Origin of the sequence: Halomonas sp. G15, from assembly GCF_021282295.1 — a bacterium.
Classification (GTDB): domain Bacteria; phylum Pseudomonadota; class Gammaproteobacteria; order Pseudomonadales; family Halomonadaceae; genus Halomonas; species Halomonas alimentaria.
On the sequence record NZ_JAJSPA010000017.1, the window covers coordinates 1 to 55782 of the forward strand.

Annotated in this window: 54 protein-coding genes (1 of these 54 only partly in view); 23 read left to right on the forward strand and 31 right to left on the reverse strand. The window is 66.0% G+C overall.

The genetic code is table 11. From position 1 onward, the window contains the following. Window positions 1–112: 112 nt before the first annotated feature. The 4 genes from LWH48_RS09735 to LWH48_RS09750 form a co-directional block, all read right to left on the reverse strand. Window positions 113–793 (reverse strand): pirin family protein, encoded by a 681-nt coding sequence (locus LWH48_RS09735; RefSeq protein WP_232912394.1) that lies wholly within the window; start codon window positions 791–793, stop codon window positions 113–115. Between the two features lie 92 nt (window positions 794–885). Continuing rightward, window positions 886–1491: an NAD(P)H:quinone oxidoreductase gene (gene wrbA / locus LWH48_RS09740; protein WP_089676804.1), complete on the reverse strand. Its 606-nt coding sequence runs from the start codon at window positions 1489–1491 to the stop codon at window positions 886–888. A 285-nt stretch (window positions 1492–1776) separates the two neighbouring features. Continuing rightward, on the reverse strand, window positions 1777–2079 hold the full coding sequence (locus LWH48_RS09745; protein WP_232912395.1) for a hypothetical protein: 303 nt from the start codon (window positions 2077–2079) through the stop codon (window positions 1777–1779). A gap of 250 nt (window positions 2080–2329) precedes the next feature. Further along, complete coding sequence (locus LWH48_RS09750; protein ID WP_232912396.1) at window positions 2330–2836, reverse strand: fasciclin domain-containing protein; 507 nt, start codon at window positions 2834–2836, stop codon at window positions 2330–2332. Between the two features lie 226 nt (window positions 2837–3062). On the opposite strand from LWH48_RS09750, the gene LWH48_RS09755 reads away from it, so the two are divergent. Continuing rightward, on the forward strand, window positions 3063–3377 hold the full coding sequence (locus tag LWH48_RS09755; protein WP_232912397.1) for an NGG1p interacting factor NIF3: 315 nt from the start codon (window positions 3063–3065) through the stop codon (window positions 3375–3377). A gap of 85 nt (window positions 3378–3462) precedes the next feature. On the opposite strand, the gene LWH48_RS09760 is transcribed toward LWH48_RS09755, so the two are convergent. Further along, entirely contained in the window at window positions 3463–4020 is a 558-nt protein-coding gene (locus tag LWH48_RS09760) for an NUDIX hydrolase (RefSeq protein ID WP_232912398.1), read from the reverse strand. 78 nt (window positions 4021–4098) lie between these two features. On the opposite strand from LWH48_RS09760, the gene LWH48_RS09765 reads away from it, so the two are divergent. From LWH48_RS09765 to LWH48_RS09790, 6 genes are all read left to right on the forward strand, one after another. After that, window positions 4099–4734, forward strand: coding sequence for a CoA pyrophosphatase (locus LWH48_RS09765; protein WP_232912399.1), 636 nt, complete (start codon window positions 4099–4101; stop codon window positions 4732–4734). An 18-nt stretch (window positions 4735–4752) separates the two neighbouring features. Further along, window positions 4753–5421 carry a 2OG-Fe(II) oxygenase gene (locus LWH48_RS09770; RefSeq protein WP_232912400.1) on the forward strand — a complete coding sequence of 223 codons (669 nt, stop codon included), beginning with the start codon at window positions 4753–4755 and terminating at the stop codon, window positions 5419–5421. Next, window positions 5421–6986: a PAS domain-containing sensor histidine kinase gene (locus LWH48_RS09775; protein ID WP_232912401.1), complete on the forward strand. Its 1566-nt coding sequence runs from the start codon at window positions 5421–5423 to the stop codon at window positions 6984–6986. Before LWH48_RS09770 ends, LWH48_RS09775 begins: the two co-directional genes overlap by 1 nt. Next, window positions 6983–7630 carry a response regulator transcription factor gene (locus tag LWH48_RS09780; protein WP_232912402.1) on the forward strand — a complete coding sequence of 216 codons (648 nt, stop codon included), beginning with the start codon at window positions 6983–6985 and terminating at the stop codon, window positions 7628–7630. Before LWH48_RS09775 ends, LWH48_RS09780 begins: the two co-directional genes overlap by 4 nt. Window positions 7631–7767: 137 nt before the next feature. Continuing rightward, window positions 7768–8346, forward strand: a complete 579-nt coding sequence (locus tag LWH48_RS09785; RefSeq protein WP_232912403.1) for a Spy/CpxP family protein refolding chaperone — start codon at window positions 7768–7770, stop codon at window positions 8344–8346. 154 nt (window positions 8347–8500) lie between these two features. Next, complete coding sequence (locus LWH48_RS09790; RefSeq protein WP_232912404.1) at window positions 8501–8941, forward strand: DUF411 domain-containing protein; 441 nt, start codon at window positions 8501–8503, stop codon at window positions 8939–8941. An 87-nt stretch (window positions 8942–9028) separates the two neighbouring features. Here the strand turns inward: LWH48_RS09790 and LWH48_RS09795 are convergent, their stop codons facing one another. Genes LWH48_RS09795 through LWH48_RS09810 form a run of 4 tightly spaced genes read right to left on the reverse strand, consistent with a single transcriptional unit; the run spans window position 9029 to window position 16903 of the window. Next, a complete protein-coding gene (locus tag LWH48_RS09795; protein ID WP_232912405.1) occupies window positions 9029–12268 on the reverse strand; it encodes a type I restriction endonuclease subunit R in 3240 nt (1079 codons plus the stop codon). Next, a complete protein-coding gene (locus LWH48_RS09800; RefSeq protein ID WP_232912406.1) occupies window positions 12268–13713 on the reverse strand; it encodes a Fic family protein in 1446 nt (481 codons plus the stop codon). Before LWH48_RS09800 ends, LWH48_RS09795 begins: the two co-directional genes overlap by 1 nt. Further along, complete coding sequence (locus tag LWH48_RS09805; protein WP_232912407.1) at window positions 13710–14780, reverse strand: restriction endonuclease subunit S; 1071 nt, start codon at window positions 14778–14780, stop codon at window positions 13710–13712. The genes LWH48_RS09800 and LWH48_RS09805 overlap by 4 nt, the downstream gene beginning before the upstream one ends. Beyond that, window positions 14777–16903: a type I restriction-modification system subunit M gene (locus LWH48_RS09810; protein ID WP_232912408.1), complete on the reverse strand. Its 2127-nt coding sequence runs from the start codon at window positions 16901–16903 to the stop codon at window positions 14777–14779. Before LWH48_RS09810 ends, LWH48_RS09805 begins: the two co-directional genes overlap by 4 nt. Before the next feature lie 178 nt (window positions 16904–17081). Between LWH48_RS09810 and LWH48_RS09815 the strand changes: the two genes are divergently transcribed. Further along, window positions 17082–17897, forward strand: a complete 816-nt coding sequence (locus LWH48_RS09815; protein ID WP_232912409.1) for a M15 family metallopeptidase — start codon at window positions 17082–17084, stop codon at window positions 17895–17897. 11 nt (window positions 17898–17908) lie between these two features. Here the strand turns inward: LWH48_RS09815 and LWH48_RS09820 are convergent, their stop codons facing one another. The 10 genes from LWH48_RS09820 to LWH48_RS09865 form a co-directional block, all read right to left on the reverse strand. Beyond that, window positions 17909–18883, reverse strand: a complete 975-nt coding sequence (locus LWH48_RS09820) for an alpha/beta hydrolase (RefSeq protein WP_161432546.1) — start codon at window positions 18881–18883, stop codon at window positions 17909–17911. A 101-nt stretch (window positions 18884–18984) separates the two neighbouring features. Then, window positions 18985–19341: a DUF488 domain-containing protein gene (locus LWH48_RS09825; RefSeq protein ID WP_161432547.1), complete on the reverse strand. Its 357-nt coding sequence runs from the start codon at window positions 19339–19341 to the stop codon at window positions 18985–18987. Window positions 19342–19388: 47 nt separating this feature from the next. Further along, on the reverse strand, window positions 19389–19829 hold the full coding sequence (locus LWH48_RS09830; RefSeq protein WP_232912410.1) for a YtoQ family protein: 441 nt from the start codon (window positions 19827–19829) through the stop codon (window positions 19389–19391). Between the two features lie 80 nt (window positions 19830–19909). Then, the gene (locus LWH48_RS09835; protein WP_232912411.1) at window positions 19910–21808 is read right to left on the reverse strand and encodes an ATP-binding protein; all 1899 of its coding nucleotides are present in this window, start codon (window positions 21806–21808) and stop codon (window positions 19910–19912) included. After that, entirely contained in the window at window positions 21805–22653 is an 849-nt protein-coding gene (locus LWH48_RS09840; RefSeq protein ID WP_232912412.1) for an MOSC domain-containing protein, read from the reverse strand. Before LWH48_RS09840 ends, LWH48_RS09835 begins: the two co-directional genes overlap by 4 nt. Window positions 22654–22704: 51 nt before the next feature. Further along, entirely contained in the window at window positions 22705–23055 is a 351-nt protein-coding gene (locus tag LWH48_RS09845) for a hypothetical protein (protein ID WP_161432549.1), read from the reverse strand. 172 nt (window positions 23056–23227) lie between these two features. Then, window positions 23228–24148 (reverse strand): alpha/beta fold hydrolase, encoded by a 921-nt coding sequence (locus LWH48_RS09850; protein ID WP_232912413.1) that lies wholly within the window; start codon window positions 24146–24148, stop codon window positions 23228–23230. A gap of 107 nt (window positions 24149–24255) precedes the next feature. Next, window positions 24256–24801, reverse strand: coding sequence for a hypothetical protein (locus tag LWH48_RS09855; protein WP_232912414.1), 546 nt, complete (start codon window positions 24799–24801; stop codon window positions 24256–24258). A gap of 104 nt (window positions 24802–24905) precedes the next feature. Beyond that, entirely contained in the window at window positions 24906–25436 is a 531-nt protein-coding gene (locus LWH48_RS09860) for a GNAT family N-acetyltransferase (RefSeq protein ID WP_232912415.1), read from the reverse strand. 451 nt (window positions 25437–25887) lie between these two features. Continuing rightward, entirely contained in the window at window positions 25888–26967 is a 1080-nt protein-coding gene (locus LWH48_RS09865; protein ID WP_232912416.1) for an NAD(P)-dependent alcohol dehydrogenase, read from the reverse strand. Window positions 26968–27154: 187 nt separating this feature from the next. Here LWH48_RS09865 and LWH48_RS09870 point away from each other — a divergent pair, with 187 nt between their 5' ends. Further along, window positions 27155–27631 (forward strand): peroxiredoxin, encoded by a 477-nt coding sequence (locus LWH48_RS09870; protein ID WP_232912417.1) that lies wholly within the window; start codon window positions 27155–27157, stop codon window positions 27629–27631. Window positions 27632–27769: 138 nt separating this feature from the next. Here the strand turns inward: LWH48_RS09870 and LWH48_RS09875 are convergent, their stop codons facing one another. Further along, entirely contained in the window at window positions 27770–28768 is a 999-nt protein-coding gene (locus LWH48_RS09875) for an IS5 family transposase (RefSeq protein WP_232912418.1), read from the reverse strand. Window positions 28769–28889: 121 nt separating this feature from the next. On the opposite strand from LWH48_RS09875, the gene LWH48_RS09880 reads away from it, so the two are divergent. Then, a complete protein-coding gene (locus LWH48_RS09880) occupies window positions 28890–29315 on the forward strand; it encodes a VOC family protein (RefSeq protein ID WP_232912419.1) in 426 nt (141 codons plus the stop codon). Between the two features lie 53 nt (window positions 29316–29368). Continuing rightward, a complete protein-coding gene (locus tag LWH48_RS09885) occupies window positions 29369–30433 on the forward strand; it encodes an NAD(P)-dependent alcohol dehydrogenase (RefSeq protein WP_232912420.1) in 1065 nt (354 codons plus the stop codon). A gap of 88 nt (window positions 30434–30521) precedes the next feature. Here LWH48_RS09885 and LWH48_RS09890 read toward each other — a convergent pair whose 3' ends face one another. The 6 genes from LWH48_RS09890 to LWH48_RS09915 all read right to left on the reverse strand — a co-directional run bounded on the left by LWH48_RS09890 (window position 30522) and on the right by LWH48_RS09915 (window position 38361). Continuing rightward, window positions 30522–31295: an enoyl-CoA hydratase-related protein gene (locus LWH48_RS09890; protein WP_232912421.1), complete on the reverse strand. Its 774-nt coding sequence runs from the start codon at window positions 31293–31295 to the stop codon at window positions 30522–30524. 201 nt (window positions 31296–31496) lie between these two features. Beyond that, entirely contained in the window at window positions 31497–32345 is an 849-nt protein-coding gene (locus LWH48_RS09895) for a 3-hydroxybutyryl-CoA dehydrogenase (RefSeq protein WP_232912422.1), read from the reverse strand. Window positions 32346–32464: 119 nt separating this feature from the next. Continuing rightward, a complete protein-coding gene (locus LWH48_RS09900; RefSeq protein ID WP_232912423.1) occupies window positions 32465–34096 on the reverse strand; it encodes an acyl-CoA synthetase in 1632 nt (543 codons plus the stop codon). Window positions 34097–34189: 93 nt separating this feature from the next. Then, on the reverse strand, window positions 34190–35983 hold the full coding sequence (locus LWH48_RS09905; protein WP_232912424.1) for an acyl-CoA dehydrogenase: 1794 nt from the start codon (window positions 35981–35983) through the stop codon (window positions 34190–34192). A gap of 99 nt (window positions 35984–36082) precedes the next feature. Continuing rightward, window positions 36083–37504 carry an MFS transporter gene (locus LWH48_RS09910; RefSeq protein ID WP_232912425.1) on the reverse strand — a complete coding sequence of 474 codons (1422 nt, stop codon included), beginning with the start codon at window positions 37502–37504 and terminating at the stop codon, window positions 36083–36085. Window positions 37505–37716: 212 nt separating this feature from the next. Further along, a complete protein-coding gene (locus tag LWH48_RS09915) occupies window positions 37717–38361 on the reverse strand; it encodes a class I SAM-dependent methyltransferase (protein ID WP_232912426.1) in 645 nt (214 codons plus the stop codon). A gap of 55 nt (window positions 38362–38416) precedes the next feature. Between LWH48_RS09915 and LWH48_RS09920 the strand changes: the two genes are divergently transcribed. The 5 genes from LWH48_RS09920 to LWH48_RS09940 all read left to right on the forward strand — a co-directional run bounded on the left by LWH48_RS09920 (window position 38417) and on the right by LWH48_RS09940 (window position 42749). Beyond that, window positions 38417–38815 carry a VOC family protein gene (locus LWH48_RS09920; protein ID WP_161432562.1) on the forward strand — a complete coding sequence of 133 codons (399 nt, stop codon included), beginning with the start codon at window positions 38417–38419 and terminating at the stop codon, window positions 38813–38815. 84 nt (window positions 38816–38899) lie between these two features. Next, the gene (locus LWH48_RS09925) at window positions 38900–39277 is read left to right on the forward strand and encodes a DUF4870 family protein (protein WP_161432563.1); all 378 of its coding nucleotides are present in this window, start codon (window positions 38900–38902) and stop codon (window positions 39275–39277) included. 4 nt (window positions 39278–39281) lie between these two features. Beyond that, window positions 39282–40211: a lysophospholipid acyltransferase family protein gene (locus tag LWH48_RS09930; RefSeq protein ID WP_232912427.1), complete on the forward strand. Its 930-nt coding sequence runs from the start codon at window positions 39282–39284 to the stop codon at window positions 40209–40211. Between the two features lie 23 nt (window positions 40212–40234). Then, the gene (gene tenA / locus LWH48_RS09935; protein ID WP_232912428.1) at window positions 40235–40903 is read left to right on the forward strand and encodes a thiaminase II; all 669 of its coding nucleotides are present in this window, start codon (window positions 40235–40237) and stop codon (window positions 40901–40903) included. A 43-nt stretch (window positions 40904–40946) separates the two neighbouring features. After that, window positions 40947–42749 carry a sugar phosphorylase gene (locus LWH48_RS09940; RefSeq protein WP_232912429.1) on the forward strand — a complete coding sequence of 601 codons (1803 nt, stop codon included), beginning with the start codon at window positions 40947–40949 and terminating at the stop codon, window positions 42747–42749. Between the two features lie 31 nt (window positions 42750–42780). Here the strand turns inward: LWH48_RS09940 and LWH48_RS09945 are convergent, their stop codons facing one another. From LWH48_RS09945 to LWH48_RS09955, 3 genes are all read right to left on the reverse strand, one after another. Further along, the gene (locus tag LWH48_RS09945) at window positions 42781–44001 is read right to left on the reverse strand and encodes a glycosyl transferase (RefSeq protein WP_232912430.1); all 1221 of its coding nucleotides are present in this window, start codon (window positions 43999–44001) and stop codon (window positions 42781–42783) included. After that, the gene (locus tag LWH48_RS09950; protein ID WP_232912431.1) at window positions 43998–44918 is read right to left on the reverse strand and encodes an HAD-IIB family hydrolase; all 921 of its coding nucleotides are present in this window, start codon (window positions 44916–44918) and stop codon (window positions 43998–44000) included. The genes LWH48_RS09945 and LWH48_RS09950 overlap by 4 nt, the downstream gene beginning before the upstream one ends. 233 nt (window positions 44919–45151) lie before the next feature. Then, window positions 45152–45652 carry a porin family protein gene (locus tag LWH48_RS09955; protein WP_232912432.1) on the reverse strand — a complete coding sequence of 167 codons (501 nt, stop codon included), beginning with the start codon at window positions 45650–45652 and terminating at the stop codon, window positions 45152–45154. 176 nt (window positions 45653–45828) lie between these two features. On the opposite strand from LWH48_RS09955, the gene LWH48_RS09960 reads away from it, so the two are divergent. Further along, entirely contained in the window at window positions 45829–46698 is an 870-nt protein-coding gene (locus tag LWH48_RS09960; RefSeq protein ID WP_232912433.1) for a diacylglycerol/lipid kinase family protein, read from the forward strand. Window positions 46699–46705: 7 nt separating this feature from the next. Here LWH48_RS09960 and LWH48_RS09965 read toward each other — a convergent pair whose 3' ends face one another. Then, window positions 46706–47617 carry a DMT family transporter gene (locus tag LWH48_RS09965; RefSeq protein WP_232912434.1) on the reverse strand — a complete coding sequence of 304 codons (912 nt, stop codon included), beginning with the start codon at window positions 47615–47617 and terminating at the stop codon, window positions 46706–46708. A 132-nt stretch (window positions 47618–47749) separates the two neighbouring features. On the opposite strand from LWH48_RS09965, the gene LWH48_RS09970 reads away from it, so the two are divergent. The 3 genes from LWH48_RS09970 to LWH48_RS09980 all read left to right on the forward strand — a co-directional run bounded on the left by LWH48_RS09970 (window position 47750) and on the right by LWH48_RS09980 (window position 52359). Next, a complete protein-coding gene (locus tag LWH48_RS09970) occupies window positions 47750–48934 on the forward strand; it encodes an acetate/propionate family kinase (protein WP_232912435.1) in 1185 nt (394 codons plus the stop codon). Continuing rightward, window positions 48931–51096, forward strand: coding sequence for a phosphate acetyltransferase (gene pta / locus LWH48_RS09975; protein WP_232912436.1), 2166 nt, complete (start codon window positions 48931–48933; stop codon window positions 51094–51096). Before LWH48_RS09970 ends, pta begins: the two co-directional genes overlap by 4 nt. Window positions 51097–51204: 108 nt before the next feature. Next, the gene (locus LWH48_RS09980) at window positions 51205–52359 is read left to right on the forward strand and encodes an aminotransferase class V-fold PLP-dependent enzyme (RefSeq protein WP_232912437.1); all 1155 of its coding nucleotides are present in this window, start codon (window positions 51205–51207) and stop codon (window positions 52357–52359) included. Window positions 52360–52465: 106 nt separating this feature from the next. Here LWH48_RS09980 and LWH48_RS09985 read toward each other — a convergent pair whose 3' ends face one another. Further along, window positions 52466–53146 (reverse strand): CBS domain-containing protein, encoded by a 681-nt coding sequence (locus tag LWH48_RS09985; protein ID WP_232912438.1) that lies wholly within the window; start codon window positions 53144–53146, stop codon window positions 52466–52468. A gap of 196 nt (window positions 53147–53342) precedes the next feature. Here LWH48_RS09985 and LWH48_RS09990 point away from each other — a divergent pair, with 196 nt between their 5' ends. From LWH48_RS09990 to cdd, 3 genes are all read left to right on the forward strand, one after another. Continuing rightward, window positions 53343–54617, forward strand: a complete 1275-nt coding sequence (locus tag LWH48_RS09990; RefSeq protein WP_232912439.1) for a NupC/NupG family nucleoside CNT transporter — start codon at window positions 53343–53345, stop codon at window positions 54615–54617. A 70-nt stretch (window positions 54618–54687) separates the two neighbouring features. Continuing rightward, window positions 54688–55473, forward strand: a complete 786-nt coding sequence (gene deoC, locus LWH48_RS09995) for a deoxyribose-phosphate aldolase (RefSeq protein WP_442908309.1) — start codon at window positions 54688–54690, stop codon at window positions 55471–55473. Further along, window positions 55470–55782, forward strand: the 5' portion of a protein-coding gene (gene cdd, locus LWH48_RS10000) for a cytidine deaminase (RefSeq protein WP_232912441.1). Its footprint extends 98 nt past the window's final position; only the first 313 of its 411 coding nucleotides appear in the window; its start codon is at window positions 55470–55472; its stop codon lies off the right edge, out of view. The genes deoC and cdd overlap by 4 nt, the downstream gene beginning before the upstream one ends.

Here is a 55782-nt window from a genome sequence, read left to right on the forward strand (position 1 = left end):
CTCCAGGGCGACCTTGGCCTTCAGCTCCGGTGAGTGGGTGTTACGTTTCTGTTTCGACATCTCTGGTCCCTTCGAAATCGGCCTCGGCATATCTTAAACCAGTGTCTTGATTTCAGGGTCCACTATACTCGGCCGCTTCGATACCCACCACCTCGAGGGGCTCCCCCGGCTCGAAGGACGCCGCATCCCCGGCCACCAGCCGCCGGCCATTGACCCGCGCCTCTCCCCGGGAGACATGCAACCAGGCGTGACGCAAGGGCGGCACCTCCGCTTGCTGGCCGGCATCGAACAACCCGATATGAAGATTCATGTCCTGGTTCACGCTGACGGAGCCGTCACGTCCCTCCTGTGAGACCACCAGCCGCCATTGTCCCTGCCGTTCCTGTGCCGGAAAGGCCTTTTGTTCGTAGCTGGGCGCGATATCCCGCTGCAGCGGCTCGATCCAGATCTGCAGGAAGTGGAGTTCCTCGCTGTCGGAGTGATTGAATTCGCTGTGCAACACCCCGGTGCCGGCCGACATGCGCTGGACATCACCGGGACGCATGACGGCCCCGTTGCCCATGCTGTCCTTGTGAGCCATGGCGCCCGCCAGGACATAGGAGATGATCTCCATATTGCGATGCGGGTGGGCGCCGAAGCCGGCCCCGCCCTGGACGCGATCCTCGTTGATGACACGCAACTTACTGAACCCCATGTGGTCGGGGTCGAAGTAGTCGGCAAACGAGAAGGTGTGCCGCGAGCGCAGCCAGCCATGATTGGCAAGACCGCGCTCATTAGCGAGACGCAGGTTCATGCTTCCTCTCCATAGTAAAAAGGTCGGCAAGGCCCGCGGCGCGGGACCTTGCCGACTGATAACACCCGATATGACAGGAGCGCTGAAAGGAATCAGCCGTTGGCCTTGAGCCGGGCCGCGACCTTGGCCACGGTCTCGCCCTGGAAGCGGGCGATGGTCAGTTCCCGCTCATCGGGCTGGCGCGAGCCGTCGCCACCGGCGATGGTGGAGGCGCCATAGGGAGTACCGCCGCCGACCCGAGAGATATCGAACAACTCCGGGGTGGCATAGCCGATTGGCACGATGATCATCCCGTGGTGGGCCAGGGTGGTCCAGGTGGAGGTAATGGTCATCTCCTCGCCGCCCCCGGTGCCGGTGGAGGTAAAGACGCTGGCCACCTTGCCCACCAGGCCGCCATCGGCCCACAGGCCACCGGTCTGGTCGAGGAAGGTACGCATCTGGCCGGCCATGTTGCCGAAGCGCGTGGGCGTGCCGAAGATGATCGCATCGTAGTCGGCCAGTTCCTTGGGAGACGCCTCCGGGGCCTGCTGGTCAGACTTGCCACCGGCTGACGCCAACGCTTCCGGGTCCATGGTCTCCGGCACGCGCTTGACCGTCACCTCGACGCCGTCGACCCGGCGTGCGCCGTCGGCAATGGTGTTGGCCATCGTCTCGATATGGCCATACATGGAGTAATAGAGAACCAGTACCTTGGTCATGGGTTGTATCTCCTCGGTGGTGTTCTGCTCGCGGTTGTTGCGGGCCGTCGATCTTCCGAACAGACGGGCAATTGCCTGGGTCAGTGATGCCATCAAGCGTCTCCTGTAGGTCCGTGAGGCTTATGACCTACGCGTCTTTCATCCTCGTCGCCCGTTATGGATCCAACGAGGCTCGCCCCACGAAAACATAGCAGTAATACATGTGTTTTCTGATGAATTGTTTACACCCCAACGAGCGAATTTATCGTTGCAGGCTGCAGATTCACCCTGGTGAAATTGTCGCCTTCAGGTGGTCGCCTCACGGGCTGGCGTCAGGGGATCTCCCGTCAACTCGATGTCAGTCACATGCCGGTGTTGCGCCTCCAGGCGCGCCCGCGCCTTGGCCATGGCCGCACTCGCCCCTTGATTCTCGATAGCCGCGGAGGAAGCCGTCAGCGGTGCATGCGTCTCGGCACTTGGCGACGTTGCCTGGCCGGAATAAGCCAGTGGTTCGTTCAGTTGCATGGTGAGCGCGGGGGCCTGTCCGGCCTGGGCGGCCATCGGAACACCGGCGATAAGCAGGGCTGACAGCGTGAGCTTGAGTTTCATGGTGGATCTCCTCGTGTGTCGAAATGGGATGTCTTAAAGCGAGATCATCTCTCGGAATGTTGTTAGCATGCTAACAGAATATTCATTTCGAACAAAAGAGACTTGAATTGCATTTTATTTTCGAATTAATCGAACAAAAGATGAGTCGTCGACACCAGTGCGCAAAACCGCGCACAAAAAGGCCGCCCGGGGCGGGGCGGCAAGCAGGGACAGAGCATGGACTAGCGGATCAGCGGTCTCTCGCTGGAACTCACTCCGGCATCAGCACGCTGTCGATCACATGGATGACACCGTTGCTGGTCTCGATATCGGCCTGGATGACGGTGGCGTCGTTGATCATCACGCTGCCATCCATGGTGGTGATGGTCAGGTCCTGGCCCTGGACGGTGGTGGCGCTGTCGGCGGCCATGGCGTCCTCGGCCATGATCTTGCCAGACACCACGTGGTAGGTGAGGATCGCCTGGAGCTGATCGCGATTCTCCTCCTCCAGCAGCGACTCCACCGTGCCCTCGGGCAGGGCGGCAAAGGCCTCGTCGGTGGGTGCGAAGACGGTGTAGGGCCCCTCGCCCTTGAGGGTCTCGACCAGGCCGGCGGCCTGGACCGCGGCCACCAGGGTCTCGAACTGACCGGCCTCCACGGCGGTATCGACGATGTCCTTCTTCATTCCGTGATGGTCGGCCTGGGCGGCGGCGGAAAGCAGCACGCCGGCGGCAGCGGCGGTCATCCAGCCAACGGTCTTCATCTTCTTGTGGATCATGGTCTCACCTCGTTCACGGTGGCCCCGGCAAGGGGCCTGGTGTGGTCAGGGGAACGACCCGGCGGCGACGGCCGCATAGCTGTACAGGTCAACTTATTTGTACATGTATTGAACAAGAAGTTCACCCCTGTCGCAGAATTTTTTTTCGACGCCAGGCGAGAGGCTGACGAGACGGCCCGGGGTATGGCACAAGGGAGTGGATGACAGACAGTCGAGGAGAGCGATCATGTACAAGCTGGCCTTCTTCGTCCCCGTGGAGGACGCCGAGGCGGTCAAGGAGGCGGTATTCGCCACCGGCGCCGGGCGTATCGGTGACTACGAGGCGTGCTGTTTCCAGACCCGGGGCACGGGCCAGTTTCGCCCCCTGGAGGGCGCCGACCCGCATATCGGCCGGGTCGGCGACCTGGAGCGGGTGGAGGAACTCAAGGTGGAGCTGGTCTGCGAGGATGCGCTGATCCGCGCGGCAATCGCGGCGCTGCGCCTCGCCCATCCCTACGAGGAGCCCGCCTTCGACGCCTGGCGGCTGGAGCCGTTCGACTGAGCGGGGCGTGATCCACGCCCCTCGAGCGCACTGCTGAGGCCCGGCTTCGTCAGGCCGAACCGGGCGTATTCACGCGGAACCCCAGTCAGGCGGAACCAAAGTAGCGCTCGCGATCCTCGGCGGTGATGTCGCTGATATGCAGCGGATAATCACCCTCGACACGGTCGCGATAGAAGTGCCGAAGGGTGCGCTCGATGGTCGGGAAGGCGAGCTCGTCCCAGGGGATCTCATGCTCCTCGAAGAGTGCCACCTCGAGGCTCTCCGGTCCGGCGTCGAAGCCACCGACCAGGTCGGCCAGGAACATCATGTAGACCTGGTTGATATGCGGCAGGTTGATCAGGGTGTAGAGGCCATGCACCGTCACCTCGGCGCAGGCCTCCTCGAGGGTCTCCCGGGCGGCCGCCTCGACGGTGGTCTCGGCGTTCTCCATATAGCCCGCCGGCAGGGTCCAGTAGCCCTTGCGCGGGGCGATGGCGCGGCGGCACAGCAATACCCGGCTGCCGCTCACCGGCAGGGTACCGGCGACGATCCGCGGGTTCTGGTAGTGGATGCTGCCGCATTCGTCGCACAGGTAGCGGGGGCGGTCATCCCCTCGGGGAATCGCGAAGCGCACGGCATGGCCGCAGTGGCTGCAGAAGTTCATGGGGCTCCCTGACAGTCGGGCGGGCTTGACGCCGCGGAAGGCGGCCGGGTAGAAGATACCAAACCCGACGGAAACCTCATGTTAGAGAAACTTCGTGAACGCCTGCAAGCACACCGCCCGCGCCGCCTGACACTGCGCCTGCCCGAGGCGGCGGTGCTGCTGCCCATCGTCGACCGCCCCGAACCGACCCTGATGTTCACCCGCCGCGCCGACCATCTCAACACCCACAGCGGCCAGGTGGCCTTCCCCGGCGGCAAGCGCGAGGCCCAGGACCCCGATCTGCTGACCACCGCCCTGCGCGAATCCGAGGAGGAGATCGCCCTGCCGCCGCATCATGTGCAGCTGCTCGGCCGACTCTCGGAGGTGGTCTCGCTGCACGGCCTGCGGGTCACCCCCTACGTGGGGCTTATTCCGCCTGACCTGCCGCTGGTCGCCGACCCCACCGAACTGGACATCATCTTCGAGGTGCCACTGGCGCTGTTCCTGGAGGATCGCCGCCACCATACCGACGTCATCCCGGTGGACGGCCGCCCCTGGTACGTGCCCAATTACCACGTCGACGGCCAGGTGATCTGGGGACTCTCGGCGATGATGCTGGCGGAACTGCTCGCCGAGGGCTTCGGCCAGCCGATCGACCTGCATCGCGAGCCCCCGGGCCCGCTGTGCTACTTTCCCGACCGCCTGCTGCGCATCCAGCAGCATGCCACCACCTGAGCCGGGGACCGACGCCGCATGCAGACTTCCACGCCGATCGCCCCGCCCGTCCTGTCGCCTGCGGCCCTGCCCGAGCTGATCGACGCCCTGGTCGAACAGGGCTGGTACCTGGGTGAGGGGGTGCTCGATGCCGGGGTCTGCGCGGCGCTGCATGCCGAGCTCAACGACCGCGCCGATCGCGAGGCCCTGTCCGCGGCCGGCATCGGCCGTGGCAGCGAGCACGCCCTGCGCCGCGACATCCGCGGCGACGCCATCCACTGGCTCGACCGCGAGAGCCAGGCCCAGCGCCGCTACCTGGCCGCCATGGGCGAGCTTCAGCAGGCGCTCAACCAGGCGCTGTTCCTGGGACTCTTCGAGTACGAGGCGCACTTCGCCCACTACCCGCCCGGGGCCTTCTACCGCCGCCACCTCGACAGCTTCCGCGGCCGCGCCAATCGGGTGATCTCAACGGTAGGCTACCTCAACCCCGACTGGCCGGAGGATGGCGGCGGCGAGATGCTGATCTTCGCCCCCGACGATCCCGAGCGGGAGGTGGCACGAGTCAGGCCCACGACCGGCACCTTCGCCTGCTTCCTCTCCGAGACGGTGCCCCATGAGGTGCTCCCCACCCGCCTGCCCCGCGCCAGCATCGCCGGCTGGTTCCGGCGCAATGCCTCGCTGGGCGGCCTGGTCGATCCGGCACGCTGATGACCAGGCAAGGCGACAGCACCACCCGCCTGACCGACCTGGAGGCGCGTTGTGCCGAGCTGGAGGAGCACAACCGCGCCCTCGCGGCCCAGCGCGACCACTACCAGTGGCTGGCCGAGAGCAGCACCGACCTGATCTCGCGCCATGCCCGGGACGGCACCTTCCTCTACGCCTCCCGCGCCGCCCGCGACCTGCTCGGCTATTCGCCCGAGGAGCTGATCGGCGTGTGTGCCTACGACCTCTTCCATCCCGCCGACCTGGCCGACCTGCTCAACAAGTCGCCGCGGATCTACTATCACGATGGCTTCTACCAGCAGACCTATCGCTTTCGCGCCAGGGACGGCCATTACGTATGGTTCGAGACCACCAGCCGAACCCGCCGCGACCCGGCCAGCGGCGAACTGCTCGATATCCTCTGCGTGTCCCGGGACGTCGGCCGGCGCATCCGCGCCGAGGCCAACCGCGAGCGCCTAGCCCGGGTGGTGGAGTCGACCACCGAGTTCGTGCTGTTCATGGATGACGACGAGCGGCTGTTCTACGCCAACCAGGCCGCACGCCACCTCCTGCAGCTGCCTCGCACCGGCGGCGCCGCGCGCCTGGCCGACGCCTATGTCGAGGGCTCGCTGGCCGACCTGCGCGATATCGTGCTGCCCGCCGTGGCCCGCTACGGCTCCTGGAGCGGTGAACTGGAGATGCGCGGCCCCGAGGGGCCGGTAGCGGTGCTCAGTGTGGTGATGGCGCATTCGGGCCCCGGCACCGAACCTGGGCATGTATCGCTGCTCAATCGCGATATTCGCCTGCGCCAGGCGGCCGAGGAGCAGGCCCGCCACCACCAGGCGCAGATCGCCCACGCCAACCGGCTGGCCACCACCGGTGAGTTGGCCTCCAACATCGCCCACGAGCTCAACCAGCCCCTGGGCACCATCGCCAATTACGCCAGTGGCGCCCTGCTCAAGCTGGATGCCGGCCAGCCGGTCGAGGCGCTGCGGCTGCCGCTGGAGCGGATCCAGGCGCAGGTGGCACGCCTCGGGGAACGCCTGCGCCATATCCGCGGCTTCGTGCGCAAGGGACAGATCCGGCCGCGCCCCATGACGCTGGCCGAGGTGGTGGACGCCGCCTGCCGGCTCTGTGAATGGCAGTACCAGCAAGCCCGGGTCGACCTCGAACTGATCCTCGCGGACCCATTGCCACGGGTGGTCGCCGACCCGGTGGCGCTGGAACAGGTACTGGTCAACCTGCTGCTCAACGCCCTGGAGGCGTGTCGCGAGCAGCCCCGCGCCGGGCGGGTCGAAATCAGGGCCCGGCGCAGTGGGCGCCGCGAGGTGACCCTGACGGTCAACGACCAGGGCCCCGGGGTATCGGTCGACCAGGCAGAGAGCATCTTCGCGCCCTTCCACTCGGGTCGCGCCGAGGGGCTGGGCATGGGCCTGGCCATCAGCCGCTCGCTGATGGAGGCCATGGGCGGCGACCTGCGCCTGCTCCCGTCGGACGGTTCCGGCGGCGCCACCTTTGCCGCTACACTGCTCGCCGAACCCTCCCACGCCGATGCCATGACGCGCCCATGACCGACACCTCCTTGCCCCGCATCGCCATCGTCGACGACGATGAGGCCCTGCGTGACTCCCTGGCCTGGCTGCTGGATTCCGTGGGCATCGAGAGCCGGCCCTTCGCCGACGGCGAGGCCTTCCTGGCCGCCGATCCTGCAGGCTTCGACACGGTGCTGCTGGACGTGCGCATGCCCGGTCTCTCTGGCCTCCAGGTGCAGCAGCGCCTCGCCGAACGGGAAAACACCCCGCCGGTCATCTTCATGACCGGCCACGGCGATGTGCCCATGGCCGTCGCCGCGCTCAAGGCCGGGGCCCGCGACTTCCTCGAGAAGCCCTTCAACCACCAGCAGCTGATCGATACCGTGCAGCAGGCGCTGCTCGCCCACCAGCAGGCCCGCCAGGCACGTGCGCGTCTCTCGGCGCTGCGTGAACGCTATGCCGCGCTGCGCCCCAAGGAGCGCCAGATCCTGGTCCACGTGGCCCGGGGCCTGACCAGCCGCGAGGTGGCCGACCATCTCGGGATCAGCCCCAAGACAGTGGAAGTCTACCGGCTGCGCGCCATGAAGGCCCTGGGTGCCGCCAACCTGGCCGAGCTGGTGCGCCTGTGCGTGGCGCTGGGCCTGGTGGAAGCGCTGCCGCAACATCCCGCCGACAGCGACTGATCCATCCGTGATTCGTGGCAGGAAGCCCTTGACCATGGGTAACCAATAGGTTGTAAGCTCATGGTGAATGCCAGTCTCGTCGCTCCGCTGTCGCGGGAGGTGACGTCTCTACCCTCGTCAGGATGAGGAGAAATACCATGGGCAAGCACAAGCGGATTCTCGCCATCGCGCTGGCCACGGGCCTGGGTATCGCCATCAGCGGCGCGGCCTCGGCGCAGGGCGGCATGGGCTATGGGCATCAAGGCGGCCCCGGCATGATGGGCTACGGCCAGGCCGGCATGGGCCCCGGCATGATGGGCTACGGTCAACACGGCATGGGGCCCGGCATGATGGGCTACGGTCACCACGGCATGGGCCCCGGCATGATGGGCGGCGGCCATCCCGGCATGGGCCCCGGCATGATGGGGCCCGGCATGATGCAGCAGTTGGACCCCGAGCAGCGCCGCCAGATGCGGGAGCTGATGGAGCAGCACCGCCCCGCCCAGTTCGAACGCATGGAGAAGCTGGCGAACCTGCGCCAGAAGCTGATGGTGACCATGAGCACCGACAGCCCCGACCCCGAGCAGATCCAGGATCTGCATGGCCAGATGGGGGAACTGCAAGGCGAGATGATGGCCGAGATGGCACGCATGCGCGGCCGTATGCTCGACCTGCTCACCGATGAGCAGCGCGCACAATTGAAGCGGGGGGCCACCGCTCCCGATAGCGGACAGTGACGCCCGGTGCCCGCTTGCCGGCGGGCACCTTACATTGACTTGCGCTGGATCATTCCCGCCCGAGAGGCGCTCGGTGCAGAATGGACCAGCATGACGCGAGCCGTTACATGACCGACAAGCCCCCTATGCTTCTCGCCACTCAGGAGAGCCGCCTATGAACCGAACCGCTTCCACCCTGCTCGTCTCCGTCACGCTGCTGCTGGGCGCCGGTAGCGCCCACGCCGCCCTGCCCGCCGAGGCGACCCTCTACAAGAACCCGCAGTGCGGCTGCTGCGACGAGTACGCCCGCCATCTCGAGGAGCATGGCGTCGAGGTGACCATCGTCGATGATGTCGAGCTGGGCAAGGTCAAGCAGGACGCCGGCCTGCCCTATGGCCTGGGCTCCTGCCACACCATCGAGATGGGCGAGTATGTCATCGAGGGGCACGTGCCCATGGAGGCCTTGGAGAGGCTCTTCGAGGAGCGCCCTGACACCGATGGCATCGGCCTTGCAGGCATGCCCATCGGCACTCCCGGGATGCCAGGGCCCAAGCAGGAGGCATGGAACGTCTACCAGTTCCGCGACGGCGAGCCCCAGCCCTTCATGACGCTGTAGAGCGTACCCACCACTGATCACGCGCCGCCACGGCCCTGGCCGGAGGCGGCGTCGCTGTAACGGGCACATACCCATGTCGAACGTGGCTCAGTGCAACGCCTGCCCTGAGTAGACCGGCGAGGGTACACGCGGGTAAGCCCGCATCACGTGCCGGAAGACCTCGCCTGTCTTCTCCAGCACCTCTTCCTCGCTGTAATGGTCCACCGGCAAACCGGTGCGGTCGTCCCACAGGAAGTCGCGGATGATGATCTGAACCGAATCGCGGCTGGACTCGCGCTCCTGCCAATGGTCGATCTCGGTGATCCTCACCTTCAGGTTCTCCAGCAGTTCCACCGACACCCGCTTGATGCGGCGAATCTCGGCGCCGCTGAGCTCCGGCTTGCGCAGCAGATCGAAGATCGCCAGCGACTCTTCATCCAGCCCCTCCCGCTTGGCCCGGGCCGCTTCTTCATCCAGTTCAGACAGCGTATCCAGCAGTCCCTCGAAGGTCTGCTCGACAGTCGCGCGATCCTTCTCGCGGTTGTAGTCGGCCACCAGCTTCTCGTAGTGGTTCTGGAAGTCGGTACGCAACGGATTCTGCAGCAGCAGACGCTGCAGCTTCTGCTCGACCACCTGGCTCAACTCCTGCACCAGGGTGCGCTGCTGCTTGTGCCTTTCGAACTCCTTCTTGAGGCGCTCGAAGTCGATGGCGCTGATATCGTAGACGCCGGCTTCACGCACGCGATCGTTCGGCTCGCGAACCTCGATGGCTTCATCCACCACGCCATGCAGCTCGCGGATGATATGCGAGATATCAGCCTGCTCGCGGTCCTGTTGCAGGCTCTTGTAGACGATATCGATGGCATCCCGGTCGGCACGGCGGGCGTTGATGCCCTTGGCGTTCAGGCAGGCCTTGAACTTCTTGAACACCTCGCGGCACATCACCTCGAAGCGCTTGCGGCTCTCGTCACTCTGGTTGGCCGCCTCCTTGCAGGCGACGATGGCCGCGTTGCGCGCAAAGCCGCTGGTGGTCTGCACTGCCGCCAGCGAGGCCTCGCGCTCCTCAAGGAAGGCCTTGGTCATCGCCACCGCCTCATCCAGGTCGGCCAGCAGCTCCTCCTCCGGGCGTGCAGGATCGCGGCCATCCCCCGGGTCGCCGTCCCCGGTGGTGCCAGCGAAGGTCGCCAGTGCTTTGCGCAGATGGCGCAGGATGCCGCAGTAGTCGATGATCAGGCCGTTGTTCTTGCCTTCGCTGACCCGGTTGGCGCGGGCGATGGTCTGCATCAGGGTGTGAGCCTTGAGCGGCTTGTCGAGGTAGAGGGTGGCGAGGCTCGGCACGTCGAACCCGGTCAGCCACATGGCGCAGACGATGGCGATACGAAACGGGTGCTGTTCGGCCTTGAAGGCGTCATCCGGGGCCATGCGCTGCATGTGGCGGAACTGGGGTAGCTCGCGCATCGATTCGGGGAGCGCCATGCCCTCCTTCATCAACCGTCGGTGGGGTGTGATATCCAGGTCCCAGCGGCGAAACTTCTCCTCCTCGCCCTGCTCCTCACTGACCACCACGGCCATGCGCGTCTCGCGCATCCAGGCGAGCTGCCGACTCTGGAACAGCTCCTCCTGCTCATCGGCGCACCTGGCCAGTGACCTCTCCAGCTCGTGGATCTTCGCATCCCAGTAGAAGCCGATCAGCTTGTGCATGCGCACGCAGGTGATCTTGTCGATGCACACCAGCATCGCCTTGCCCGTCTCCCAGGCGTTGGCGTAGTGGTCGACGAAGTCCTGGGCCACCCTGTCCAGCCGCTTGCCGGCGGTGATGATGTGATAGTCCCGCTTGAGATCCCGTTCGAGGCGCTGCTCCACGTCCACATCGTCGGTCTCGAACTGCTCCAGGCGCTCGGCGATGCGTTCGTTCATATCGCCAATGGCCACACCCAGCTTGTCGCCGCGGGCGTCGTAGTAGAGCGGCACCGTGGCCTGGTCCTCCACGGCGCGCTGGAAGTCATAGGTGGAAACGTAGTCGCCGAACATCCGCCGGGTGATCTCGTCGTCCTTGAACAGCGGCGTGCCGGTGAAGCCGATCACGCTGGCCTGCGGCAGGGCGTTACGCATGTTCAGCGCCAGGCTGCCGTACTGGGTGCGGTGAGCCTCGTCGGAGATGACAATGATGTCGTCGCGCCGGTTGGGCGGCATCTCCGGGCGGAATTTCTGGATCAGCGAGAACAGGTAGGCCTTGTGCTGCCCCAGCAGCGCTTCCAGGTGGTCGCCGCTGCCGGCACGGCAGGGGTCCCGATCGTTGTCCACCAGCCCGCAGCCGGCATAGGTCTTGTAGATCTGGGTATCGAGGTCCTCGCGGTCGGTGAGCACCACGAAGGTGAAGTTGCCGCCCAGCTTGCGGTGCACCTTGCGGGTGAACATCACCATGGAGTAGCTCTTGCCGGAGCCCTGGGTATGCCAGAACACGCCCAGCTTGCCCTGCCGCTGGTGGCGTTCGCGCACGGCCTGAACCACCCGGTTGACGCCCAGGAACTGGTGGTTGCGGGCGATGATCTTCTTCGGCTCACCTGCCGAATCGTCGAAGAGGATGAAGTTCTCGACGATATCCAGGAAGTTGCGCCGCTCGCAGACACCCTTGAGCAGGGTCTCCATGTCCACCGAGCCCGGGTCCTCCTCGGCCAGGCGCTTCCAGTCGGTGAAGTGCTCCCAGCGGCTGGTCAGCGATCCCAGCTTGGCCTTCTCACCGTTGCCGAACACCACCAGGGCATTGTAATGGAAGAGGTGCGGCACCTCGCCCTTGTAGCTGGAGAAGTTCTGCTCGAAGGCAGAACGCAGGTGCTTGCCGATGTTCTTGCATTCCATGAACAGCAGCGGCAGGCCGTTGACGAAGCCGATGATATCGGCACGGCGGCGGTAGAGGTCGCCCTGCACCCACAGCTCGCGCACGCAGAGGAAGTCGTTGTTGTCCGGCTCGTCGAAGTCGATGAGCCGCAGCCGCTCGCGGCAGCGCTCGCCCTTGGCGTCGCGGAAGGTGACCCAGACGCCGTCGCGCAGCTGAGCGTACTTGTCGCGGTTGGTGGCCGCCAGGGACTGGGCCACCGGCGAGGCCACCACCTGGCGCACGGCATCGTCATAGGCCTCGGCCGGCAGCCCGGGGTTCAGCCGAACCAGTCGCTCGCGCAGCGTGCGAGTGAGCACCACCTCGCGCTCGGAGCTTCGCCCCAGCAGGCTATCCGGCCCGAAGTCCTCCTGGTTCCAGGCCAGCACCGAGCGCCAGCCGAGCCGCTGTTCCAGATAGTCGGCGGTGGTCTGCTGGACCAGGGTATCTTCGCTGTAGGGGCTCGGGCTCATCACGCATCCTTGTCGTTCTGCTCCGGGGCGTGTTCCTCAAGATAGCGGCGACCGCGCTCGGTCAGCCGGTAGCGCTGCTTGCTGCTGCGGGGCTTGTCGGGCAGGGTCATCTCTATCAGCCCCTTTTCCAAGGCAGGCACTAAATAAGCTTTACGGAAATACTCGGCATCCTTCAAGGAAAGCTTCTCCTGAAGCGCCTGCCGCGACATTTCCCCATCCAAGACCCCACACAGGCGAACTTCCGGGGTGACTTCCGGGGTGACTTCCGGGGTGACTTCCGGGGTGACTTTCGCAGCATCGGGACCAAGTCGCTCCTGGCCCGCCTCTTCGGCAATACTCGGCCGCGGAAAACGCAGCACGAACCAGTGCGGCGATACCTCGATCTCGGGCTCGGCCACGCCATACTCGGCGCACAGCCGGCGGATGCGCCGGATGCCTGAGCCGATATGCTCCACGGCCTCCATGCGGTGCAGCATGCCGAACAGCAGCGGGTTGCGCGGGATACTCTTGGTGCCCAGGTCCGCCTCGCTCATGCCGGCGGGCAGGCCGCCGGGACTGACCACCTCGACCCGGTCCTTGAACACGTAGACATGCACGTTAGCGGTGGATCGGTAGTCGCGGTGCACCAGGGCGTTGACCACCGCCTCGCGCAGCGCCTCCTCGGGCAGTTCGGGGCGCTCCTCGCGCTTCACGTGCTGGATGATGTAGGCGACATTGAGCTTGGAGAGCAGCCAGGCCATCACCTCGTCGATCATCGAGTAGACGTCGCCGTGGAAGCCGCGGCGGTCAAGGATATGCACCTTGTCGCTGCCCATGAACAGGGCGCAGGCCACGTCGGCGCTGATGGAGAACTTCTGGATGTCGCGGGCCAGCAGCCAGGCGCCGGCGTGGGTCATCCTACCGTCGTCGGTGAGCAGGTGAAGGTTCCTGAGCGCGGTAAGCGGCGGCATGTCGGCGGGAATGCGCGCCCGGCGCCGGAAGGTGTCCCAGGCCGCGTCGGTAAGGTCCTCCTCCAGGGAGAAGCGCTCACAGGGGGTCTCGTCGAAGTGGATTAGCCCCTCGCGGTAGAAGAATTCGCGGATCTCCTGGCGCGACATCTGCTGGGAGGAGGCGCCCTCGCGCAGGTAGAACTTGCCGCCGAAAGAGTAGGGTTTGCTGTGCTGGGCCGGCACGGTCACGCACAGCACCTCGCCTTCGCTCTCCACCTCCACGGCGATGGGCGGCTCAGCGGAGCGCGCCGTGGCCTGCACATCGGACTTCAGCTTGTTGTGGTCGGCCACGCCGACCACCTCGCCGGCATCGGTGACGCCGATCAGGATCACCCCGCCGGTGGCGTTGGCGAAGGCGCAGATCTCCCGGCCCAGGCCGGAGGTACCGGCCTTCTTGAACTCGGTGGTAAAGCCCTCCCCGAGTGCAAGCAGGTCGTTCAGCGCCTGGCGGTTCATGCGGCGAGCTCTCCGCTCATCAGCTTGGGCAGTAGCAGATCGCGGGCTTTGGCAAGGCGTTCATTAGTCTTGGTTAACACGTCGACCTGACGATAGAGGTCCAGTGCCTGCTCTTCGAATAACGAAAGCAGCATGGAAGGCGGAAAAAGCGCTTGGATGCGATGCACATCGTTACGATTCAGAGTCGGCACTGCTGCACCACCGTTGTACTGCTCAAGATGCAGGTTAGCCAATAGGTGACGAGCAAAATGCGGCTTAATTTTCTTGAAATCTTTGATCCAAAGCGTGGTATTCAGTGGCCAATAGTCATCACTCACATACATCACATGCCCAAGTGAGCCGGAGCGCCCGGTTACCACACCAGGCCCAGAAACCTTCGACTCAGCGTGATACCCTGTTATACCTGTTGAAGCATAGATAGGCACTTCGCCTTCTACCCGCTTCGACACTGGAAGATCAAAACCACGCTGAAGCGTGATCAGGTCTCCAAGCGGAAGTCGCTCCCACCCCTCCGGCACGCCATTAGTGACCTTGACGTGCTCATGGCCAGGAAAGCGAAGATGGACAAACCACTCCTTGTAAAGCAGGCGGGCCGATTCTTCGAGGAGCTGGGTGCGGCGCTGGTTATTTTCGATTAAGTCATCGTAGGATGACAGAGCGTTAACCACCCTCCTCTGGATATTGATCTCAGGCACCTGAACCCTTGAGCTATAAAAGTCCTCTCTCTTCGTTGATGGGATCGCCGACCCTGAATCCATGGAGTTAATATCAAGAAGCATCAGCCTATAATAAAGCCACTTCAAGTCCACATTCGAGACACTCAACTCAAGATAATAGGCTGTGTCAATTGTCCAGGATGGAAATTCAGAATAGTGAACTCCTCTATATGCACCTTTCCTTCCTATGATGATCGTAGGCTCATCAGTAAGCGCTTCCCGAGACCAGCCAATAGGACCATTTGTTCCAAAAACCCTCACTGGCAAATGACTGTCAGGCTCTGGCGAATACCCACGCAGCGACCTGCCATAGTTTAAAGTACAAATATCACCAAGTTTTGCCAGCTTCATACCCCCAACTCCTCGAAGTTGCGGCGGATCTTCGCGGCCAGCTCGGTCGCCTCGGCATCGAGGTCGGCGAGCTCCACATGGATCCCGCGCAGGGTCTCCTCGAAGTCGAAATCCTCGTCCTCCTCTTCCGGGGCGACGCCGACATAGCGGCCGGGGGTCAGGCTCCAGTCGTTAGCGGCGATTTCATCGATGGTCACCAGCTTGACCAGCCCCTCCACGTCGCGCAGCGTCGCTTCCGGGAAGCGCTCGGTGAGCCAGTGCGCCTGCTTCCAGACGTAGCGCACCGCCTTGAGCTGCTCGACTACCTCATGGCGCGCCGCGTCGGCGGCCTTGCGGGCGCGGTTGATCTCGCGGCTGGGCCACAGGCGGCTCTTCTTGGCGGTGTACTCCTGCTCGCAGGTATCGATGACCCGGCAGGCCAGCTTGTAGAGCAGGTCCGTCTGCTTGACCAGATCGCGGCTCGCCTCGGCCAGGGGCGCCAGGCGGTCCACGGCCTGCTTGAGGGCGCCATTGGTCAATGACTGCCCGCGCCATTCTGCCTGCTCGGCGGCCAGGGTCTCGCGGAAGGCCGCGACGTCGGTGGCAAAGGCGCTACGCGCCTGGGCCAGCTCCTCGCGGGCCTCCGCGAGCGGCGCCAGCGAGGGAGAGGCGTCGTTGAGGCTATCGAGGAAAGGCGCGGCGCTCTCGTCCAGGGCATCCAGGGTCGTGTCGAAGTCGGCCAGGGGGGCGTCGGTGCTGCCCACTTCATCCTGCCGTTCGAAGCAGCCGGCGGCATCCAACAGGGTGCGCCGGCCATAGCCCTCCACCAGCATCAGGTAGCGCTCGGTCTCGCCGCGGTAGAGCCAGACGATGGCCTGGAGGTTCTGCTGCTGTTCGGGGCTGAAGTCGTAGATCTTGCGCGTCACCTGGCGATAGATCTGGCGGGCGTCGATCATCAGCACCTTGTCGCGATGCTCGGCGGGCTTGGCGCGGTTCAGGAACCACAGCTCGCAGGGCACGCTGCGCGTATAGAAGAAGTTGCCGCGGATGCCGATCATGGCGTCGACGTCGCCGGTCTCCACCAGCGCCTGGCGCAGCCGCGCCTCGTCTCGACCTGCGCTGGAGGCCTGGGAGGACATCACGAAGCCCGCCCTGCCGCGCTCGCTCAGGTAGCTGTAGAAGTAGCTGATCCAGACATAGTTGCCGTTGGAGACCTTGCCCTTCTTATTCACCCCCGGCAAGCCGAAGGGCAGGCGTGGGTCGGCCTTGATCTTCTCGGCATCGATCTCGTCGACGTTGAACGGCGGGTTGGCCATCACGTAGTCGGCCTTGCCGACCAGCTCGTGGGGGTCCTCGTAGTAGGTGATGGCGCGCTGGATATCGCCCTCCAGGCCATGAACCGCCAGGTTCATCTTGGCCAGTCGCACGGTGGTGGCGTTCTTCTCCAGGCCGCGGAAGGTGAGCCGCTCGCTAGGGTTGTCGCCATGCTCCTCCACGGTACGCGCGCTCTGCACGAACATGCCGCCGGAGCCGCAGGCCGGATCCAGTACGGTGCCGCGCTCTGGGTCGAGCACATGGGCGATCAGTGAGACCAGCGACACCGGGGTGAAGAACTCGCCGCCGTCGTGGGCGCCCTGGTCGGCGAACTGGGTGAGGAAGTACTCGTAGATGCGGCCGAAGACGTCGCCCTTCACCCGCTTGAGCTCGTCGGGGTTGAGGGTACGCAGCAGCTGGCCCAGCACCTCATTGTCGAGCTCCTGGTATTCGCTCTTGGGCAGCACACCCTTGAGCGAGGTGTAGTCGTTCTCGATCGCCTCCATGGCGTCGATGATGGCGCGGGCGCGATCGGCGCTGTCCGGCAGGCTCACCAGGTGGTCGAACTGCGCCTCCGGGCGCAGGTAGATGGCGCTGCGCTGGGAGAAATCCTCTTTGGTGATCTCGCGGGTCTTGCCACCCCGCGACGGCAGGCTGGCCTGGATATCGTCCTTCACCGCCAGGTAGCGGCTGTAGGCGTGGCGCAGGAAGACCAGGCCCATCACCGGCAGGAAGTATTCATTGCTGGCGTAGTTCGAGTTGGCGCGCAAGTTGTCCGCGGCGCTCCACAGGCGCTTCTCCAGCGCCTGGATATGTTCGAGTTGAGCCAAGGCCCGCTCCGTTGCTGTTCCCTGTTGCCCCGGGCGGCCTAACGCCGCCCGAGCCTGAGTTCATTCGAATGAGGGAACAGTACCACCGAACGCGCTGGGCATCAGCCGCCTACACTAAGGGCAGCCGCCTAGCCATGCTGACAGGTGCGCCAGGATCACGGGATGAGGAGACCAAAACATGAACAAGAGCGCCGTTCGTACCCTCCAACGGTTCCTTTCTGACCAGAAGACCTACCATGGCAGCATCGACGGCATTCGCGGACCGAAGACCCTTGCCGCCGTCAATGCCACGTTAAGGAACCATGCCAGCCAATTGCCCGACGGGGCAGAGCGCTGGAGCGACCGACGACGCGCCGTGGCGTGCCTGCAGCTGGCCTGCCAACTGAGCAAGATCGAGGCCGGTCCCATCGACGGTCTCTGGGGTCCCCAGACCGAGTATGCGGCGAGCGTTCTGGCCACGCTGCAGACAACCGGCAGCAAGCCAGATCCCTGGCGCGACCGGCAGCCAACGGATGCCAACCCCAATAACTGGTATCGAGAGGCCGAGCTTGAACAGGCGCTGGGCTCGCCGACACGCAAGCCGCCGCTGACGGTAGTACCCTGCCCCTGGAAACTCGCGCTGGCTTGGGACCTCAACACCTGCCCCAGTGGCATCGGCTGCCACGAACTGGTAGCCGACAGCCTGGCTCGCATCCTGAGTCGGGCGCATGACCACTACGGGCCGCAACGCCTCAGGGAACTGGGTCTTCACCGGTATGGCGGCTGCTACAACAAGCGTCGCAAGCGCGGCGGCACCCATTGGTCGACCCATGCCTGGGGCCTGGCCATCGACTGGGACCCGGCCCACAACAAGCTCAAGTGGGGACGCGACCGGGCACGGCTGGCCCGGCCAGAATACGACATCTGGTGGCGCCTCTGGGAAGAGGAGGGCTGGGTCAGCCTGGGACGCACGCGCAACTTCGACTGGATGCACGTGCAGGCGGTCAAGCTATGACGCCAGACACCTCAGCCCCGCAGGATGGTCATGCGGCGTGTCTCGTCTTCGGGGAAGACACGGCCACTCTCCAGGGCAACAAACAGATGCTGGAATACCACACCGGGCTCGCCGAACACCTCGCCGGAACGGAAGTATGAGTGCCCCTTGGGGTAGTCATAGCGGGTGTTGACGTCGTCGCAGTCGACCGCAAACACATTGCGTGCCACCCGGGCCATGTCTTCCGGCCCGGTGTGGCCAAGCCGTCGGGAAGCGATGCGGTTCTTCAGGTTGGAAGCCTTGCTGGCACGCAGCGCCAGGTCATCGGAGGCAAAGTAGACGGTCACGTTGCGAGAGCTGTGCACGATGAGCTCTCCGCTGCGCCCCTCCTCCAACGACTCATTGACGATATCCGCGGCGACCAGGAAGGTATTGCGGAACAGCAGCGGCACCCCGCCCGGTAGTGAGTACTTGCGCCAGACGCGCAGCGTCTCGCGCAGCACGCGGTTACCCATGGAGTGGGCCAGCACGTTGATGCGCTTGAGGCAGGGGGTGGGATCTTGCTCGAACTGCTCGCCCTCGCGCCAGTCCAGGAAACGCTGCAGCACCCGGGCGAAGGAGAAGGCGCTCAAGTCGGCAGATTCCTGATCGTCCCAGTAATCCTTGACCACGCCCAGGTCGTTGTCGCAGGGCCAGACCAAAGGGACCACCAGCACCTCGCCGGGCCTGGCGGCATCACAGAGCCCCTGAAACTCTCGAACCGCAGTGAATACGTCTTCGGGCAGGTTGGAGAAGCCATGAATATAGATCAGCACCTGGCGAGCCTCGGTCTCCTTGAGCCGCTGGAGGAAAGCTGAGCTGCCGATTTCCTGATAACTCCCCTCTGCCTGGCGCTCGCAGTAGAACACCGAGTTGCTGGAGGCGTTGTTGTTGAGATCGAAGGTGAAGTTGCGGTCGATTCGGGTACGAATGCTCTGGGTAGGAAAACGGTTGGTGATGAACAGCATGACGGCCACCTCGCAGGATGGCGGCAAGACACCGCCTTAACCTTGAAGTTAGCAGTTGCTGCGGATTTGGCCGCCTTGTCCCGTTAACGACTATCAGGTACCTAGCGCGGCTTGAGCATGGCCAGATACTGGGCGAGCACCACGGCGTTGTTGTGGTGCTCATCCTTGGCGGCGAACACCAGGGTCACGGGCTCCCGGGCGGCGCGCTCGGCCAGCGGTCGCAGGGTCTCGCGGTGCGCCTTGAGCTCGCGCAGGTAGCGGCGCCGGAACTCGCCCCAGCCGAGCTCACCAGCGTGGAAGGCCTTGCGCAGGGCGTCGCTGGGAGCGACCTCCTTCGGCCAGTCATCGATACGGGCGTCGGCCTTGGCCACGCCGCGTGGCCATAGCCGGTCGACCAGCACACGGTGTCCATCCTCGGGGGCAGGCGCCTCGAAGGCGCGCTTGAGGGCCAGGCTCATGGGCGTCCTCCTGTGATGGGTGACGCCCCCAGTGTAGCCGACCGACCTCAGGCCTTGAGCACGTAGCGCAGGATCTCGACCACCTGGTCGGTGGTGGTGCACCAGGCCTGGGCCTCGGCATCGACCTCCTTGAGCGGGTGGACGATCTCCTCGCCATGCAGGGTCACGTAGGGCTTGCCGAGTGCCGCGCAGTAGCCGGCGTCGAAGGCCGCGTTCCACTGCTTGTACTTGTCGCCGAAACGCACCACCACCATGTCACTCTGCTCGATCAGGGTGCGGGTACGGATGGCGTTGACCTTGGAGGACTGGTGGTCGCGCCAGAACTGGCTGGGGGTCTCGCCGAGGTGGTCGCCGGCGGCATCGCTGGCGTCGTGGTCTGTCACCGGAGCGGTGAACACCACGTCGAGGCCGGCCGCCTCGGCGCCACGCTGGATCTCGTCGCGCCAGTCGGTATGGATCTCGCCGGATAGATAGACGTGAAAGCTCATGCAGGGCTCCTGAATGTCGAGGCTGGAGACCCATGATAACGCGGCGAACATTTATTGGAAAATAGTTCCACTATACGCCATCAGACGCTCAGGAAGGAGCGATGGATCTCGCTTCCATAGCGCCGGACAATCGCCCGCTTGGTGGCGTGAAAGTCGGCGACACTGCCCTGGCGCCCCGATTTCTCCAGGGTGCGCGTAGCCAGTTCATCGGCGATCACCTCCAGGAAGAGCTCGGCCAGCAGCAGCCTGGCGGAGTCACGGAAGTGGCCACGGCCATCCACGTAGAGCTGTACCGTCGGGGCCCCGGTGTTGATCAGGATCTTGCGCTCCTCGGGGCTGTAGACGGCACGGTCCAGGGTCTCCTCGAGGTTGCGGAATTCGTAGCCCAGGAACATCGCCTCGCCGTGGTCCCGCGACGGGCCGCGACGCGGCGCATGGGGCACGCCGCCATGGCCGTGGTGGGAGGCGTGGCGGGCCAGCACGATCTCGCACCAGGCCCAGTAGGCGCCGGCACGCACGTTGATCTCGCCCCGGGCCCCCTCCTCCTCGCCGCTCAGGGTCCAGGTGAGGCGCCCCTCCTCGCCGAGCTCCTCCACCCTCACCTGCGTGGGAGTGGCGTCGATGGCGAGCGAGTCGGGCAGCGCATAGTCGATGGCAAGCTCCGCTCCCTCGGGAAGCTGCGCGTGGTCCACCAGCAGCGTGACATGGAAGGAGTGGCCCGGCCGACGGTAGTAGAAGGGGGTGGTAAAGCGCAGGGCGGTGTCGATCGCAGGCGCCTCGGCGGGCTCGCTCGCCAGCGGTGGCGTGAGCCCCAGGTCCTGCACCGCCGCGCGGCTCATGCGCTGCAGCAGGTGCTCGATCATATGGTCGGTGCGCTGCGAGGTGGTCGCCCGGGCCAGGTGCTTGAGCTTCTCCTGCTCGGCAAGCACGTGAGGCGCAACCAGGCGGCTGACGGCGCGGGAGAAGGCCTTGACGAAGGCGTTGCGGGGATTGAGCCCCTCGCGCTCGTCGCTGATGATCGCCTCGCCCTCGGCGAGTTTCTCGAGCAGCGCCGGGCAGCGCACGCTGCCGAACAGGTACTCGGTGCCCACCTGGTTCTCGAACTCGAACAGCTGACAGTCCAGGGCCGCCATGCCGGAGAACACCACCAGGCCGTTGGTGCGGTCGTCGCCATGTTGGGTCAGTTCGGCCTCGCGGGAGCGCTTGAGGGTCAGGGTGAAGGGGAACTCCTGCTGCTGGAAGACGAAACTGCTCGCCTGCTCCGGCCCGACCAGCGGCAGCGACGGCGGCTCCTGGAAGCGGATCCGTCCACTCTCCTCCACCACCCGGCCGCGCCTCAGGTGCGCCAGACTCACCTCGCGCCGCTCGAGGATATCGCGCAGGTAGACGTTGTCGGCCAGGGCCTGCACCAGGGTATGGAACTGGGTGATGGCGACCTGGGGGTTCTCCACCACGATGGTCACCCGGGTGCCGTTGCGACGGATACCGAGCCGACGCTGGTCGCCTTCGGTGGCTTCCCGGTCGCCTTCGCCGTCATCGAAGAGGTAGCCGCCGTTGGCGTCTCGAAACAGCTCGATGCGCGTATGACGCCCCTTATGCAGGGTCTCCAGCCAGCCGTGGCCGAGGCCGTAGATCGCCTGCTTGAGGCCGCGCCCGAAGAAGCCCCGCCCCTCCCCCTCGCCGCGCGAGAGCGGGCTGTGGGCACCGCCGTAGGTGAGGATGCTGGCGGCACGCTCAAACGACATGCCCTCCGCCTGGTCGGTGACCTTGAGCAGAGCGCCGTTCTGATGGCGCTCGTACTCGATACGGATCTCGCCGCTCGGGTCCTCTTCCCTCCCCCTCTCGCCCGCGCGCTCGAGGCGCCCATAGCTGTCGTCGCTGTTGGTGATCAGCTCCACCAGGGCCTTCTCGATGGAGGCGAAACGGCGCGAGTCGATGCCGATGACCCGCTGGTCGACGGGAATGGCGCCAATGGTCATGAGTGTGTCCTCATGGTGATGCCATCACCTACCGAAAGCTTCGTCCCTTCACCCTCGAGGACGATGGCGTTCTGGCCGAAGTAGCCGCCCGGAGCGGCGCGGGTGTTCATCTCCACCAGGGTGCGCAGCGGCTCGCCGGGTACGGCGATCTCGCCGCTGTGCTGGTCCACGGTGGTGATCTTGCAGCGCTGGCAGGGCTTGCGCAGTCCGAGACGCCAGGCGCCGTCGGCGGCGGCCAGGGTGTCCCAGCCATCCTCGGCGAAGGGGGCGGCGTCATCGACCACCAGGCTCGGCCGGAAGCGGCTCATGGGCACCGGGTCTAGCCCCTTGTCGGCCAGGCGGCGGTTCACCTCGTCAAGCGAGCCCTCGCTCACCACCAACAGCGGGTAGCCGTCGGCGAAGCCGGTATGGGCCCGCTCGCCGGGCGCCAGGTAGTGGGGCTCGACGGCGCGACGGTGTTCGGGGGCGAAGCGCACCAGGCGCAGGCCGCTGCCGCGCCAGTCGCCCAGCACGTCGCCCAGCCAGTCGCGCGCCTCGGCGCCCTCGTCCAGGGCCTCGCAGCGGTCCTCCCACACGTACACCGGGAGGCGGGGAAGCGCCCCCACCGCCAGCGGCACGCGCAGCGGCGCCACCTCGGGGTGGCTGAGCACCAGGGCATCGGCTTCGAGATGCACGCGGATGCGTGCCATGGCCGGCAGCTGACGCTGGGTCACGAAACGCCCCACGTCGTCCACCACCATCCAGCGGCGATCCCAGGCGAGACCCTCCGCGGTCAGCTCGGCCGCGTCCAGGGCGATGCCGCCCAGCGACTTGACCGGATAGATGTTGAGCTGGGTGATCTTCACGGCGGGCTCCTGGCAGGGCGATGCCCAAAGCCTATCCCAGCCGCGGGGGGATTACAGCCGGCTGGTTTCGATCACATAACCGATGATGGGGTAGCCGGCCTTGCGCGCGGCCTTCTCGGCTTCCAACTGGGCCTCGACCTTGGAGATGCTGGAGGAGACATGCTCGAACACGGTGTCCATCTCGAGCTGCTTGGTGCGCACGGCCAGCTTCACCAGATGGCCGGTCTTCGGCGCTCCTTCGGGCTTGCTGCGCGGCGCCTTGGCCTTGGGCTCTTCGCCGGCTTCCCTGGGCCACTCGGGGGGCGCGGTAGCCGCCTTGCGCCGCGTTTCCTGCGCGTTGTCCATGAAGGCGTTGATGTCGCGGCGCATCTGCCGCTCGAACTCGCTCAATTCCGTTTCCATCGTGTCTCCGTCTACTTCAGGGATGGCGGGAGTGTACCAGAAGTTGCGCCGAAGCCATCACTATCAGGCTCATCCCGCATGTCGCGGGGCTGGTGTCGCTGCTGGCCAACATGTCGGAGGACCGGTTTCGGCCAGAAGCGGCCATTGAGATTATTCTGATGTACGCCTGCCATCAGCCGTGCGAGGTACGAGCGTCGGCTGCATGGCTTTGTTCAGCATGATTCACAACTTCATTAGCTATCTGAGGCAACAAGGCTTTTGGGAGACAGTGCCCAAGACCGTCAATCTCAACTAGGCGGCCGTTCAGCAACAAATCCGCAATATGCCTGCCGTGAGGCGGCGGGTTGAGCGGATCCTCAGAACCCTGAATTACCAAGGCCGGAACGCTCACCTTCCTCAGCTCTGTTCCCCGAGCAAGAGGTACTGGCGTTGCCATTGCGTGATTTCCAGGTTGTGCCCAAGTTCCGGCATGATCTATACATCGTTGCTCACGCAGTCGAAAATCCGAGGCATCAAACTCAAGCTTCGCTCCCGAAAGGAGTCCCCACTCTTTCACGCGACGATCAAGTTCTTCCTCCATGCTCTCAGAGGGCGTCGCTCGCGCAGAAAGCGCTTCAAGCACCTCTTTGTTTGGAAGGGGCAAACCATCCGGAGAGCTCTCACCTGAAAACGCTCGTCCGATATTACCGACGAAGTCCACATCAAGTGCTGCTCCGCACATGAGGGTCAAACTGTGGAGCCGATCCATATGGTCTAGCGCAAGCACTTGCCCTAACGTCGCTCCTATCGATAAGCCTACAACATGTGCCTTATCCACTTCCCACGCGTCGAGAATCGATACCGCATCTGACGCCAGATCCTCCACGGTATAGGGGGCATCATCAAACTCGATGAAGGTAGAGCGTCCCGTATCACGATGGTCATACCGAATCACGCAATACCCCTTGGACACGAGCAGTTCAACGAATTCATCCGGCCACATCAAAGCTGATGCATTCGCACCTGAAACCAATAGTATCGCTTCTCCTTCGTCCAAGCCGACAGATTGACTCCAAAGTGATCTGTCATTCACGGATACAAATTTCTCTGGCATCAAAATCTCCCGATGTACTTCCACTCGTGACTGCTGAACGCAGAAATAACCGGCAGAGAAAAGCGGGGCGAGGAACGAGCAACGCTTTTCTCTGTCCGGTGGATTGGCTAGTTATGTTTGACATATCGCCTCCAGACCTCCTCCACGTCAATCCCAATACCGTGGAAATTCGGTTTAAGCGCGAAGACAGGGGCCTTTTCGCGCTTATCGGCTTCCATCGTCTGGTATGCAATCTCAACATACATGTTGTTCTTTTTTATCCGAGTCACAAAAACGGCGAACAACCCCTCTTCGATCTGCCTGGGAAAGTCACTGCTTAACGAGGCGACGATAGGCTTTGTCGCGGCCACATATGCGGCCTTCAATCGGTCCCTTTGCTCGAAGGACTTCGTTTGAAATAAGGTCTTTGCGATTGTTATGGCATCCTCTTCTTTGCACAAGGCGCTGTGCGTAACAACGAATTCTCTTAGAAAATCACAGCGCAACGCGAACTCGGCCCCGAAGAACTCCGCCAACGCCTGAAGGGTCATTGAAGAGTGCAGTATACCACGCGCATTCATTGCGCCTTTCTCTCTCGTAACCGCCTTCTGAATCCCTGCATCACGTTCGGAAAACTCAAGGGCGGTAAGTTCTTCCAAGTAGTGTTTGAGCATGGCGCGCTCACCTCCGAAAAACATAACGCTTAGGTAACCGGCGCCGGAGCGCCAGCGGAGGGAACCAAAAGCGGCACGCTTTTGGCGTCCGGTTGACCGCCTTGTTACATGGTGATTCGATAGTATCCGCCATACTCTCCATCCTTAGAACCACTATGCGTGGCCTGCCAACCCAATTTTTGGGCCACTCTCTTGCTGGCCACATTATCGTCCGCGATGAAGACCTGAACGGTATCGAGGTCGAACTCTGTGGATAGCCTTTCAACCGCCAACTCGCAAGCCTTGGCAGCTATCCCGTTTCCCCAAAACTCCGACCTGATGAAATAGCCGAAGTCGAAAACGCCATCTATCTGCTTAATACCGCAGAACCCGATAAATTCATCTTTATCAGCCTCTGCAATAGCAAAGCGAGTTGGGTTAGTGAGAGCACTCTCGAACCAAGAATTCGCCTCATCTTCTGTCAGGGCGCGACCCGGCCCAAGAAATCGCATGACCTCAGGATCTCGAAGCATCGACATAACAGCCGTCTTATCTTTCTGTTGAAGATCCCTCAGCTTCACTGGAATCACAAGGCTGACCTCACCATGTAACAGTTGTATTATGTAGCTTGCTCGATATTCCACTTGAACGCACATGCACGTTCAACAATGTTATACTGCACGCTGCCTTCCTCCTAACCATCTGAAACACATAAATATTAAGTATAGCTCGGCAGTATAACACCAATCACTGCGCATGCTGCATAGCACCGATGAACGTGCCAGCTGCATCTTCCGCCACGGCCGCTTTGGGTCGATAGCGGCTCTTCGCCCGATAAATCGGGCTCCTACAGGCAACATGGCGACGATGCGAGGGAAGATCGCTAACTGCGGCATAAGCCCCTCCACCTCGTTACCCAAAGGACCATTAGCCAGCAGCCTAACCGATAATGCCCATATTTGCGGCATCATCCGTCAACGTTGGTCCAGATTACGAAATCAGCCAATGACCCTGTCAGCGATTCGCCATATGGCGTGCGAGACATTGCCGACAGGGAATAAAGGATTGCCGGGCGGAACATTCCGCCCGGCCGGGGAGTAGCGAACCTCAAGAGACCTCCAGGGCGATCTTGAGCACGCCGTCGCGCTGGTGGGAGAAGAGGTCGTAGGCATCGACGATCTTCTCCAGCGGGTAGCGGTGGGTGACCATGGGGCCGAGGTCCAGGCGGCCGCTGTCGATGACTTGCATCAGCCGGCGCATGCGCTCCTTGCCGCCGGGGCAGAGCGAAGTGACGATGCGGTGATCGCCCAGGCCCGCGCAGAAAGCATCCAGCGGGATGCTCAGGTTCTCGGAGTAGACCCCGAGGCTCGACAGGGTGCCGCCGGGCTTGATGACCCGCAGCGCCTGCTCGAAGGTCTGCTGCAGCCCCAGCGCCTCGATGGAGGCATCAACCCCGCGTCCGCCGGTGAGCTTGCGGATCTCGTCCACCACGTCCACCTGGCGGAAGTTGAGGGTGACGTCGGCACCCATCTTCCTGGCCATCTCGAGGCGCTCGTCGACGCCATCCACGGCGATGATCAGCCCCGCGCCGCGCAGCCTGGCGCCGGCGGTGGCGCACAGGCCGATGGGGCCCTGGGCGAAAACCGCCACGCTGTCGCCGATCTTGATGTTGGCGGACTCCGCCCCGGCGAAGCCGGTGGACATGATGTCCGGGCACATCAGCACCTGGTCGTCGGTGAGACCGTCGGGCACCGGCGAGAGGTTGGCCTGGGCATCCGGCACCCGCAGGTACTCGGCCTGGGCGCCGTCGATGGTGTTGCCGAAGCGCCAGCCGCCCATGGGCTTGTAGCCGTGGGCGTGGTGGCCGCCGTCCTGGGAGCTGCAGCCGTCCTGGCAGGCGTAGGAGGTGAAGCTCGGGCATATGGCGCCGGCGATCACTCGCTGGCCTTCGCGATAGCCCTGAACGTTGGCGCCGAGCTTCTCGATCACGCCCACCGGCTCATGGCCCACGATCAGCCCCTTCTCCACCGGGTACTCGCCCTTGAGGATATGCACGTCGGTGCCGCAGATGGTGGTGGTGGTCACCCGGATCAGGGCGTCGTTGGGGCCGATGTCGGGGATCGGGCGGTCATCGATCTCGATGCGGCCGGGCTCGACGAAGACGGCGGCTTTCATCATGGCGGGCATGGCGGACTCCTGGATGGCGAGGAAGGGTGACCCCTACAGCTATAGCAGGCAAACGCGATTCCACCATGACAGACATCAAGGAGTGGCCGGCCAAGCGTGAAAGGCGGTGTTTGGTGTTCTCCGCCTGGTCGAGGCAGACTGGTGGGTCGCGGTATCCCACCCTTTCATCAGAAGAAGGACGTGCCCCATGACGATTGCCACCGGCGACCGGTTCCCCAACGTCACCATCAAGACCAACGGCCCGGAGGGCCCCGAGGACCTCAACACCGGCGACTTCCTCGCCGGCAGGAAGGTCGCGCTGTTCGCGGTGCCTGGCGCCTTCACCCCGGGCTGCTCCAACACCCATATGCCGGGCTTCGTGGTCAACGCCGACAAGATCCTCGCCAAGGGGGTCGATGCCATCGCCTGCCTGGCGGTCAACGACGCCTTCGTGATGGGCGCCTGGCAGAGCGACCAGAATGCCGAGGCCATCACCATGCTGGCCGACGGCAACGCCGAGCTGACCCGCGCCCTGGGGCTCGAGAAGGACGCCAGCGGCGCCGGCATGGGCGTACGCTGCCAGCGCTTCGCCATGATCGTCGACGACGGCGTGGTGAAGTACCTGGGCATCGATGCCAAGGGTGTCGAGCAGAGCAGCGCCGAGACGGTGTTGGCCCAGTTGTAAGGGAACCACTGATCAATTCGGTTCCGCGCAGCTGAGGGGGCTCAGAGTGTCTCAACCACCCCATTGGCGATCATTTTCTGATCACTTCATGTGGTCCTGTTTTCCTGGCAGCCGGGTTATCCGGCTGCCAGGCCAGACTCAAGGCGTACTGGCCCCATCAACTTGGACTTCGCATCGTGTCGCCAGGACAAGGTTGGCCAATCCGAACAGGCTGAAAAGTTGCGCCTGGTTCTTGGCCAGCCCCTTGTAGCGCACCTTGCGGTAGCCAAAGAGGTTCTTGATGACATGAAACGGATGCTCGACCTTGGCACGGATGCTGGCCTTGGCCTTCTCGATCGCCAGCAGCAGCGTTTTCATGGGGCTGTCGTCCATCTTCTTGATGGCGCCGCGCTTGGCGGCCACGCAGCACTTGGAATCCAGGGCATCTTTCTCTTCGTCAAGATGCTTCCACATGCCGGTGTACCCTGCGTCGCCATATACCCGCTTGTCATCCTCCCGGACCAGAGCGCCGGCCATGGTGACATCGGCGACGTTGGCCGAGGTTGCGACGACACTGTGAGTCAGTCCGGTGACGGCATCGACGCCGATATGGGCCTTCATGCCGAAATACCACTGGTTGCCTTTCTTGGTCTGCTTCATCTCCGGATCGCGCTGCTTGGCCTTGTTCTTGGTAGAAGGGGCGGCTGCCACGATGGTGGCGTCGACAATCGTGCCCTCGCGCATGAACAGCCCTTTCTCGGCCAGGTGAGCATTGATCTCCTCGAAGATTCGCTGGGTCAGTGCATGCTTCTCCAGCAGATGACGGAAGCGCAGCAGCGTGGTCGCGTCCGGCACGCTCTCGATGGCCAAGTCGATACCCACGAAGTCACGCATCGCCTGGCTATCGTAGATGGCATCTTCAAGTGCCTCGTCGGCAAGCGCATACCACTGTTGCAGGAAGTAGATCCGCAGCATGCGCTCCAGGCCGATAGGCGGACGGCCGCGCTTGCCCGCTGCATTCGGGTAGTAAGCCGGCGACAGGGCGTCGATGAGCCGTTGCCAAGGCACCAGCGCCTCCATCTGGGCCAGGAACCGCTCGCGGCGGGTCACCTTCTTCTTGTTCTGCTGCTCTGCCTGGGCGAAAGAGATCTGCTTCATCGGATGGCTCGATCAGGTGGTGACAGGGTGGCCAGATTTTACCCCGCCAACGGCTGTCGGGCAGCTGTGGCGGGATTTATGCAGCGTTTCCTAAGCGTTCCCCCTGCTTGAGGAGAGTTCAATGAGCCTTTCCCCCTTCCACCTGGCGATTCCCGTCCATGATCTGCCCGCGGCACGCGCCTTCTACGGCGAGGTGTTCGGCCTCGAGGAGGGTCGCTCCAGCGACCACTGGGTCGACTTCGACTTCTTCGGTCACCAGCTGGTGATCCACGAGCACCCGAAGATGCCCTACCAGGACAACGCCCACACCAACGCCGTGGACGGACACGACGTGCCGGTGCCCCACTTCGGTGTGGTGCTCGGCTGGGACGACTGGGAGGCACTCGCCGAGCGGCTGCGCGGGCGCGGCACCGAGTTCGTGATTGAACCCTATGTGCGCTTCCAGGGTCAGGTAGGCGAGCAGGCCACCATGTTCCTGCTCGACCCCTGCGGCAACGCCCTGGAGTTCAAGGCGTTCAAGGACATGGGCCAGCTGTTCGCCAAGTGAGGCGGGCGACCCGCCAGCCTCACGAATCCGACGACCCGAGGAGAATCCCCGACATGAGCCAGACCCGCGCCTATGCGGCCTTCGCCGAAGACAAGCCCCTGGCACCCTTCTCCTTCGAGCGCCGCCAGCCGCGCCCGGATGATGTATCCATCGAGATCCTCTACTGCGGCGTGTGTCACAGCGACCTGCACTTCGCCTACAACGATTGGGGCATGACCCGCTACCCCATCGTGCCCGGCCACGAGATCGTCGGTCGCGTCACCGCCGTGGGCGACGCGGTGAGCCACTTCAAGGAGGGCGACCTGGTGGGGGTCGGCTGCATGGTCGACTCCTGCCGCGACTGTCAGCCCTGCCGCGAAGGCGTCGAGCAGTACTGCGAGAACGGCTTCACCATGACCTACGGCAGCGATGACCGCCACGACGGCAGCCTCACCCAGGGCGGCTACTCCGACCGCATCGTGGTCAGCGAGCACTTCGTGCTGCGTATGCCGGAGGGCATCGACCTCCCCTCCGCCGCCCCCATCCTGTGCGCCGGCATCACCACCTACTCGCCGCTCAAGCACTACTGCGTGAAGGCCGGCCACAAGGTCGGGGTGATCGGCATGGGCGGCCTCGGTCACATGGGGGTCAAGCTGGCCAAGGCGTTGGGTGCCGAGGTGACGGTGTTCACCCGCTCCGAGGCCAAGGTAAAGGAGGCCAAGCGCCACGGCGCCGACCATGTGGTCGTCTCCAGCGACGAGGCGCAGATGGCGGCCGTGGCCGAGACCTTCGACTTCATGCTCGACACCGTGCCGGTGCAGCATGACCTCAATCCCTACCTGGCCACGCTGCGCTACGACGGCACCCATATCCTGGTGGGCCTGATGGACCCCATCGAGCCAGCAGTGGAAGGCTTCAACCTGATCTTCAAGCGTCGCGTGCTGGCCGGTTCGCTGATCGGTGGCATCCCCGAGACCCAGGAGCTGCTCGACCTGTGCGCCGAGCAGGGCATCACCTGCGACGTGGAGATGATCAACATCAACGAGATCAACACTGCCTTCGAGCGCATGCAGAAGGGTGACGTCCGCTACCGCTTCGTCATCGACATGCAGTCGCTGAAGCAGGGCGACGCGGCCTGACCGCCGCCTACCCCACCATAGACGTGAAACCAGAGCGGCCGTGGCATTCCTGCCACGGCCGCACTGTTTAGGGCGAGTCGATGCTGCCTTAGAAGTTAGGCTTGCGCTTCTCGACGAAGGCGCTCATGCCCTCGGTCTGCTCGTCGCCCGCGAAGCAGAAGGCGAACAGGGCGTTCTCCAGCGCCAGGGCGCTGTCGAGGTCCTGGTCCATGCCGTCGTGGATCGCCTGCTTGGCGGCGCGCACCGACTGCGGGCCGTTGCCGCCCAGCTGCTTGGTGAGCTCCTCGACGTAGCTCTCGAGCTCGGCCTGGGGCATCACCCGGTTGACCAGGCCGATGCGCAGGGCCTCATTGGCATCGATCTTGCGCCCGGTGGTGCACAGGTCGATGGCCATGGCCGGGCCCACGCGGCGCGGCAGGCGCTGGGTGCCGCCGAAGCCGGGAATCACGCCGAGCAGCACTTCGGGCTGGCCGAAGATGGCGTTGTCGCTGGCCACCGCCCAGTCGCAGGCCAGCGCCAGCTCGCAGCCGCCGCCCAGGCAGAAACCGTTGACCAGCGCCACGGTGGGCACCGGCAGGGTCTCCAGGCGCTTGAAGGTGTCCAGCGCCTGGCGGGCGAAGTCGCGGGCCTGCTCGGCGGTCTTCTCGCGCATCTCGGCGATATCGGCGCCGGCCACGAAGGACTTCTCTCCGGCGCCGGTGATCACCACCGCGCGCAGGTCGGCACGACCCTCGAGCCCGGCCAGGACCCGCTCCAGCTCGGCCAGCACGGCCGTATTCAGGGCGTTTAGGGCCTTGGGACGGTTGATGGTCAGGCGCACGATGCCGGCGTTGTCGACCACCTCGATCAGGTTCTCGCTCATGGGGTCACTCCTCGGGTTGTTGTTGAATCGGTGTTGGGACGGTATTGGACGATACCGTCCAACCCTAGCGAACGCTTGGTTGGGCGGCAATGCTTCCTTGGTGGATCCAGTCCGGTATGAGGCTCCCCGGGGGCGCCTGGCGGCGCCTTCACCCGGCGGAGCCGGCCTCCCACAGGAGATACCGGCCCGCCAGGTGAGTGATCAGGAGTAGACGTGGAAGCCGCGGCCACTCTTCCGTCCGAGATAGCCGGCGTCGACCATGCGCTTGAGCAGCGGGCAGGGGCGGTACTTGGGATCGCCGAAGCCCTCCTGCAGCACCTCCATGATGGAGAGGCAGACGTCCAGCCCGATCAGGTCGGCGAGCGCCAGCGGGCCCAGCGGGTGGGCGGCGCCGAGCTTCATGGCCGCATCGATGTCCTCGGCGCTGGCCACGCCCTCCTGGAGCAGGAAGGCGGCCTCGTTGATCATCGGCACCAGCAGGCGGTTGACGGCGAAGCCGGGGGAGTCACCGATGGCCACGGCGGTCTTGCCCAGGGACTCGGTGAGCGCCTCGATACGCGCCACGGTGGCATCACTGGTCTGCTCGGCACGGATCACCTCGACCAGCTTGAGCACCGGCACCGGGTTGAAGAAGTGCATGCCCACCACCCGCTCCGGGCGCTCGCAGACGGCGGCGAGCCGGGTCAGCGACAGCGACGAGGTGTTGGAGGCCAGTATCGCTTCGTGGGTCAGGCGGCTCAGGTCACGGAACAGCTTCTCCTTGAGGGCCGGCTGCTCGGGCGCGGCCTCGATGATCACCTCGCAGTCGCGCAGGGCATCCAGGGCAGTGGAGGTATCCAGGCGCTGCATGGCGGCGTCCTTGTCGGCCTCACCCAGCTTCTCCTTGGCCACCAGCTTGCCCAGCCCCTTGTCGATGGCAGCACTGGCGCGCTGCAGCTGCTCGTCGGCGACGTCGTATAGCTTGACGGCGAAGCCGCTCTGAACCAGCACCTGGGCGATGCCCTGCCCCATGGTACCGGCGCCCACCACGCCGATCACTTGCTCACTCATTGCACTCTCCTGATGCTCTGCCTTGATCTGCCATGGACCGTCGCTCGAAGCTTTTTTCGGCGACAAACCTCCGGACGCTTCTCGCTTGAGTCAAAGACGATTAGATTTGTGATCTGCTGTTACTGCTTGCGCGCTTCGTCGCGCAGCACGAACTTCTGTATCTTGCCGGTGGAGGTCTTGGGCAGCTCGGTGAACACCACCGTCCTGGGCGCCTTGAAGTGCGCCAGGTGCGTCCGGCAATGGTCGATGATCTCCTGCTCGGTGACCTCGCCGTAGCCGACCTTCAGCTTGACGAAGGCACAGGGGGTCTCGCCCCACTTCTCGTCGGGCTTGGCCACCACCGCGGCCTCCTCCACCGCCGGGTGCGAGTAGATGCAATCCTCCACCTCGATGGTGGAGATGTTCTCGCCGCCGGAGATGATGATGTCCTTGGAGCGGTCCTTGATCTCGATGTAGCCGTCCGGGTGCCACACGGCCAGGTCGCCGGTATGGTACCAGCCACCTTCGAGCGCCTGTTCGGTGGCCGCCGCGTTCTTGAGATAGCCCTTCATCACGTTGTTGCCGCGCATCAGGATCTCGCCGATGGTCTGGCCATCCTTGGGCACCGGTTCCAGGGTGTTGGGATCGGCCACGCAGAGCGCCTCCAGCATGTGGTAGCGCACCCCCTGACGAGACTTGAGCTTGGCTCGCTCCTCCATGGGCAGCTCGTTCCAGGCCTCGCGCCAGGCGCAGGAGGTCACCGGACCATAGACCTCGGTGAGACCATAGACGTGGGTCACGTCGATGCCGAGCTTCTCGACGCCGGCGATCACCGAGGCGGGCGGTGCCGCACCCGCGGTGGTGACCTTCACCGGGTGATCGAAGTCGCGCTTGTCCTCGGCGGGCAGGTTGACCAGGCCGTTGAGCACGATGGGCGCGCCGCTGAAGTGGGTCACACCCTCGTCGGCGATCAGGTCCATCACCTTCTTCGGCTCCACCTTGCGCAGGCAGACATTGGTGCCGGCGGCGGCGGCGATGGTCCAGGGGAAGCACCAGCCGTTGCAGTGGAACATCGGCAGGGTCCAGAGATAGACCGGGTGGTGGGGCATCGCCCACACCAGAATGTTGCTGGTGGCGTTCAGATAGGCACCGCGGTGGTGGTAGACCACCCCCTTGGGCTTGCCGGTGGTGCCGGAGGTGTAGTTCAGCGAGATCGCCTGCCACTCGTCCTCGGGCAGCCGGTAGGGATAGTCCGGGGCACCCTCGGCGAGCAGCGCCTCGTATTCCAGCTCGCCGATGGCACGCCCCTCGGGCATGAATTCGGGGTCCGCCACATCGATGATCAGCGGCTTGTCGTCAAGCTTCGCCACCGCCTCCTCGATGACATCACTGAACTCGGGGTCAACCAGGATTGCCTTCGCCTCGCCGTGCTCAAGCATGTAGGCGATCGCTTCGGCATCCAGGCGGATATTAAGGGTGTTGAGCACGCAGCCGGCCAGCGGTACGCCGAAGTGGGCCTCGAACATCGCCGGTACGTTGGGCAGCATGGCGGCCACCGTCTCGCCCGGCTGGATGCCGCGCTTCGAAAGCGCCGAGGCGAGCCGGCGGCAGCGCTCCCAGGTGGTACCCCAGTCACGGCGGATCTCGCCGTGGACCACCGCCGGGTAGTCCGGATAGACCGAGGCGGTACGCTCGATGAAGGTCAGCGGCGAGAGCGCCACGTGGTTGGCCGGCGTCTGCGGCAGGCCCTGTTCGAAGATGCTCTGGCTCATGGGAGGCTCCGTGATCTGGCGCTTGGCCATGGAAGAATTCGTGGACCGAAAGGAGGCCGCCGGCGCAGGGCCGGCGGCGAATCGAAGCGGGAATCAGTGGGGGGTGGCGTCGAAGGCGGCCAGGCTCGCCATGCCGGCCTCGATCACCGCACGCTGGGCGCGGCCCACCGGCAGCCACTGACGGATAGCATAGTCGGCACTCTGGCGCTTGGCCGAGTAGAACGGCTCCTGACTGCCGCTGGCCTGGGCGGCACTGGCCTTGAGGGCCGCCCGTCCCATCTGCCAGGCGCACAGCACGTGACCGGCGAGATTCAGGAAGGGAGTCGCGTAGGCCTGGACGGCATCGGCGCCACTCTCGGGGTCGGCACCCGCCTCCAGCACCGCCGCCATGGCGGCACGCAGGTCGGCGGCCCCCCCGGCCAGGCTCCTGCCGAGCTCGACGTGTTCGGCACTCGCCTCGAGCTCCGCGGCGGTGGCTTCCACCTTATCGATCAGGTCCTCGAGAGCCGCACCGCCGTCGCGCTGCAGTTTCCGCCCCGCCAGGTCCAGCGCCTGAATGCCGTTGGTGCCCTCGTAGATCGGCGCGATTCGCGCATCGCGCAGCAGCTGGGCGGCGCCGGTCTCCTCGATGAAACCCATGCCGCCGTGGACCTGCACGCCCAGCGAGGCGATCTCCACCGCCTGGTCGGTGGAGAAGGCCTTGACCACCGGGATCAGCACGTCGACCCGCGCCTGGGCCGCCTTGCGCTCGTCTTCATCGGCGGCGTGGCGAGCCACGTCGAGCTGGGCGGCGCAGTAGAGGGCGAGTGCCCGCAGGGCATCGGTGCGAGCCCGCATGGAGAGCAGCATGCGGCGCACATCCAGGTGGTCGCTGATGGTGCAGTCGCTGCGACCGGAGCGCGGGCTGCGTCCCTGGGTACGGTCCAGGGCGTAGGCGAAGGCGTGTTGGCAGGCGCGCTCGGCCACGCCGATGCCCTGGATGCCCACCTTGTGGCGCGCCTCGTTCATCATGGTGAACATGTGGTTGAGGCCGCGCCCCTCCTCGCCCACCAGATAGCCGATGGCGCCGTCGTTCTCGCCGAAGGCGAGGGTACAGGTGGGCGAGCCGTGGATGCCCAGCTTGTGCTCGATGGAGGCGCAGGTGACGTCATTGCGGCTGCCCAGCGAGCCGTCCTCGTTGACCAGGAACTTGGGCACCAGGAACAGCGAGATGCCCTTGTTGCCCTCGGGGGCATCGGGCTTGCGCGCCAGCACCAGGTGGATGATGTTCTCGGCGGCGTCGTGCTCGCCCCAGGTGATGAAGATCTTCTGGCCGAAGAGCCGGTAGCTGCCATCCTCCTGGGGCACGGCGCGGGTGCGCACCTTGGAGAGGTCCGAGCCGGCCTGGGGCTCGGTGAGATTCATGGTGCCGGTCCAGGTGCCCTCGACCAGCTTCGGCAGGTAGGTCGCCTGCTGCGCGTCGCTGCCGTGGTGGGCCAGGGCCTCGATGGCACCGGCGGTGAGCATCGGGCACAGCCCCAGCGCCATGTTGGCGCCGTGGAGCATCTCCTGGACCGAGCTTGCCACCACCTCGGGCAGCCCCTGGCCACCCAGCGCCTCGGAGACGCCGATACCGTTCCAGCCCCCCTCGGCGTAGGCCTGATAGGCCTCGATAAAGCCGTCGGGTACGCTGACGCCACCATCGTCGCGCCGGGCGCACCCCTGGCGGTCGCCGCTGGCATTGAGCGGCGCCCACACCTCACCGGCAAGCCTCGCCGCCTCCTCCAGCACGGCCTCCACCAGATCGGGGCTGGCCTCCTCGAAGCCAGGCAGCGCGAGCGAGCCGTGCTCGAGGAGCTCCTCCAGCACGAAGCGGAGGTCACGGACGGGGGCAGCAAAGGGGATCATCGAGGCACCTCTCGGGAAAATGATAACAGCGATAGTAGATTCACTACTTTTCGTCGACCATTATCCCAAGGTCTTAACCGCTGCTGCGCCCCTCCCGCGTCAGGTGCGCCCCGCCGCGGGCTCGATGCCGGGCAGCTCCGCCTGGGCGGGCTCGTCACCTTCCACGCTTGGGGTGTCGTCGAAATAGGCGACACGCGACTCATCGGCAGGCGGCGGGCCGACCAGCGGCTCGGCCACCTCCACCTCGGGCACCACGTCGGAGAGGTCCTCCATGTGCTCGTGCTCGATGGCCCCCTGCACCAGCTCCTCGGTTACCGCCAGCTCGGCACCGGCGGCCGACATCGGCGTGCTGGGCGAGAACGGCGCCACGGGAACCGGCGCCGGACGCACGCTGCGCCGCCAGCCGAAGAAGAACACCAGGAAGACGCCCATGCCACCGAAGCTCCAGAACAGGCCGGCATCGCCCAGCACCGCCATCACCGGCGAGATCAGCGGCGGGCTGAGTGCCGAACCGATGGCGTTGATCAGCAGCAGGCCCTGGCTCATGCGCACCAGGGCGCCCGCCGGTGCGCGGTCGGCGGCGTGGCCCACCGCCACCGGGTAGAGCGAGAAGACCCCGCCCCCCAGCAGGAACAGCAGCCCGGCCAGCGTCCAGGTCGTCATCGGCAGCCACAGCACGGCCGCGGAGATCAGGGTGCAGAAGGCCCCGATCAGGATCAGCACCAGCTGGCGGTCATGACGATCGGACCAGCGGCCCACCGGGTACTGCAGCAGCAGCGCCCCGAGCACCACCACCGCCATCATCTGGCCGATGCGATCCACCGGCAGGCCGGTGCGCTGCAGGTAGAGCGGCAACAGGGAGTAGACCGCTGCCACGGCGAGCCCCGAACCGAAGCTGCCCATCACCCCGGTGGGGGTCAGGGTGATCAGGCGCAGCGGCGAGAGCGGTTCGGCCTTCTCGATCAACGGCGAGACCCGCGGGATCATCGCCATGGGCAACACCGAGAGCGAGGCCAGCATGCCGATCACCATGAACGACGCCGCCCCGCCCATGGCCTCGGTGACACCCAGCAGCAGCTGGCCCAGCACCCCGGCGGCGTAGAGCGCGATCATGTAGAGCGCCAGCAGACGGCCGCGGACCCCGGCATCGCCGGAGGCCAGCAGCCAGCTCTCGATCACCAGATAGACTCCCACCGTGGCCCAGCCCCCGACCAGGCGCAGGGCGAACCAGGCCCAGGGGTGCTCCACCAGGCCCTGCAGCAGCACGGTGACCGCCACCAGCGAGGCGAAGCTGCCGTAGGCGCGGATATGACCGATGCGCAGCAGCAGCCGGTCGTTGAGCATGGCACCCAGCGCCAGGCCGATGAAGTAGGCCGAGGAGACCCAGCCGATCACCACCGCCGACTCGCCGGCGGCGTCCAGGCGCAGGGTGATCAGCGTGGCCAGGAAGCCGTTGCCGATACCGAGGATGAAGAGCCCCAGCAGGGGAGCGAGGGCCATGGCCAGCAGTTGCCGCGACATTGCATGCCTCACACGGGAAGGAGGTAGAAGAGAAGGGTGGCAGATGCGCCGAAAAAGCGCCTGGCAGGCGGCATCGAGACGCCCTCGCCCGCCATGCTGAGCGCGCGAATCATACGCCCGATCATCCGCCAGTCAATCGCTTTTCCGGAGCAGGGGAAGATGCCAGCATTTTCTTCCGGCAACGGAGGGCATTTCGGCAATATCCTCCGCCATCAGCTCGGCCTCTTGTGCAGCAGCACCACGTCGGCGGCGGGAAACTCGATGCTCATCCCGAGTTCATCGGCCAACCAGCGGAAGGTCGCCTCGCCGAAGAAGCTCACATGGGTGGGATCGAGAATATAGTGCCAGCGGGTGAAGGTGGCGTGGTCGGTGACCCGCTTGGTCATCAACCCGAGCCAGCCACCGGGCCGCAGCAGGCTCGCCAGCCTCGCCAGCTCCTTGCCGGGCGCGAAGAGATGCTCGACCACCTCGGTGGCGGTGATGAAATCGTAGGACTGTTCGAGTACCGAGGCGTCGGGGGCATAGAAGGGATCATAGATCGCCATGCGGTGACCGGCCTCCTCGAACATCACCGACAGCGTCGGCCCTGGCCCGGCGCCGAAGTCGAGCCCACGGGCACCGGGCTCGAGCCTGGCCTGCAGCGGTTCGAAGAGCCGCGACAGGAAGCGCCGGTAGCCGGGGTCGTGCGGTGAGTTCTCGTGCTGGTCGTAGACCGCCCGCTCCGCTTGGAGGCCGAGCCGGAAGGCCGGCGGCACGAAGACCAGCGTGCAGCGTCGGCAGCGGTGGTACTCGCGCCGCGCATCGCGGTGGTAGAACGCCGTATCGGCGGATGCGCATAGCGGGCAGGTCGGCATCATCGTATCCTCTGTGGCAGAGCCATTTACGCCTGAACAATCCTGCAAGGAGAGACGAATGCTGTCAGGTCTGGACCATCTGGTCATCACCGTGACCGACATTTCCCGCGCCGTGGACTTCTACTCCCGGGTGCTGGGGCTGGAGGTACGCTACCGCGATCGCGAACGCGTCGACCTGATCCTCGGCGACCTGGCCCTGCGCCTGCACTGGACCGCCACCGATATCGAGCCCCGGGCCGCCACGCCGACTCCCGGCAGCCTGGACCTCTGCCTGCGTAGCCTGCTGCCGCTGGATGAGGTGGCCCGCCACCTCGAGGCACTGGACGTGGAGATCGAGTTGGGGCCGGTACAGCGCCAGGGCGCCACCGGGGCCATCGAGTCCCTCTATCTGCGCGACCCGGACGGCAACCTGCTCGAGATCAGCCGACCGCTGCGCAGCGCACCCGACGCCGACTGAGACCACCGACACTGGCATTGCCGCCCTCGCCGGGTATCATGGGCGGCCAGCTTTCCATACCGAACCAGGACGTTAGCCCACGCCATGAGCGACAACCTGCAGAACGACAATGTGGTCATCGAAAGTCCCGAGCCGGTCGACACGACGCTCCCCATGGTCATCTACGCCCTCTACCTGGCGAGCATCGTCACCGGGGGGCTCACCGCCCTGGTTGGCGTGGTGATCGCCTATGTCTACCGCGGCAAGGGGCCGGAGTGGCTCGACCAGCACTATCGCTACCAGGTACGCACCTTCTGGATCGGCCTGCTCTACTTCTGCCTGTCCGGCGTGCTGATGTTCGTGCTGATCGGCTTCGTGCTGTGGCTGGTGGCCGTGGTGTGGCTGGTGATCCGCTGCGTCAAGGGCTTCAAGGGGCTGCAGGAGAAGCGTTCTCCCGAGAACGTGGACACCTGGCTGGTGTAACGGCATGGCCAAGGCTTCTTCCCGCACGAGCGCCCTGCAGGCCCGCGCCATCGAGACCCTGTGGCGATCGCTGGCCGGTCGCCGGCTCGCCACCCTGTGGCGCCTGGCGCGCCTGATCGGTCCGCTGGTGCGGTGTTTCAGCCGCCGCGAGCGCGAGGTTACCGAGGCCAACCTGGCCCAGGTCTACCCGGAGCAGAGCGCTGCCGATCGTCGCCGCCTCACCGGCGAGAGCCTGACCCACTCCGCCGCCACCATGCTCGAGATCGGCTTCGCCTGGATGGGCGAGCCCGACCGGGTCGAGGCCTCGATCGTCGCCGTGCACGGCCGCGAACTGCTTGACGAGGCACGCGCCGATGGGCGTGGGGTCATCGTTCTCGCCCCCCACTTCGGCAACTGGGAGGTGCTCAACTTCTGGCTCTCCAGCCACTTCCCCTTCACCGCCATGTACGAGCCGCCCAAGATCGCCGAGCTCGATACCGTGACCCGCGCCGGGCGCGAGCGCATGGGCGCGAGCCTGGTGCCCACCAACCCGCGTGGCGTGGCCGCCCTGCTCAAGGCGCTCAAGCGCAGCGAGGCGATCGGCATCCTGCCCGACCAGGAGCCGAACTGGGGCAGCGGCGTGTTCGCGCCCTTCTTCGGTCGCCTCGCCTACACCGCCACCCTGCTGCCCAAGCTCGTCGCCCGCACCGAGGCCCGCGTGGTCACCGGGGTGGCCAGGCGCCTCCCCGGCCGGGGCTTCGAGATCCACTTCCTGCCCGCCGACCAGCGCGTCTATCAGGCAGATGAGGTCGAGTCGGCCACCGGGGTCAACGCCTGCGTGGAGGCCGCCATCGCCCTGGATCCCGCCCAGTACCAGTGGGAGTACAAGCGCTACCGCAAGGTGATCCAGGAGCAGGAGGGGCATCACGAGCATCGGCGCTTTCGGATCTACTGACCCCTTCCACTACGGAGACGACCATGGGTTATCGCTTCAGCGACCTTACCGCCGCCTGCCACGCCGACTGGCGCGCCTATATCGAGCACGACTTCGTGCGCGACCTGGGTAACGCCACACTCGCCTCAGACGCCTTTCGCCACTACCTGCAGCAGGACTACCTGTTCCTGATCCACTTCGGGCGCGCCTATGCCCTGGCGGCCTACAAGAGCCGTGATATCACCGAGCTGCGCCATAGCCTGGAGGGCCTCAAGACCATCATCGATGTCGAGCTTGGCCTGCATATCGACTACTGCCGGGACTGGGGCATTTCGGAGGCCGACCTTGCCGAGCTGCCGGAAGCGCGCGCCACCATGGCCTACACCCGCTACGTGCTGGATACCGGCAACCGCGGCGACCTGCTCGACCTGCATGTGGCCCTGGCCCCCTGCCTGGTGGGCTACGGCGTAATTGCCGACTGGCTCAATTCACGCCCCGCCACCCTGCGCGGCGACGCCAACCCCTATGACGCCTGGATCGCCATGTACGAGAGCGAGGAGTTCCAGGCCGCCCGACGCACCGAGGAGGCCTGGCTCGACGCCCGGCTGGCCGAGGTCACCCCGCGTCGCTTCGACGAGCTCGTCCAGGTGTTCCGCGACGCCACGCGCCTGGAGATCGACTTCTGGCAGATGGGGCTTGATCGCGCCCTGTGACGGCGCAGCGAACACCGGGAGACGCCATCCGGAGGCCCTGACCATGCAAGACCAGCCCCCCTTCACCCCGTCCGTTGCGGTCCCGCTGGGCGCGGCGGCCTTCCGCCGCCGCGCCCACGGCCACCTGGCCTTCCTCTATGGCCCGCGGGCCGACGAGGTGCTGCGTCGGCTGCTGACCCTGCTGGCGCACCAGGCCCCGCCGTCGCCCTCCCATGGTGACGCCGATGCGCCACTCTGGAGCGAGCGCGACCAGTGGCTGATCAGCTATGGCGACAGCCTGCTCGATGGCGAACGCGCGCCCCTCGAGGTGCTGGACGGCTTCCTGGAAGCCCGCCTGGCGGATACCTTCAGCGGCGTGCACCTGCTGCCATTCTTTCCCTGGAGCAGCGACGACGGCTTCTCGGTAATCCACTACCGCGAGGTCTCCCCCGACCTGGGCGACTGGTCCCACGTGCGCACCCTCGCCGGGCGTCACGACCTGGCGGTGGACCTGGTGCTCAACCACGTCTCCCGAGAGTCGCTGTGGTTCGTCGACTACCTCTCCGGCAGCCAGCCGGGGCGCGACTACTTCATCGAGATGGACCCGGCCACCAACCTCTCGGCGGTGGTGCGCCCGCGCAGCTCGCCGCTGCTGGTGCCGGTGCCCACCCGCCGCGGTACCCGCCACCTCTGGGCGACCTTCTCCGAGGACCAGATCGACCTGAACTTCGCCAACCCCGACGTACTGCTGGAGTTCATCGGCATCCTGCTCTTCTACCTGGGCCAGGGCGCCCGGGTGATTCGCCTCGATGCCATCGCCTACCTGTGGAAGGCGGTCGGCACTCCCTGCATCCACCTGCCCCAGACCCACGAGGTGGTGCGGCTGCTGCGCGCGGTGGTGGACCATGTGGCGCCGGGCACCCTGCTGCTCACCGAGACCAACGTGCCCCATCGCGAGAACCTCAGCTACTTTGGTTTGGAACGTCTTGCAGACGGGGGCCTGGAACATCTTTCCGACGAACACTCCCCCGAAGCGCATCTGGTCTACCAGTTCCCGCTACCGCCGCTGCTGCTACACACCCTGACCAGCGGCGAGGCGGGCACCCTGGCGGCCTGGCTAAAGAGCCTGCCAACCCTGCCGCCCGGCTGCGGCTTTCTCAACTTCACCGCCAGCCACGACGGCATCGGCGTGCGCCCGCTGGAGGGCTGGCTGCCCCCGCACGAGATCGAGACGCTGCTGGAGCTGATGCACCGTTTCGGCGGCTTCGTCAGCATGCGCACCCGGGACGACGGTAGCGACAGCCCCTACGAGATCAATATCACCTGGTTCGACGCCATGAAGGGCACCCGTCGCGGACCGGATCCCTGGCAGGTGCAGCGCTTCCTGTGCGGCCAGCAGCTGATGCTCGGCCTGCAGGGCATCCCGGCGCTCTACCTCCACGTGTTGACCGGCACCCTGAACGACCTGGAGGGGGTGGAGCGCAGCGGGCGCCTGCGCTCCATCAACCGGCGCCGCTGGCAGCGCGACGAGCTGGAGCTGCTGCTGGACAGTCCCGACACGCCGACGAGGATGGTCTTCGAGGCGCTGACCCGCCGCCTGGCGGTGCGCCGCCGCGAGCCCTGCTTCCACCCGGACGCCCCCCAGCGAGTGCTGGAGACGCCGCCCGAGCTATTGGCGCTGGAGCGCGGCCCGCTGCCCGAAGGGCGTCGCCTGCTGGCGATCCACAACGTCACCGACGCCCCCCAGCCGCTGGCGCTGCCCGCCCTGGCCGAGGGTGACTGGTTCGACCTGCTGGAGGAGGCCCCCTGGGTGCCGGTGGCGAGCCTGGCGCCCTATCACTGCCTGTGGCTGGTGCAGCAGCCCTGAGCGATGGCAGCATCGCTCGAGGGGGCGGTGGCTACACCTCCCCGCGGTTATCGGCCTCCACGGCGTCGTGGAGCCGCTCCGGCAGGTCGGGGATCGCAGAGCGCACCCGGTTCCAGCTGGGGATGAAGGGGCGCTCGCCGGGATTGTCGAGGAAGGCGCTGCCGGCCTCGAGAAGGTTGGCGGCGAACAGCTCCACCGCCCGCTCCTCGGCATGGCGATCCAGAGTGAGGCCGTTCATCACCGCGTCGTGGTCGTATGCCTCGATCAGGTCCAGGGCCAGGCGGTAGTAGGTGGCCTTGAGGGTGCGGAAGCCCTCGGCGCTGAAGGTCACCCCCTGGGTCGCCAGCTTGCGGTAGAGCGCCTTGGCGATATCCAGGCTCATCCGGTTGAGGCCGGCCGAAGCGTCCTCCTCCGAGACCGGCTGGTGCTTGTGGTCGTAGGCATCGGCCAGGTCCACCTGGCACAGCCGCTTGGTGGAGTAGTTACGATGTACCTCGGAGAGCACGCCGACCTCCAGCCCCCAGTCGGCGGGGATGCGGATGCCGTCGAGTACCTCGGCGCGCATGGAGAACTCACCGGAGAGCGCATACCGGTAGCTGTCCAGGTACTCCAGGTAGGGCAGCGGCCCGTGCATCGCCTTGAGCGCGCGCAGTAGCGGCGTGACCATCAGCCGCGCCACCCGCCCGTTGAGCCGCCCCTCGGCGATGCGCGGGTAGTAGCCCTTGCAGAACTCGTAGTTAAAGTGGGGATGGGCCACCGGATAGAACAGCCGCGCGAGCATGCCGCGCTCGTAGGTGAGGATGTCGCAGTCGTGCAGCGCCACCACGGCGCCACGCCCGGAGGCCTGGACGAAGCCGGCGCAGAACCAGACGTTGCGCCCCTTGCCCGGCTGGCGCGGCGAGAGCCCCTGGGCGTCCAGCTCCTCGTCGAGGGCGCTCAACCGCGAGCCATCGTTCCACAGGATGCGATGGTGCTGGGGCAGGCAGGCGAAGAACTCGCGGGCCCGCAGGAACTGCTCCCGGTCGGCCCGGTCCAGCCCGATCACCACCTCGGCGAGATAGGGCACCCGGCGGAGCTCCTCGACGATCGCCTCGAGGGCGGGCCCCTCCAGCTCCGAGTAGAGCGAGGGCAGGATCAGGCTCATGGGGCGGCGGCGCGAGAAGCGCACCAGGTCCGCCTCCAGAGATTCCACCGGGCGCCGGGTCAGGTTGTGGAAGTCGGTGATGATGCCGTTCTGATGGAAGTCGCTCATGCGCTTGCCTCCTCGCTGGCTGCCTCACGGGCCGAGACCCCCGCCGGACTTAGCCGGCGGTCGGCTCGCCCCCACCAGTAGGCCACCCCCTCGGCCCAGCCGCTGGGGCCGGTCGCCTCGCTGCGATAGAGCGCCGGCTGCGCCGGCTCCACCGGCAGGCCATGGCAGCCGCGGATCACCACCGCCTGGTCCACCGCTTCGAGCATGGCGATATCATTGGGTCCGTCGCCCAACGCCAGGGTCAGCGGACGGCGGCCGCGCAGCGCCTGGTAGCGCTCCACCAGCCAGGCCACGGCGCTGCCCTTGTGGGCCTCGCCGGTGGCATGCCAGAAGCGCCCGCCGCGCACCAGCCGCAGTCCGTCGCCGGCCAGCCCCGCGCGCAGCGCCTCGAGTCCGGCCTCGTCATCCTGCCAGACCAGCGGCTCGCTGCCCTCGCGCATGCGGGCCAGGCGCGCCTCGGCCTCGGGCAGGCCGGTGAAGTCCACCAACTCGTCGAGCGACATCTCGCTCATGGTGGTGAAGGTCACGCCCAGCCGCTCACGCCACACCGCCAGGCGCTTGCGCACGAAGCCGATATCCACCCCCAGGGTGCGAATAGCCAGGCCATCGGGGCCGGGGCGGTCGATGCGCGCGTGGCACCAGGCCGGTGGCAGGCCGACCACCGCGCCGTTCTCGGCGACGAAGGGGGTATCCCCAAGGCCTATGGCCTGGCGCAGCGGCACGATCTCACTGCGGGTCTTGCTGGTCACCGGGATCACCGGCACCCCTAGCCGCCTTAACTGGGCCAGCCAGGGCCGGGCGGGGCCCCAGTCATAGCTGTGATGGTCGAGCAGCGAGCCGTCCAGGTCGCTGAACAGCAATCGCGGCGTCAGGGCCGCATCGCGGCCGGTGTGCGTCGTGGGGCGAGGATCGGTCATGACAGCTCCCGGGCGGTCGACTGGGGCACATGCCCCTCACTGCTGATGCACAGGACATGCCAGCTCGCACAGGGCTTGCCAGCTTGCCGTTCCGGACGTATCGGCACCACATGCCGCGCAAACTCGCGCTGCGACGGCCCGCGGATGCACCATGACCACGCACCGCCTGCACCAACACAAGGCGCCCCGAGGCGAGAGCCTCGGGGCGCCGGGTCACCGTGATCCCTGATGGATCAGAAGCGGTAGCGCACACCCACGCTTGCCGCATCGAAGGTGTACTGGTCCTCGTCGAGGTAGCGCATGTAGTCGGCACCCAGTGCCACATTGGGCGCCACATCGAACTCGGCACCGGCACCGTAGGAGAAGCCGGACTCGCTGTCGACATCGAAGTCCACGTCGGTCATGCCGGCCAGGCCGTAGAGGCGGAACTCCTGGGAAACCGGCAGGATCCCCTTGGCATAGAGGCCCACCAGGGAGTCGAGCTCCACGCTCCCATCGGAGCCGCCACCGCCCAGGTGGCCCTCCACGGCGAAGTAGTCGTTGAACTTCAGGCCGCCGTTGACGCGCAGGCCGGTGCCATCACGGCTGTCGGCACGACCATCGGGATCGACCTCCCAGAACATGGCGTCACCACCCACATAGCCCTGAGGATAGGGAGGCTGCTGGGCCTGGGCAGCGGTGGCGCCGGCGGCGAACAGGGCGGAAGTCAGAGCGGCAATGGTCAGGGTCTTCATGACGTACTCCTCATTAATGAACACCGTTTCCTAACGCCGATAAGTGTGGTCCCTCTACGACAATGTATCAAGGGACAAATGTGTAAAGTTGCGCTACGCCGCGTCGGCGACTGGCGACATGCCGCCCACCTGCCCTCCCGGCTATACTGAGCCTTCACGCTGGACAGGACCCGAGGATGCGCCACTGGTTGATCGCCAATACCCGGGCCGGCAACGGCTCCCGCGGCGAGGGCTTCTGGAAGCCACGCCTCGAGCGCGCCGGCATCACCTCGCTGCAGGTGCGTGATCTCGCCGAGGATGATTGGGAGACGACGCTTGCGGCCGACGATATCGTGCTGGTCGCGGGCGGCGACGGCTCGGTCAACCGGGCTGCTCGCGCGTGTCATGCCTGCGGGGCCATCCTGGGCGTGCTGCCGTCGGGCACCGCCAACGACTTCGCCAGGAACCTCGGCCTGCCGGAGGATCCCGATGCCCTCTGCGAGCTGGTCGCGCGGGCCCCGATCGCACGGGTCGATGTCGGCTGGCTCGATGACCAGCTGTTCCTCAACGTGGTCCACGTAGGCCTCGGCACCCTGCCAGCCACTCAGGCCTCACCGCGCCTCAAGCGCTGGCTGGGGCGCTTCAGCTATGCCGCCGTGCTGCCTCAGCTGCGTCGCCTGGGGCTGATGCGGGGCTTCCAGGCGCGCCTCGAGATCGACCACGAGATCCTCGAGGAGCGCTGGCTGTCGCTGGCCATCGCCTCCGGGGCCTTCTTCGGTGGCGGTTCAAAGGTGCCGGGCGCCTGTGCCCGGGATGGCCACCTGACCCTGGTCGTTGTGCGCCCCCGACCCTGGTGGCGGCTGCTGTGGACCTTTATGGTCACTCGCCTGCTCGGCCATACGCCGCAGGATGACGACAGCGTGCTGGTGCGCCGGCCGTCGACATGCCGCATCGCCATGCATCACGGGCACCGGGTGACCGCCGACGGCGAGTCGTTGGGCCACTTCCGGGAGCTGACGCTACGCGTCGAGCCTGCGGCGCTACGAGTGATTGTCGGGCCCTGCTGAGCCGCCCTCACTCCTGCTTCGACAGCCCGAGGATCACGATGCCCGCCAGTACCATACCGCCCCCCAGCAGCTGAATGGGCGACAGCGTCTGGCCGAGGATCAGATAACCCAGGACCAGCGCCGCCACCGGCTCCATGTTCATCGCCGGGGCGTTGCGCGCCATGTCCAGGCGCGGCACGCTGATGAACAGGATGGAGAAGGCCACGCCATAGAAGAGTCCCAGCGCGGCCAGCCCCCAGGCACCGGCGAGGCTCTGAGGAAGATCCATGCCACCCGGAACCAGGCCGGCGGCGCCAGCCGCCAGCATGCTGACCAGCACCGTGAGCATGGTCAGCAGGCTGCGTAGGGTGCTGCCCACCTCGGCCAGGCGATGTTCGGTGATCCACAGCGCCCAGGCGAAGACGAAGGCGGCCGCCAGCCCCAGCCCCACGCCGAGGAACCAGTCGGGGCCCATGGCATCGGGGTCGGCGAGCCAGGTCGGCACGTCCAGCACCACCACTAGCCCGGCGAGAATCACCCCCATGATCAATGCCGCTCGCGCTGTCGGGCGCGGCCCACCCATCGCCCAGCTGATCAACGCCAGCTGGATCGGCAGCGTATTCATCAGCAGCAGCGCCACCACCACCGGGATGCGTGCCACCGCCGAATAGAGTGAGAGGCTCTGGACTACCACCAGCAGCCCCACCAGCAGCTGCCAACCGGCCGTGCCGGCCGGCAGACGCAGCGACTTGCGCTGAAGCAGCACCAGGGTACCGAGCACCACCACCGCCACGCTGGAGCGTACCAGGATCGCCAGCAGCAGCCCGGTGCCCTCATCGAAGGCGACCCGGGCGGCGACATGATTGGTGGCAAACAGCGTGGCCACGCTGCACAGCAGCGTGATGGCCAGCGGGCGAGGGAGAGCGGTAGCTTGCGACATGGGGCTTCCTTGCATGAACGGTCTGGCGGCAGGGCCTTCGCCCCGGAACATGACGGGCATCAAGCAACGGCCACTGCCGGTGGCGGGTCACCATGTTAGCCTAACGTCTCACCCTGTCCACGAGACTACCCGATGCGCGATCCGGTCCTGGTGATCAACTGCGGCTCCTCCTCCATCAAGTATGCCCTGGTACCCGAGGACCCGGCCCTGCCGCGTCAGTCGGGCCTGGCCGAGCGCCTGGGCGTCAACGATGCGCGCCTTAAGGGGGTCGATGCCGACGGACGCGAGTTCTCACAGCCCCTGCATGGCGCCGACCACGCCGAGGCCATGGCCGTGATCCTCGAACGCCTGGGCGGCCCGCCCCCTGCCGCGGTGGGCCACCGTATCGTGCACGGCGGCGAGCGCTTCACCGGCGCCACCCGTATCGACCCCGCCGTGCTGCGCGCCATCGAGACCACCGGCGCCCTGGCACCGCTGCACAACCCCGCCAACCTGGTGGGGGTGCGCGCCACCCTGGCGCTGTTCCCGGCATTGCCCCAGGTCGCGGTGTTCGATACCGCCTTCCACCAGAGCCTGCCGCCGCGCGCCTACCGCTACGCCCTGCCCCAGCACCTCTATGCCCAGCACGGCATCCGTCGCTACGGCTTCCACGGCAGCAGCCACGCCTACGTCAGCGGGCGCGTCGATCATCTCTCCACCCGCGCCCATGGCGGCTGGCTGGTTGCCCATCTGGGCAATGGCTGCTCGACCTGCGCCGTGTGGCAGGGCCAGAGCGTGGATACCAGCATGGGCCTGACTCCCCTGGAGGGCCTGGTGATGGGTACCCGCAGCGGCGACGTCGACCCCGGCCTGCACGCCCACCTCGGCCGGCAGCTCGGCTGGTCGCTGGAGCGTATCGACACCCTGCTCAACAAGGAGAGCGGCCTGCTGGGCCTCTCCGGGATCTCCAACGACATGCGCCGTCTGGAACAGGCCGCCGCCGAGCACCATCCCGGCGCCGAACTCGCCATCGAGGTGTTCTGCTATCGCATCGCCAAGTCCCTGGCCGCCCTCTCCTGCGCCCTGCCGCGACTCGACGGTATCGTCTTTACCGGCGGCATCGGCGAGAATGCCAGCGCGGTGCGTGCCCGGGTGATTGAGGCCCTGCCCCACTTCGGGCTGCGCCTCTCGGCCACGGCCAACGCCGAGACCGTGGGCGGCCAGGAAGGGCGCATCGATGCCGGCGCCGCCGGGCCCGAACTCTGGGTGATCCCTACCGACGAAGAGGGCCAGATCGCCTTCGAGACCCGCCAACTCCTCAGCGAGACTCCCGCATGACGCGTCCCGATCCCCGTACCCTGCTGCTGGTGCCCACCGGCACCGGTGTCGGCCTCACCTCCGCCTGCCTGGGGCTGATTCGCGCCCTGGATACCCTGGGCCTCAAGGCCAGCTTCCTGCGCCCCTTCCGCCAGGACGAGTTCAACGGGCCCGGGCCGGACCGCTCCACGGCGCTGGCCCGCAGCACCCTGGGCCTCACCGCCCCCGAGCCGCTGCCCCAGGCGCGCGTGGAGCGGCTACTGCGCGACGACCGCATCGCCGACCTGATGGAGGAGGCGGTCGCCCGACACACCCGCGTCGCCAGCGGCGAGGGGGAGGCCCGACCCGACCTGGTGGTGGTCGAGGGCCTGGTGGCGAGCCCCCAGAGCAGCTACGCCGGCCAGCTCAACGCCGAGCTGGCCCGGGCCCTGGACGCCCGGGTGATCCTGGTGGCCGACGGTGACCTGAGCGACCCTCGCCATTTGGCGGAACAGCTCGACATCCATGCCCAGCCCTTCGACGGCGCACGCTCCTCGCGCACCCTGGGCTGCATCCTGATGCGCGTGCGGCCGTTGCCCGAGGCCGCCACCACGACCCCGCTCGCCGCTCCCGAACTGGCCGCCAACACCAACGGCGAACTGGCCGATACCCTGCGCCAGTACCTGCCCGCCCTGGATGGCCAGCAGTTCCGGCTGATCGGCGCCGTACCCTGGCACGACGCCCTCTCCGCGCCGCGGGTCATCGATGTGGCCCGCGCGCTGGGCGCCCAGTTCCTGCACGAGGGCGAGGCCGCCACGCGCCGGGTGATGGGCACCAGCCTGTGTGCGCGCAGCGCCTCCCGGGCACTGCACGTGTTCAAGCCGGGTCGGCTGATCGTCTCCCCGGGCGATCGCGACGACATCCTGCTGGCCTCCGCACTCTCCACCATGAACGGCGTGCCGCTGGCAGGCGTGCTCCTCACCCACGGCGAGCGGCCCAGCGAGTCGATGGTGGATATCTGCCGTCCCGCGCTGCGCAGTGGCCTGCCGGTGCTGGCGGTGGACTCGGACAGCTTCGACACCGCCAAGCGCCTCGACCGCATGGCCAACGACATCCCCATCGACGATGCCGAGCGCGCCGAGCAGGTGACCCGCTTCGTCGCCGGCCACCTCGACCTGCCGTGGCTCAAGGAGACCCTGAGTCGGGGCTATCCGCGCCGGCTCTCCCCCGCCGCCTTCCGCCACCAGCTGGTGCAGCTGGCACAGCGTGCCGACCGGCGCATCGTGCTACCGGAAGGCAACGAGCCACGCACCGTGGAGGCCGCGGTGATCTGCCAGCAGCGCGGCATCGCCCGCTGCGTGCTGCTCGGCAGGCGGGAGGAGATCGAGGAGGTGGCCCGCCAGCGCGGCATCGAGCTGCCCGAGGGGCTCGAGATCATCGACCCCCGCGCCATCCGCCAGCGCTACGTGGCGCCCATGGTGGCGCGCCGCGCCGGCAAGGTGAACGAACTCACCGCCGAGGATCAACTGCAGGACAACGTGGTGCTCGGCACCATGATGCTCGCCGAGGACGAGGTCGACGGTCTGGTCTCCGGGGCGGTGCACACCACGGCCAACACCGTGCGTCCCGCCTTCCAGCTGATCAAGACCTCGCCGGACTACCGCCAGGTGTCGTCGATCTTCTTCATGCTGCTGCCCGAACAGGTGGTGGTCTATGGCGATTGCGCGGTGAACCCCGACCCCGACGCCGAGACCCTGGCCGAGATCGCCATCCAGAGCGCCCGCTCGGCGGCGGCCTTCGGTATCGAGCCGCGGGTGGCGATGATCAGCTACTCCACTGGCGAGTCTGGCTCCGGCGCCGACGTGGAGAAGGTGCGCCAGGCCACCCGGCTGGCCCGGGAGCGCGCGCCCCAACTGTGCATCGACGGGCCGCTGCAGTACGACGCCGCGGCCATCGAAAGCGTGGGCCGCCAGAAGGCACCGGATTCCCCGGTGGCCGGCCGCGCCACGGTGTTCGTCTTCCCCGACCTCAACACCGGCAACACCACCTACAAGGCGGTGCAGCGCAGCGCCCATGTGGTCAGCGTCGGCCCCATGCTGCAGGGCCTCAACAAGCCGGTGAACGACCTCTCCCGGGGCGCCCTGGTGGATGACATCGTCTACACCATTGCGCTGACCGCCATCCAGGCGGCCCAGGCAGACTGAGCCATCCAGGCAGCAGCCGCGGTGACTGGCCGCGGCTGGCCAATCGGAATATGCTTGAGGTACCCGTTGCCTTCGTCCTGGAAGGCCAGAACCAAGATGGAGAAAGAGATGCCCGGCTTGCTTACCGATGTCGACCCCGATGGCCTGCTGGAATACTCGGTGGTCTATACCGACCGCTCGCTGAACCACATGTCGGCGCGCTTCCAGGAGGTGATGCGCGAGGTCTCCTCGCACCTCAAGGAAGTCTACAACGCCCATAGTGCGGTCATCGTCCCCGGCAGCGGCACCTTCGGCATGGAGGCCGTCGCCCGCCAGTTCACCAAGGGCCGCCGCGCCCTGATACTGCGCAACGGCTGGTTCAGCTACCGCTGGAGCCAGATCCTCGAGATGGGCCACATCCCGGCAGACATCAACGTACGCAAGGCGCGTCGCCTCGACGAGGATGACACTACCTCGCCGTTTGCCCCCGCGCCGCTGCAGGACGTGATCGACACCATTCGCGACACCCAGCCCGACATCGTCTTCGCCCCCCACGTGGAAACCTCCTCGGGCATGATGCTGCCCGACGACTACATCCGTCAGGTGGCCGACGCCATCCACGAGGAGGGCGGCCTGTTCGTGCTCGACTGCATCGCCTCCGGCACCATGTGGGTGGACATGCAGGACCTCGGCGTCGATGTGGTGATCAGCGCGCCGCAGAAGGGCTGGAGCGCGTCGCCCTGCTGCGCCATGGTGATGCTCTCCCGCCTGGCCCGCGAGACCATCGAGGAGACCACCAGCACCAGCTTCGCCTGTGACCTGAAGAAGTGGCTCTCGATCATGGAAGCCTACGAGAATGGCGGCCATGCCTATCACGCCACCCTGCCCACCGATGGCCTGGTGACGCTGCGCGACGTCATGCTCGAGATCGAGCAGTACGGCCTCGACAAGGTCCGTGACGAGCAGCAGGCGCTGGGCAGTGGCGTGCGTGAACTGCTCGCCGACTTCGGCTACAAGAGCGTGGCCGCCCCCGGCTACGAATCCCCCGGCGTGGTGGTCTGCTATACCGACGACCCCGGCATCGTCGGCCGCTTCGCCGAGGCGGGGCTGCAGGTCGCCGGCGGCGTACCGCTGATGTGCGACGAAGGGGAAGGTTTCCAGACCTTCCGCATCGGGCTGTTCGGCCTCGAGAAGCTGCACCATCACCAGCGCACCATCGACACCCTGCGCCAGGCACTGGAGAAAGTCTCGGAGCCGGTCTCGACTCCGCCCGACGAGGCGTGAGGGGATCCGCAGGCGATCACGACATGCAGGATACGAAGAGGGCGGCCCCTGGGCCGCCCTCTTCACGTTGTCACGCTTCGCTTGCTGTCACTCGTTGATGCGACGATCAAGCTGCCCCGAAACCACGCGGTACGTAGCCCAGGTTGTTCTTGACCTCCTTGACACCCCCCGTGTTCTCGGCCGCGACCTGCACCGCCATGCGCTCCTTGTCGCTCTCCACCAGCCCCCAGAGCTCCACCTTGCCCTGGCTGACGATGACGTTGATACGATCGACCATCACGCCGGTGTTGTCGTCGATCTCCTTGAGGATCGCCTCGCGGATCTCGCGATCATCGGCACTGGCCGTGGTCTCGGGACCAGCCACGGCGAAGCCCTGAAGCAGGTTGGCGCGGCTGACGATGCCCACCAGCTTGCCATCCTTCACCACCGGCACACGCTTGATGTGGTGCTTCTCCAGCAGGCGCGAGATCTTCGCCAACGGCACCGTCTCGTCGATGGTGAGAGGGTCGGGGGTCATGATCTCGTGGGCACGGCGCCCGTGTGACTTGACGTACTCGCCGGGATCGTTGACGGCGAACAGCCGCAGCCACCAGGACTTGTTGCGCTTGTCGTCCTCGACGCGGCGGATCAGGTCGCCCTCGCTGACGATGCCCAGCACCTTGTCGGCCTCGTCCACCACCGGCACGGCACTGATGCCATGTTCGAGCAGCAGGCTGGCGATCTCGCGCACTTCACTGTCTCGGCCTACGGTGATGACATTACGGGTCATGATATCGGCGGCTTGCATCGATGTTCTCCAGCGGGTTCAGGGGCTTGTACAAGCAACATAGCAATGCCCTGAACGCTTCGCCTTGATCCAGGCCAAAAACTGTCAACGCAGGATCGGGGGCTCCGGTCGAAGCCTGCCGGCCAGACTGGTATATTTGCCCGCTTCGCTTGGCACCGTCTGCTGCAACAATCCACGACAATCGGGCAGGACTCCCATGACACTCCTCATGAGCCTCGTCGGGATGGTGACGCTGATAATCATCGCCCTGATCTTCTCCTACGACCGCCGGTCGATCCGCCTGCGCACGGTAGGCGGCGCCTTCGCCATCCAGGTCGGCATCGGCGCCTTCGTGCTCTACGTGCCCTTCGGCCAGACCGTGCTCAAGGCCATCTCCGACGCCGTCAGCCAGGTGGTGCTCTATGCCAACGACGGCATCGGCTTCGTCTTCGGCGGACTGGCCGAGGTCGACAATATCGGCTTCGTCTTCGCCATCAAGGTGCTGCCGGTGATCATCTTCTTCTCCTCGCTGATTGCCGTGCTCTACCACCTGGGGATCATGCAGTGGGTGATCCGCATCCTGGGGGGCGCCCTGCAGAAGGCGCTGGGCACCTCGCGTACCGAGTCACTCTCCGCCACCGCCAATATCTTCGTCGGCCAGACCGAGGCGCCACTGGTGGTGCGCCCCTTCATCGCCCGCATGACTCCCTCGCAGCTGTTCGCGGTGATGTGCGGGGGGCTGGCTTCGGTGGCCGGTTCGGTGCTCGCCGGCTACGCCGCCATGGGTGTGCCCATGGAGTACCTGGTGGCCGCCTCCTTCATGGCCGCCCCGGGCGGGCTGCTGTTCGCCAAGCTGATCATGCCCGAGACCCGCGAACCCGAGGACAGCGTCTCGAAGATCGAGGAGGAGCACGAGGAGGACGTCGACAAGCCCAGCAACGTGATCGACGCCGCCGCAGCCGGGGCCTCCTCAGGGTTGATGCTGGCCGCCAACATCGGCGCCATGATGCTCGCCTTCATCGGCCTGATCGCCCTGATCAACGGCATGCTGGGGGGCATCGGCGGCTGGGTCGGCCTCGAGCAGCTCAGCCTGGAGTGGATCCTCGGCTGGCTGTTCGCGCCGCTCGCCTTCCTGCTCGGCATCCCCTGGGAAGAGGCCACCCTGGCCGGCTCCTTCATCGGCCAGAAGATCGTGGTCAATGAGTTCGTGGCATTCATCAACCTCGGCCCCTACCTGAGCGGCGAGGAAGTGGTGGCTGCCACCGGCCAGGTGATGACTCCTCACACCATGGCGATCCTGTCGTTTGCCTTGTGCGGCTTCGCCAATCTCTCGTCCATCGCCGTCCTGCTCGGCGGCCTGGGCAGCATCGCCCCCAGCCGCCGCCACGAGATCGCCCGCTACGGCCTCAAGGCGGTACTGGCCGGCACCCTCTCAAACCTGATGTCGGCCTCCATCGCTGGCTTCTTCATGGCGTTGGCGGCGGCCGGCTGATACCGGCGTCCGCCCCGCCTTCGCGCCCCGCCCCCGTGGCGCCACCAGACACCCTGACACCCCGCGACCAATGGATGCTTCCATGACCGATGACCTCCAGCGCACCGCCCGCCAGGCGCTGCCCCTGATGGACCTCACCAGCCTCAACGACGACGACACCGACCGCGGCATCGAATCGCTGTGCCGTCGTGCTCGCACCCCCGCCGGTACCCCCGCCGCAGTGTGTGTCTACCCGGCCTTCGTCACCACCGCCCAACGCACCCTCAAGGCGCTGGATCTCGCCGGCAAGGTGCGGGTGGCCACGGTGACCAACTTCCCCCATGGCGGTGACGACATCATGGCCGTCGCCCGCGAGAGCCGCGAGGCGGTGGCCGCCGGCGCCGACGAGGTGGACGTGGTCTTCCCCTGGCGCACCCTGTTGGCCGGCGACGAGGAGACCGGTCGCGAACTGGTCGCCTGCTGCCACCAGGCCTGCGGCGATGCCACCCTCAAGGTGATCCTCGAGACCGGCGAGCTCAAGGACCCGGCGCTGATCCGCCGCGCCGCCGAGCTCGCCATCGAGGGCGGCGCTGACTTCCTCAAGACCTCCACCGGCAAGGTGGCCGTCAATGCCACCCTGGAGGCTACCGAGATCCTGCTCGAGGCGATCAAGGCCAGCGGCCGCGACGTCGGCATCAAGGTCGCCGGTGGCGTGCGCACCACCGAGGATGCCCAGGCCTACCTGGCACTGGCCGAGCGGGTGATGGGCGCCAGCTGGATCACCCCCGGGCACTTCCGCTTCGGTGCTTCCGACTTGTTCGATGACCTGCTGGTCGCCCTGGGCATGGCAGTGGCACCGGCCGGAGGCAAGGCGTGAGCGCAGCCGATGCGACCCTGATCGAGACCCTGATGGCGGTGCGCGGCAACGCCTACGCCCCCTACTCCCGCCACCCGGTGGGCGCGGTGGTCATCGGCGAGAGCGGTACCCGCTATGCCGGCGCCAATGTCGAGGTGGCCCACTACAAGGGCATCTGCGCCGAGGCCTCGGCCATTTCCGCCATGGTCAGTGCCGGCGAGCGACGCCTGGGCGAGGTGTGGGTGATCGGGCCCGGTGCGCACCTCTGCACTCCCTGCGGCGATTGCCGCCAGCGCATCCGCGAGTTCGCCGACGAGCACACCCGCATCC

What these genes read in the sequence shown, in the direction of transcription:
- LWH48_RS09955 (WP_232912432.1), bottom strand. Translation starts at nt 45,652, where the DNA reads ATGAAGACCCTGACCATTGCCGCTCTGACTTCCGCCCTGTTCGCCGCC.
- LWH48_RS09845 (WP_161432549.1), bottom strand. Translation starts at nt 23,055, where the DNA reads ATGGAAACGGAATTGAGCGAGTTCGAGCGGCAGATGCGCCGCGACATC.
- LWH48_RS09835 (WP_232912411.1), bottom strand. Translation starts at nt 21,808, where the DNA reads ATGACCATTGGCGCCATTCCCGTCGACCAGCGGGTCATCGGCATCGAC.
- LWH48_RS09985 (WP_232912438.1), bottom strand. Translation starts at nt 53,146, where the DNA reads ATGCAAGCCGCCGATATCATGACCCGTAATGTCATCACCGTAGGCCGA.
- LWH48_RS09795 (WP_232912405.1), bottom strand. Translation starts at nt 12,268, where the DNA reads ATGAGCCCGAGCCCCTACAGCGAAGATACCCTGGTCCAGCAGACCACC.
- LWH48_RS09990 (WP_232912439.1), top strand. Translation starts at nt 53,343, where the DNA reads ATGACACTCCTCATGAGCCTCGTCGGGATGGTGACGCTGATAATCATC.
- LWH48_RS09915 (WP_232912426.1), bottom strand. Translation starts at nt 38,361, where the DNA reads ATGATGCCGACCTGCCCGCTATGCGCATCCGCCGATACGGCGTTCTAC.
- LWH48_RS09735 (WP_232912394.1), bottom strand. Translation starts at nt 793, where the DNA reads ATGAACCTGCGTCTCGCTAATGAGCGCGGTCTTGCCAATCATGGCTGG.
- LWH48_RS09755 (WP_232912397.1), top strand. Translation starts at nt 3,063, where the DNA reads ATGTACAAGCTGGCCTTCTTCGTCCCCGTGGAGGACGCCGAGGCGGTC.
- LWH48_RS09805 (WP_232912407.1), bottom strand. Translation starts at nt 14,780, where the DNA reads ATGAAGCTGGCAAAACTTGGTGATATTTGTACTTTAAACTATGGCAGG.
- LWH48_RS09920 (WP_161432562.1), top strand. Translation starts at nt 38,417, where the DNA reads ATGCTGTCAGGTCTGGACCATCTGGTCATCACCGTGACCGACATTTCC.
- tenA (WP_232912428.1), top strand. Translation starts at nt 40,235, where the DNA reads ATGGGTTATCGCTTCAGCGACCTTACCGCCGCCTGCCACGCCGACTGG.
- LWH48_RS09745 (WP_232912395.1), bottom strand. Translation starts at nt 2,079, where the DNA reads ATGAAACTCAAGCTCACGCTGTCAGCCCTGCTTATCGCCGGTGTTCCG.
- LWH48_RS09855 (WP_232912414.1), bottom strand. Translation starts at nt 24,801, where the DNA reads ATGCTCAAACACTACTTGGAAGAACTTACCGCCCTTGAGTTTTCCGAA.
- LWH48_RS09770 (WP_232912400.1), top strand. Translation starts at nt 4,753, where the DNA reads ATGCAGACTTCCACGCCGATCGCCCCGCCCGTCCTGTCGCCTGCGGCC.
- LWH48_RS09760 (WP_232912398.1), bottom strand. Translation starts at nt 4,020, where the DNA reads ATGAACTTCTGCAGCCACTGCGGCCATGCCGTGCGCTTCGCGATTCCC.
- LWH48_RS09830 (WP_232912410.1), bottom strand. Translation starts at nt 19,829, where the DNA reads ATGAGCTTTCACGTCTATCTATCCGGCGAGATCCATACCGACTGGCGC.
- LWH48_RS09930 (WP_232912427.1), top strand. Translation starts at nt 39,282, where the DNA reads ATGGCCAAGGCTTCTTCCCGCACGAGCGCCCTGCAGGCCCGCGCCATC.
- pta (WP_232912436.1), top strand. Translation starts at nt 48,931, where the DNA reads ATGACGCGTCCCGATCCCCGTACCCTGCTGCTGGTGCCCACCGGCACC.
- LWH48_RS09820 (WP_161432546.1), bottom strand. Translation starts at nt 18,883, where the DNA reads ATGCTGTTCATCACCAACCGTTTTCCTACCCAGAGCATTCGTACCCGA.
- LWH48_RS09910 (WP_232912425.1), bottom strand. Translation starts at nt 37,504, where the DNA reads ATGTCGCGGCAACTGCTGGCCATGGCCCTCGCTCCCCTGCTGGGGCTC.
- LWH48_RS09970 (WP_232912435.1), top strand. Translation starts at nt 47,750, where the DNA reads ATGCGCGATCCGGTCCTGGTGATCAACTGCGGCTCCTCCTCCATCAAG.
- LWH48_RS09865 (WP_232912416.1), bottom strand. Translation starts at nt 26,967, where the DNA reads ATGCCCGCCATGATGAAAGCCGCCGTCTTCGTCGAGCCCGGCCGCATC.
- LWH48_RS09940 (WP_232912429.1), top strand. Translation starts at nt 40,947, where the DNA reads ATGCAAGACCAGCCCCCCTTCACCCCGTCCGTTGCGGTCCCGCTGGGC.
- LWH48_RS09980 (WP_232912437.1), top strand. Translation starts at nt 51,205, where the DNA reads ATGCCCGGCTTGCTTACCGATGTCGACCCCGATGGCCTGCTGGAATAC.
- LWH48_RS09885 (WP_232912420.1), top strand. Translation starts at nt 29,369, where the DNA reads ATGAGCCAGACCCGCGCCTATGCGGCCTTCGCCGAAGACAAGCCCCTG.
- LWH48_RS09900 (WP_232912423.1), bottom strand. Translation starts at nt 34,096, where the DNA reads ATGAGCCAGAGCATCTTCGAACAGGGCCTGCCGCAGACGCCGGCCAAC.
- LWH48_RS09825 (WP_161432547.1), bottom strand. Translation starts at nt 19,341, where the DNA reads ATGAGCCTGGCCCTCAAGCGCGCCTTCGAGGCGCCTGCCCCCGAGGAT.
- LWH48_RS09880 (WP_232912419.1), top strand. Translation starts at nt 28,890, where the DNA reads ATGAGCCTTTCCCCCTTCCACCTGGCGATTCCCGTCCATGATCTGCCC.
- LWH48_RS09965 (WP_232912434.1), bottom strand. Translation starts at nt 47,617, where the DNA reads ATGTCGCAAGCTACCGCTCTCCCTCGCCCGCTGGCCATCACGCTGCTG.
- LWH48_RS09790 (WP_232912404.1), top strand. Translation starts at nt 8,501, where the DNA reads ATGAACCGAACCGCTTCCACCCTGCTCGTCTCCGTCACGCTGCTGCTG.
- LWH48_RS09875 (WP_232912418.1), bottom strand. Translation starts at nt 28,768, where the DNA reads ATGAAGCAGATCTCTTTCGCCCAGGCAGAGCAGCAGAACAAGAAGAAG.
- LWH48_RS09785 (WP_232912403.1), top strand. Translation starts at nt 7,768, where the DNA reads ATGGGCAAGCACAAGCGGATTCTCGCCATCGCGCTGGCCACGGGCCTG.
- LWH48_RS09890 (WP_232912421.1), bottom strand. Translation starts at nt 31,295, where the DNA reads ATGAGCGAGAACCTGATCGAGGTGGTCGACAACGCCGGCATCGTGCGC.
- LWH48_RS09960 (WP_232912433.1), top strand. Translation starts at nt 45,829, where the DNA reads ATGCGCCACTGGTTGATCGCCAATACCCGGGCCGGCAACGGCTCCCGC.
- LWH48_RS09750 (WP_232912396.1), bottom strand. Translation starts at nt 2,836, where the DNA reads ATGATCCACAAGAAGATGAAGACCGTTGGCTGGATGACCGCCGCTGCC.
- deoC (WP_442908309.1), top strand. Translation starts at nt 54,688, where the DNA reads ATGGATGCTTCCATGACCGATGACCTCCAGCGCACCGCCCGCCAGGCG.
- LWH48_RS09870 (WP_232912417.1), top strand. Translation starts at nt 27,155, where the DNA reads ATGACGATTGCCACCGGCGACCGGTTCCCCAACGTCACCATCAAGACC.
- LWH48_RS09780 (WP_232912402.1), top strand. Translation starts at nt 6,983, where the DNA reads ATGACCGACACCTCCTTGCCCCGCATCGCCATCGTCGACGACGATGAG.
- LWH48_RS09860 (WP_232912415.1), bottom strand. Translation starts at nt 25,436, where the DNA reads ATGTGCGTTCAAGTGGAATATCGAGCAAGCTACATAATACAACTGTTA.
- wrbA (WP_089676804.1), bottom strand. Translation starts at nt 1,491, where the DNA reads ATGACCAAGGTACTGGTTCTCTATTACTCCATGTATGGCCATATCGAG.
- LWH48_RS09945 (WP_232912430.1), bottom strand. Translation starts at nt 44,001, where the DNA reads ATGAGCGACTTCCATCAGAACGGCATCATCACCGACTTCCACAACCTG.
- LWH48_RS09775 (WP_232912401.1), top strand. Translation starts at nt 5,421, where the DNA reads ATGACCAGGCAAGGCGACAGCACCACCCGCCTGACCGACCTGGAGGCG.
- LWH48_RS09850 (WP_232912413.1), bottom strand. Translation starts at nt 24,148, where the DNA reads ATGCCAGAGAAATTTGTATCCGTGAATGACAGATCACTTTGGAGTCAA.
- LWH48_RS09765 (WP_232912399.1), top strand. Translation starts at nt 4,099, where the DNA reads ATGTTAGAGAAACTTCGTGAACGCCTGCAAGCACACCGCCCGCGCCGC.
- LWH48_RS09950 (WP_232912431.1), bottom strand. Translation starts at nt 44,918, where the DNA reads ATGACCGATCCTCGCCCCACGACGCACACCGGCCGCGATGCGGCCCTG.
- LWH48_RS09925 (WP_161432563.1), top strand. Translation starts at nt 38,900, where the DNA reads ATGAGCGACAACCTGCAGAACGACAATGTGGTCATCGAAAGTCCCGAG.
- LWH48_RS09800 (WP_232912406.1), bottom strand. Translation starts at nt 13,713, where the DNA reads ATGAACCGCCAGGCGCTGAACGACCTGCTTGCACTCGGGGAGGGCTTT.
- LWH48_RS09815 (WP_232912409.1), top strand. Translation starts at nt 17,082, where the DNA reads ATGAACAAGAGCGCCGTTCGTACCCTCCAACGGTTCCTTTCTGACCAG.
- LWH48_RS09895 (WP_232912422.1), bottom strand. Translation starts at nt 32,345, where the DNA reads ATGAGTGAGCAAGTGATCGGCGTGGTGGGCGCCGGTACCATGGGGCAG.
- LWH48_RS09905 (WP_232912424.1), bottom strand. Translation starts at nt 35,983, where the DNA reads ATGATCCCCTTTGCTGCCCCCGTCCGTGACCTCCGCTTCGTGCTGGAG.